Annotated in this window: 53 protein-coding genes (2 of these 53 only partly in view); 9 read left to right on the top strand and 44 right to left on the bottom strand. The window is 64.8% G+C overall.

Translation table 11 applies throughout. The features are described 5' to 3' along the window. Positions 1 to 793, top strand: partial view of a sensor histidine kinase gene (locus tag ACJRPG_RS15855; protein ID WP_408001057.1) — the 3' portion only. It extends 236 nt beyond the left edge of the window; only the last 793 of its 1,029 coding nucleotides appear in the window; its start codon lies beyond the left edge, outside the window; the stop codon is at positions 791 to 793. Beyond that, positions 790 to 1,521, top strand: coding sequence for a LytR/AlgR family response regulator transcription factor (locus ACJRPG_RS15850; protein WP_408001056.1), 732 nt, complete (start codon positions 790 to 792; stop codon positions 1,519 to 1,521). Before ACJRPG_RS15855 ends, ACJRPG_RS15850 begins: the two co-directional genes overlap by 4 nt. Before the next feature lie 104 nt (positions 1,522 to 1,625). Here ACJRPG_RS15850 and clpA read toward each other — a convergent pair whose 3' ends face one another. Both clpA and clpS read right to left on the bottom strand, forming a co-directional pair. Beyond that, positions 1,626 to 3,929 (bottom strand): ATP-dependent Clp protease ATP-binding subunit ClpA, encoded by a 2,304-nt coding sequence (gene clpA / locus ACJRPG_RS15845; RefSeq protein WP_408001055.1) that lies wholly within the window; start codon positions 3,927 to 3,929, stop codon positions 1,626 to 1,628. Next, on the bottom strand, positions 3,926 to 4,228 hold the full coding sequence (gene clpS, locus ACJRPG_RS15840; RefSeq protein WP_231768547.1) for an ATP-dependent Clp protease adapter ClpS: 303 nt from the start codon (positions 4,226 to 4,228) through the stop codon (positions 3,926 to 3,928). Before clpS ends, clpA begins: the two co-directional genes overlap by 4 nt. 322 nt (positions 4,229 to 4,550) lie before the next feature. Between clpS and cspE the strand changes: the two genes are divergently transcribed. Further along, positions 4,551 to 4,754 (top strand): transcription antiterminator/RNA stability regulator CspE, encoded by a 204-nt coding sequence (gene cspE / locus ACJRPG_RS15835; RefSeq protein ID WP_107141363.1) that lies wholly within the window; start codon positions 4,551 to 4,553, stop codon positions 4,752 to 4,754. Between the two features lie 61 nt (positions 4,755 to 4,815). Here the strand turns inward: cspE and ACJRPG_RS15830 are convergent, their stop codons facing one another. Together ACJRPG_RS15830 and icd are read right to left on the bottom strand one after the other, a co-directional pair. After that, complete coding sequence (locus ACJRPG_RS15830; protein ID WP_408001054.1) at positions 4,816 to 5,232, bottom strand: STY0301 family protein; 417 nt, start codon at positions 5,230 to 5,232, stop codon at positions 4,816 to 4,818. 75 nt (positions 5,233 to 5,307) lie between these two features. Next, entirely contained in the window at positions 5,308 to 6,564 is a 1,257-nt protein-coding gene (icd, locus tag ACJRPG_RS15825; protein ID WP_408001053.1) for an NADP-dependent isocitrate dehydrogenase, read from the bottom strand. A 95-nt stretch (positions 6,565 to 6,659) separates the two neighbouring features. Between icd and ACJRPG_RS15820 the strand changes: the two genes are divergently transcribed. Then, complete coding sequence (locus ACJRPG_RS15820; RefSeq protein WP_408001052.1) at positions 6,660 to 7,238, top strand: pseudouridine synthase; 579 nt, start codon at positions 6,660 to 6,662, stop codon at positions 7,236 to 7,238. A gap of 87 nt (positions 7,239 to 7,325) precedes the next feature. Here ACJRPG_RS15820 and rpsT read toward each other — a convergent pair whose 3' ends face one another. After that, entirely contained in the window at positions 7,326 to 7,592 is a 267-nt protein-coding gene (gene rpsT, locus ACJRPG_RS15815) for a 30S ribosomal protein S20 (protein ID WP_231768541.1), read from the bottom strand. Between the two features lie 227 nt (positions 7,593 to 7,819). Here rpsT and murJ point away from each other — a divergent pair, with 227 nt between their 5' ends. Beyond that, positions 7,820 to 9,370, top strand: coding sequence for a murein biosynthesis integral membrane protein MurJ (murJ, locus tag ACJRPG_RS15810; RefSeq protein ID WP_408001051.1), 1,551 nt, complete (start codon positions 7,820 to 7,822; stop codon positions 9,368 to 9,370). A 64-nt stretch (positions 9,371 to 9,434) separates the two neighbouring features. Here the strand turns inward: murJ and ACJRPG_RS15805 are convergent, their stop codons facing one another. The 16 genes from ACJRPG_RS15805 to ACJRPG_RS15730 all read right to left on the bottom strand — a co-directional run bounded on the left by ACJRPG_RS15805 (position 9,435) and on the right by ACJRPG_RS15730 (position 24,642). Beyond that, positions 9,435 to 9,908 carry an FxDxF family PEP-CTERM protein gene (locus tag ACJRPG_RS15805; protein WP_408001050.1) on the bottom strand — a complete coding sequence of 158 codons (474 nt, stop codon included), beginning with the start codon at positions 9,906 to 9,908 and terminating at the stop codon, positions 9,435 to 9,437. A 141-nt stretch (positions 9,909 to 10,049) separates the two neighbouring features. Continuing rightward, positions 10,050 to 10,730, bottom strand: a complete 681-nt coding sequence (locus ACJRPG_RS15800) for a type II secretion system protein (RefSeq protein ID WP_408001049.1) — start codon at positions 10,728 to 10,730, stop codon at positions 10,050 to 10,052. Then, positions 10,696 to 11,070 carry a type II secretion system protein gene (locus ACJRPG_RS15795; RefSeq protein ID WP_408001048.1) on the bottom strand — a complete coding sequence of 125 codons (375 nt, stop codon included), beginning with the start codon at positions 11,068 to 11,070 and terminating at the stop codon, positions 10,696 to 10,698. The genes ACJRPG_RS15800 and ACJRPG_RS15795 overlap by 35 nt, the downstream gene beginning before the upstream one ends. A gap of 5 nt (positions 11,071 to 11,075) precedes the next feature. Beyond that, positions 11,076 to 11,555 carry a type II secretion system protein gene (locus ACJRPG_RS15790; protein WP_408001047.1) on the bottom strand — a complete coding sequence of 160 codons (480 nt, stop codon included), beginning with the start codon at positions 11,553 to 11,555 and terminating at the stop codon, positions 11,076 to 11,078. 2 nt (positions 11,556 to 11,557) lie between these two features. After that, positions 11,558 to 13,624: a secretin GspD/PilQ domain-containing protein gene (locus tag ACJRPG_RS15785; RefSeq protein ID WP_408001046.1), complete on the bottom strand. Its 2,067-nt coding sequence runs from the start codon at positions 13,622 to 13,624 to the stop codon at positions 11,558 to 11,560. Further along, the gene (locus tag ACJRPG_RS15780; RefSeq protein ID WP_408001045.1) at positions 13,624 to 14,178 is read right to left on the bottom strand and encodes a hypothetical protein; all 555 of its coding nucleotides are present in this window, start codon (positions 14,176 to 14,178) and stop codon (positions 13,624 to 13,626) included. Before ACJRPG_RS15780 ends, ACJRPG_RS15785 begins: the two co-directional genes overlap by 1 nt. Beyond that, positions 14,175 to 14,720: a hypothetical protein gene (locus tag ACJRPG_RS15775; protein ID WP_408001044.1), complete on the bottom strand. Its 546-nt coding sequence runs from the start codon at positions 14,718 to 14,720 to the stop codon at positions 14,175 to 14,177. Before ACJRPG_RS15775 ends, ACJRPG_RS15780 begins: the two co-directional genes overlap by 4 nt. Next, positions 14,717 to 15,262, bottom strand: coding sequence for a PilN domain-containing protein (locus tag ACJRPG_RS15770; RefSeq protein ID WP_408001043.1), 546 nt, complete (start codon positions 15,260 to 15,262; stop codon positions 14,717 to 14,719). Before ACJRPG_RS15770 ends, ACJRPG_RS15775 begins: the two co-directional genes overlap by 4 nt. Further along, complete coding sequence (locus ACJRPG_RS15765) at positions 15,259 to 16,086, bottom strand: hypothetical protein (protein ID WP_408001042.1); 828 nt, start codon at positions 16,084 to 16,086, stop codon at positions 15,259 to 15,261. Before ACJRPG_RS15765 ends, ACJRPG_RS15770 begins: the two co-directional genes overlap by 4 nt. Then, entirely contained in the window at positions 16,079 to 17,791 is a 1,713-nt protein-coding gene (locus ACJRPG_RS15760; protein ID WP_408001041.1) for a GspE/PulE family protein, read from the bottom strand. The genes ACJRPG_RS15765 and ACJRPG_RS15760 overlap by 8 nt, the downstream gene beginning before the upstream one ends. Beyond that, the gene (locus ACJRPG_RS15755; protein ID WP_408001040.1) at positions 17,788 to 18,972 is read right to left on the bottom strand and encodes a type II secretion system F family protein; all 1,185 of its coding nucleotides are present in this window, start codon (positions 18,970 to 18,972) and stop codon (positions 17,788 to 17,790) included. Before ACJRPG_RS15755 ends, ACJRPG_RS15760 begins: the two co-directional genes overlap by 4 nt. A gap of 20 nt (positions 18,973 to 18,992) precedes the next feature. Continuing rightward, the gene (gspG, locus tag ACJRPG_RS15750) at positions 18,993 to 19,421 is read right to left on the bottom strand and encodes a type II secretion system major pseudopilin GspG (RefSeq protein WP_408001039.1); all 429 of its coding nucleotides are present in this window, start codon (positions 19,419 to 19,421) and stop codon (positions 18,993 to 18,995) included. Positions 19,422 to 19,525: 104 nt separating this feature from the next. Then, complete coding sequence (locus tag ACJRPG_RS15745; protein ID WP_408001038.1) at positions 19,526 to 20,221, bottom strand: LuxR C-terminal-related transcriptional regulator; 696 nt, start codon at positions 20,219 to 20,221, stop codon at positions 19,526 to 19,528. A gap of 2 nt (positions 20,222 to 20,223) precedes the next feature. Beyond that, entirely contained in the window at positions 20,224 to 20,886 is a 663-nt protein-coding gene (locus ACJRPG_RS15740; protein WP_408001037.1) for a winged helix-turn-helix domain-containing protein, read from the bottom strand. A 166-nt stretch (positions 20,887 to 21,052) separates the two neighbouring features. After that, positions 21,053 to 21,655 carry an NF038129 family PEP-CTERM protein gene (locus tag ACJRPG_RS15735; RefSeq protein WP_408001036.1) on the bottom strand — a complete coding sequence of 201 codons (603 nt, stop codon included), beginning with the start codon at positions 21,653 to 21,655 and terminating at the stop codon, positions 21,053 to 21,055. 11 nt (positions 21,656 to 21,666) lie between these two features. Continuing rightward, positions 21,667 to 24,642, bottom strand: coding sequence for an ExeM/NucH family extracellular endonuclease (locus ACJRPG_RS15730; RefSeq protein ID WP_408001035.1), 2,976 nt, complete (start codon positions 24,640 to 24,642; stop codon positions 21,667 to 21,669). Between the two features lie 206 nt (positions 24,643 to 24,848). Between ACJRPG_RS15730 and ACJRPG_RS15725 the strand changes: the two genes are divergently transcribed. After that, the gene (locus ACJRPG_RS15725; protein ID WP_408001034.1) at positions 24,849 to 25,538 is read left to right on the top strand and encodes a PEP-CTERM sorting domain-containing protein; all 690 of its coding nucleotides are present in this window, start codon (positions 24,849 to 24,851) and stop codon (positions 25,536 to 25,538) included. Here ACJRPG_RS15725 and ACJRPG_RS15720 read toward each other — a convergent pair. From ACJRPG_RS15720 to ACJRPG_RS15685, 8 genes are all read right to left on the bottom strand, one after another. Then, positions 25,489 to 26,496, bottom strand: coding sequence for a TIGR03790 family protein (locus ACJRPG_RS15720; protein WP_408001033.1), 1,008 nt, complete (start codon positions 26,494 to 26,496; stop codon positions 25,489 to 25,491). The genes ACJRPG_RS15725 and ACJRPG_RS15720 overlap by 50 nt on opposite strands. 111 nt (positions 26,497 to 26,607) lie before the next feature. Beyond that, positions 26,608 to 27,129 (bottom strand): FxDxF family PEP-CTERM protein, encoded by a 522-nt coding sequence (locus ACJRPG_RS15715; RefSeq protein WP_408001032.1) that lies wholly within the window; start codon positions 27,127 to 27,129, stop codon positions 26,608 to 26,610. Between the two features lie 330 nt (positions 27,130 to 27,459). Beyond that, positions 27,460 to 28,890, bottom strand: coding sequence for a mannose-1-phosphate guanylyltransferase/mannose-6-phosphate isomerase (locus ACJRPG_RS15710; RefSeq protein ID WP_408001031.1), 1,431 nt, complete (start codon positions 28,888 to 28,890; stop codon positions 27,460 to 27,462). Next, a complete protein-coding gene (locus ACJRPG_RS15705) occupies positions 28,887 to 30,065 on the bottom strand; it encodes a nucleotidyltransferase family protein (RefSeq protein ID WP_408001030.1) in 1,179 nt (392 codons plus the stop codon). Before ACJRPG_RS15705 ends, ACJRPG_RS15710 begins: the two co-directional genes overlap by 4 nt. Before the next feature lie 27 nt (positions 30,066 to 30,092). After that, positions 30,093 to 31,091: a UDP-glucose 4-epimerase GalE gene (gene galE, locus ACJRPG_RS15700; protein ID WP_408001029.1), complete on the bottom strand. Its 999-nt coding sequence runs from the start codon at positions 31,089 to 31,091 to the stop codon at positions 30,093 to 30,095. Further along, positions 31,091 to 32,335 (bottom strand): glycosyltransferase family 4 protein, encoded by a 1,245-nt coding sequence (locus ACJRPG_RS15695; RefSeq protein ID WP_408001028.1) that lies wholly within the window; start codon positions 32,333 to 32,335, stop codon positions 31,091 to 31,093. Before ACJRPG_RS15695 ends, galE begins: the two co-directional genes overlap by 1 nt. Beyond that, positions 32,316 to 33,626 carry a nucleotide sugar dehydrogenase gene (locus ACJRPG_RS15690; protein ID WP_408001027.1) on the bottom strand — a complete coding sequence of 437 codons (1,311 nt, stop codon included), beginning with the start codon at positions 33,624 to 33,626 and terminating at the stop codon, positions 32,316 to 32,318. The genes ACJRPG_RS15695 and ACJRPG_RS15690 overlap by 20 nt, the downstream gene beginning before the upstream one ends. 11 nt (positions 33,627 to 33,637) lie before the next feature. Then, positions 33,638 to 35,641 carry a heparinase II/III family protein gene (locus tag ACJRPG_RS15685; RefSeq protein WP_408001026.1) on the bottom strand — a complete coding sequence of 668 codons (2,004 nt, stop codon included), beginning with the start codon at positions 35,639 to 35,641 and terminating at the stop codon, positions 33,638 to 33,640. A gap of 175 nt (positions 35,642 to 35,816) precedes the next feature. On the opposite strand from ACJRPG_RS15685, the gene ACJRPG_RS15680 reads away from it, so the two are divergent. From ACJRPG_RS15680 to ACJRPG_RS15670, 3 genes are read left to right on the top strand one after another with little or no spacing between them, the layout of a single operon-like run. Beyond that, complete coding sequence (locus tag ACJRPG_RS15680; protein ID WP_408001025.1) at positions 35,817 to 37,169, top strand: phenylacetate--CoA ligase family protein; 1,353 nt, start codon at positions 35,817 to 35,819, stop codon at positions 37,167 to 37,169. Continuing rightward, positions 37,166 to 38,242 carry a glycosyltransferase family 4 protein gene (locus ACJRPG_RS15675; protein ID WP_408001024.1) on the top strand — a complete coding sequence of 359 codons (1,077 nt, stop codon included), beginning with the start codon at positions 37,166 to 37,168 and terminating at the stop codon, positions 38,240 to 38,242. The genes ACJRPG_RS15680 and ACJRPG_RS15675 overlap by 4 nt, the downstream gene beginning before the upstream one ends. Then, positions 38,239 to 39,318 (top strand): CapA family protein, encoded by a 1,080-nt coding sequence (locus ACJRPG_RS15670; RefSeq protein WP_408001023.1) that lies wholly within the window; start codon positions 38,239 to 38,241, stop codon positions 39,316 to 39,318. The genes ACJRPG_RS15675 and ACJRPG_RS15670 overlap by 4 nt, the downstream gene beginning before the upstream one ends. A gap of 6 nt (positions 39,319 to 39,324) precedes the next feature. Here ACJRPG_RS15670 and ACJRPG_RS15665 read toward each other — a convergent pair whose 3' ends face one another. The 15 genes from ACJRPG_RS15665 to epsE form a co-directional block, all read right to left on the bottom strand. Continuing rightward, entirely contained in the window at positions 39,325 to 39,768 is a 444-nt protein-coding gene (locus ACJRPG_RS15665) for a serine O-acetyltransferase (RefSeq protein ID WP_408001022.1), read from the bottom strand. A 130-nt stretch (positions 39,769 to 39,898) separates the two neighbouring features. Further along, on the bottom strand, positions 39,899 to 42,127 hold the full coding sequence (locus ACJRPG_RS15660) for a heparinase II/III domain-containing protein (RefSeq protein WP_408001021.1): 2,229 nt from the start codon (positions 42,125 to 42,127) through the stop codon (positions 39,899 to 39,901). A gap of 311 nt (positions 42,128 to 42,438) precedes the next feature. Continuing rightward, entirely contained in the window at positions 42,439 to 43,452 is a 1,014-nt protein-coding gene (locus tag ACJRPG_RS15655) for a glycosyltransferase family 2 protein (RefSeq protein WP_408001020.1), read from the bottom strand. A gap of 9 nt (positions 43,453 to 43,461) precedes the next feature. Further along, a complete protein-coding gene (locus ACJRPG_RS15650; protein WP_408001019.1) occupies positions 43,462 to 44,487 on the bottom strand; it encodes a glycosyltransferase family 2 protein in 1,026 nt (341 codons plus the stop codon). Beyond that, on the bottom strand, positions 44,484 to 46,049 hold the full coding sequence (locus ACJRPG_RS15645; RefSeq protein WP_408001018.1) for an O-antigen ligase family protein: 1,566 nt from the start codon (positions 46,047 to 46,049) through the stop codon (positions 44,484 to 44,486). Before ACJRPG_RS15645 ends, ACJRPG_RS15650 begins: the two co-directional genes overlap by 4 nt. Then, on the bottom strand, positions 46,046 to 47,290 hold the full coding sequence (locus ACJRPG_RS15640) for a lipopolysaccharide biosynthesis protein (RefSeq protein WP_408001017.1): 1,245 nt from the start codon (positions 47,288 to 47,290) through the stop codon (positions 46,046 to 46,048). The genes ACJRPG_RS15645 and ACJRPG_RS15640 overlap by 4 nt, the downstream gene beginning before the upstream one ends. After that, complete coding sequence (locus ACJRPG_RS15635) at positions 47,287 to 48,363, bottom strand: acyltransferase family protein (RefSeq protein ID WP_408001016.1); 1,077 nt, start codon at positions 48,361 to 48,363, stop codon at positions 47,287 to 47,289. The genes ACJRPG_RS15640 and ACJRPG_RS15635 overlap by 4 nt, the downstream gene beginning before the upstream one ends. 3 nt (positions 48,364 to 48,366) lie before the next feature. Then, a complete protein-coding gene (locus tag ACJRPG_RS15630) occupies positions 48,367 to 48,945 on the bottom strand; it encodes an acyltransferase (protein ID WP_408001015.1) in 579 nt (192 codons plus the stop codon). Positions 48,946 to 48,963: 18 nt separating this feature from the next. Then, a complete protein-coding gene (locus ACJRPG_RS15625; protein ID WP_408001014.1) occupies positions 48,964 to 50,073 on the bottom strand; it encodes a DegT/DnrJ/EryC1/StrS family aminotransferase in 1,110 nt (369 codons plus the stop codon). A 4-nt stretch (positions 50,074 to 50,077) separates the two neighbouring features. Continuing rightward, positions 50,078 to 50,866, bottom strand: coding sequence for a glycosyltransferase family 2 protein (locus tag ACJRPG_RS15620; RefSeq protein ID WP_408001013.1), 789 nt, complete (start codon positions 50,864 to 50,866; stop codon positions 50,078 to 50,080). 37 nt (positions 50,867 to 50,903) lie between these two features. Then, positions 50,904 to 51,587 carry an exosortase-associated protein EpsI, B-type gene (gene epsI, locus ACJRPG_RS15615; RefSeq protein WP_408001012.1) on the bottom strand — a complete coding sequence of 228 codons (684 nt, stop codon included), beginning with the start codon at positions 51,585 to 51,587 and terminating at the stop codon, positions 50,904 to 50,906. Continuing rightward, positions 51,584 to 52,498 (bottom strand): exosortase B, encoded by a 915-nt coding sequence (gene xrtB, locus ACJRPG_RS15610; protein ID WP_408001011.1) that lies wholly within the window; start codon positions 52,496 to 52,498, stop codon positions 51,584 to 51,586. The genes epsI and xrtB overlap by 4 nt, the downstream gene beginning before the upstream one ends. Continuing rightward, positions 52,498 to 53,382 (bottom strand): chain length determinant protein tyrosine kinase EpsG, encoded by an 885-nt coding sequence (epsG, locus tag ACJRPG_RS15605; protein ID WP_408001010.1) that lies wholly within the window; start codon positions 53,380 to 53,382, stop codon positions 52,498 to 52,500. Before epsG ends, xrtB begins: the two co-directional genes overlap by 1 nt. Before the next feature lie 13 nt (positions 53,383 to 53,395). Beyond that, complete coding sequence (gene epsF, locus ACJRPG_RS15600) at positions 53,396 to 54,793, bottom strand: chain length determinant protein EpsF (RefSeq protein ID WP_408001009.1); 1,398 nt, start codon at positions 54,791 to 54,793, stop codon at positions 53,396 to 53,398. A 30-nt stretch (positions 54,794 to 54,823) separates the two neighbouring features. After that, positions 54,824 to 54,966 carry the 3' portion of a polysaccharide export protein EpsE gene (epsE, locus tag ACJRPG_RS15595; protein WP_408001008.1) on the bottom strand. The gene runs 649 nt beyond the window's last position, so the window shows 143 of its 792 coding nt (coding positions 650–792); its start codon lies off the right edge, out of view — the gene reads right to left on this strand; it ends in the stop codon at positions 54,824 to 54,826.

The raw sequence follows: 54,966 nt of genomic DNA, 5'->3' as shown, positions 1-54,966 counted from the left end.
GGCGGGTATCCTGCTGCTGGCCATCCTGCAGACGGCAGCCATGGCCTCGGGCTATATGGTATTCAAGCCCTTCGGTGCAGTGCGTGGCTGGGAGTGGGCGCCGAATGCGCTGATCTTCTGGTTCGGCGTGTTCCTCACCTGGACGCTGTTCTACTTCGGCATGCTGACCCTGCGCCGCGCCACCCATGCGGAAGCGGAAGCGCTGCGGCTGGAACTGCATGCCAAGGACGTGGAGCTGCGCGCCCTGCAGGCCCAGGTCAACCCGCACTTCTTCTTCAATAGCCTGAACAGCGTACGCGCGCTGATCTACGAGAATCCGGAGTCGGCGGCGCGCATGATCGACCAGCTGGCGGGGCTGATGCGCTATGCACTGCAGTCAGGCCAGGCCGAAACCGTGCCGCTGCGCACCGAACTGGAAGCAGTGGAAGCCTATCTCGCCATCGAGAAGATCCGCTTCGAGGAAAGGCTGCGCGTGCAGATCACCATCGATGCCCAGCTGGACCAGGTGAAGATTCCGCCGATGTCGCTGCAGACGCTGGTGGAAAACGCCGTCAAGTACGGCGTGGAGATGAGCGCCACCGGGAGCGATATCCGCATCACTGCACGGCGCGAAGCGGAGATGGCAGTGATCGAGATTGCGAATGCGGGGGCGATTGTGCCGTTCACGAATTCCACGCAGGTGGGACTGGCCAATACACGCAAGCGCCTTGCCCTCTCCATGGGCCGCGAGGCGAGCCTGGACCTGCGAGAGACCGATGGCTGGGTGCGCGCCACCTTGCAGGTGCCTGCATGATGCGCGTGCTGCTGGTGGACGACGAGCGCCTGGCGCGTGCGGAGCTGCGGCGCCTGCTGGCAGCGCATCCGCAGGTGGAGATCGTGGGCGAAGCAGCCAATGCGGCGGAAGCGGTGCAGCAGGTCGCAGCCCTGTCGCCCGACCTGCTGCTGCTTGACGTGCAGATGCCGGGCGGCAGCGGCTTCGATATGTTGCAGGCGCTGGACAGCACGCCCGAAGTCATCTTCACCACGGCTTTCGACCGCTATGCCTTGCAGGCCTTCGAAGTGAATGCGCTGGACTACCTGCAAAAGCCGATCCAGGCCACGCGGCTGGCGGCGGCGCTGGAGCGTGCCGCCTTCCGGCTGCAGCTGGCGCGTGGCGTGGCGAGCGTGCCCGCCCTGCCCGCACCGCAAAAGCTGTTCATCAAGGACGGGGACCGTTGCTGGTTCGTGGACTACGGCGATATCCGCCTGTTCGAATCGGAAGGCAACTACACCCGCGTCTATTTCGGCGAGCACCGGCCGCTGATGCTGCGTTCACTGGCGCAGCTGGAACAGAAGCTGGCGCCGGAGCGCTTCTTCCGCGTGAGCCGCCAGCACATCGTCAACCTCGACGCGGTGCAGGAAGTGGCGCCGAACCAGGCCGGCGGGCTGGAACTTGCCCTCACCGGGGGCCTGCGCATCGAAGTCTCCCGCCGCCGCGCCGCCCACTTCCGCCACATGGCCGCCTGCCAGAGCCAATACTGACACCATGGGGTCAGGCCCCCTGGTGTCACGTGACAGGTGGTGCCTGACCCCATGGTGTCAGTTTCTTGGGAAGAAAAAAGCCGCCTTGAAGGCGGCTTTTGGGCTTATTCCACTTCCACCGTTTCGGGTGGCGGCAGCGGCGCGGAGTCGGGCTCCGGGAAGTCCAGCTTGATCTGGTCGGCCTCGTCCAGGTCCACCGTGACCTTGCCTCCTGTTACCAGGCGGCCGAACAGCAGCTCGTCGGCCAGCGCCTTGCGGATCATGTCCTGGATCAGGCGCGACATCGGGCGCGCGCCCATCAGCGGGTCGAAGCCTTTCTTCGCGAGGAACTTGCGCAGCTTCTCGCTGAAGACCGCTTCCACCTTCTTCTCGTGCAGCTGCTCTTCCAGCTGCATCAGGAACTTGTCCACCACGCGCAGGATGATTTCCTCGTCCAGCGCACGGAAGCTGATGATCGCGTCGATGCGGTTGCGGAACTCCGGCGTGAACATGCGCTTCAGGTCCGCCATCTCGTCGCCGGTTTCCTTGGTGTTGGTGAAACCGATCGGCGCCTTCTGCAGCGCTTCCGCGCCCGCATTGGTGGTCATGATGATGATCACGTTGCGGAAGTCCGCCTTGCGGCCGTTGTTGTCGGTCAGCGTGCCGTGGTCCATCACCTGCAGCAGGATGTTGAAGATATCCGGATGCGCTTTCTCGATCTCGTCCAGCAGCAGCACGGCGTGCGGCTTCTTGGTGATGGCTTCGGTCAGCAGACCGCCCTGGTCGAAACCGACGTAGCCCGGCGGCGCGCCGATCAGGCGCGACACAGCATGGCGCTCCATGTATTCGGACATGTCGAAGCGGATCAGCTCAATGCCCAGGATGAAGGCCAGCTGCTTCGCCACCTCGGTCTTGCCGACGCCGGTAGGACCGGAGAACAGGAAGGAGCCGATCGGCTTGTCCTGCTTGCCCAGGCCGGCACGCGACATCTTGATGGCCGATGCCAGCGCTTCGATCGCAGGATCCTGCCCGAACACCACATTGCGCAGGTCGCGGTCGATGGTCTGCAGCTTGCTGCGGTCGTCCTGGTTGACGGTCTGCGGCGGAATACGCGCGATCTTGGAGATTATTTCCTCGATCTCGGTCTTGCCGATGGTTTTCTTCTGCTTCGACTTCGGCAGGATGCGCTGTGCGGCGCCCGCTTCGTCGATCACGTCGATGGCCTTGTCCGGCAGGTGGCGGTCATTGATGAAGCGCGCCGCCAGTTCCGCCGCGGTGGACAGCGCGGACGAGGAGTACTTCACGCCATGGTGTTCCTCGAAGCGCGACTTGAGGCCGCGCAGGATCTGCACGGTCTGCTCCACGGTCGGCTCGTTCACGTCCACTTTCTGGAAGCGGCGGGACAGCGCATGGTCTTTCTCGAACACGCCACGGAATTCCGTGAAGGTGGTGGCGCCGATGCACTTCAGCTGGCCGTTCGCCAGGGCCGGTTTCAGCAGGTTGGATGCGTCCAGCGTGCCGCCCGATGCCGACCCCGCACCGATGATGGTGTGGATTTCGTCAATGAACAGGATGCCGTTCGGATTGTCTTTCAGCTGCTTGAGCACGGCCTTCAGGCGCTGCTCGAAGTCGCCGCGGTATTTGGTGCCGGCCAGCAGCGCGCCCATGTCCAGCGAATACACCACGGCATTCTGCAGGATTTCCGGCACGTCGTTCTGGGTGATGCGGTAGGCCAGGCCTTCCGCAATCGCGGTCTTGCCCACGCCGGCTTCGCCCACCAGCAGCGGGTTGTTCTTGCGGCGGCGGCACAGCACCTGGATCACGCGGTCCACTTCGTCCTCGCGGCCGATCAGCGGGTCGATCTTGCCTTCGGCAGCCGACTTGTTCAGGTTCTGGGTGAACTGGTCCAGCGGGCTTTCCTTCTGCTGGCCGCCTTCGGCCGGGCCGCCCTCTTCCACGCCTTCCGAGGCCTTGGCCGCGTCGGTGGACTGGTCCTTGCGCACGCCGTGCGAGATGAAGTTCACCACGTCCAGGCGGGTCACGCCCTGCTGGTGCAGGTAGTAAACAGCGTGCGAATCCTTTTCGCCGAAGATGGCGACCAGCACGTTGGCGCCCGTCACTTCCTTCTTGCCGTTGGAAGCGGACTGCACGTGCATGATGGCGCGCTGGATCACGCGCTGGAAACCGAGCGTCGGCTGGGTGTCCACTTCACCGGTGCCGGGCACGGTCGGGGTGTTGTCGCCGATAAAGTTGGTGAGGGTCTTGCGCAGATCTTCAATATTGACCGCGCAGGCACGCAGCACCTCGGCGGCCGAAGGATTGTCCAGCAGCGCCAGCAGCAGATGCTCCACAGTGATGAATTCATGCCGTGCCTGCCGTGCTTCGACAAACGCCATGTGCAAACTTACTTCCAATTCCTGCGCAATCATACTTCCTCCATCACACACTGCAGGGGGTGCCCTGCCTTGCGTGCATGCGTTAAAACGAACTCCACTTTGGTCGAAGCTATATCTTTAGAGAACACGCCGCATACGCCTTTACCGTAGCGGTGCACACTCAGCATTATTTGCGTGGCCGTTTCACGGTCCTTGTTGAAATACTCCTGAATGATCGCCACCACGAATTCCATCGGGGTGTAGTCGTCATTTAACAACGCCACCTGATACATCGGGGGTGGTTTAAGCGTTTGTCGCTCCAGGACGGTGTCAGTGTCATGCTTGGTTGCCATACGCTTATATTCTAATGCTTTCGGGGTGGATGCAACGCCCATTTAGAAGGGCATTTCCATTTGTTCTCATCTTACGCGTTTTCGCCACTTGCCGCAGATGGGCCCCGCTTTGGCAAAATCAAGAGTGTGAATTTTGGGTGTTGCATAAATCGTACTATTGTTCCCTGAAAGCGCTTGACATTAAAAATTGTTCCGCCAACAATGCGATATCGACTGAGTGCAGCAATGTACGCGTTGGTAAGAAGTGAGTTGTCGAGGAGGGGGCAGGAAGCTTCTTGCTTTTATGGCTCGTGTGATTCGTATTTAATTGAAAGTTCTTTTTATGGCAACAGGTACCGTTAAGTGGTTCAATGACTCCAAAGGTTTTGGCTTCATCACTCCTGATGATGGCGGTGAGGATTTGTTCGCACACTTCTCCGCAATCAACATGAACGGCTTCAAGACCCTGAAAGAAGGTCAAAAGGTCCAGTTCGAAGTCACGCAAGGCCCTAAAGGCAAGCAAGCTTCCAACATCCAGGCCAGCTAATCTGCCCCCGATGTGAGAAAACCCCGCCACGGCGGGGTTTTTTTTCGCCTGTGCGCCCAGGCTATTCGCAGGCGATGCGGATGTCGGTGCCGCCCTGCTTGCGGCGGCGGTAGGTCACACTGCAGCTTTGCGTGCTTTTCTCCAGCGGCCGGGCCAGCATGACCTCGCTGGCCGCGCCGTAGTTACAGGAAAGCCATTTCGGCTGCTGGCCGTCCAGGTTGCGCCAGATATCGACCCGGCCGCCCGGCAAGACCTTGCTGGCATCGCGCCGCAGTACGGCGGTTTCGGCGGGCGGTCCTTCCAGCAGGGTGACGGATTGCAGCTGCATGGCGCGCGCCACATACGGCGTCCAGCCGGACGGCGGGCCGACATGGATGGCGGCGGGCGGCAGGTCCGGCAGGCACAGCGGCGGTGCGCCGGCCGCGTGCGCGCAACTCCCGCCGGCGAACCACACTATATATAAGAGCAGAGGTCGCATACGCAGATGGTGCGCGCGCGGCGTCCTTCCCGCGTTGTGCCCGCTCAAGGAGGAGGCTGATGCCCCCTCCCCGGCTTATTGCATCTGCTCGATCATCACTTCGCCGAAGCCGGAGCAGGACACCTGGGTGGCGCTGTCCATCAGGCGGGCGAAGTCGTAGGTGACGCGTTTGGAGGTGATGGCCTTCTCCATCGAGCTGATGATGAGGTCGGCCGCTTCGGTCCAGCCCATATGGCGCAGCATCATTTCGGCCGACAGGATCAGCGAGCCCGGATTCACATAGTCCTTGCCGGCATACTTCGGCGCGGTGCCGTGCGTGGCTTCGAACATGGCCACGGAATCCGACATATTGGCGCCCGGCGCGATGCCGATGCCGCCGACCTGGGCGGCCAGCGCGTCCGAGATATAGTCGCCGTTCAGGTTCAGGGTGGCGATCACGCTGTACTCGGCCGGGCGCAGCAGGATCTGCTGCAGGAAGGCGTCGGCGATGGAATCCTTGATGACGATGTCGCGGCCGGTCTTCGGATTCTTGAACTTGCACCATGGGCCGCCGTCGATCAGCTCGGCGCCGAACTCCTTCTGCGCCAGCGCATAGGCCCAGTCGCGGAAGCCGCCTTCCGTGTACTTCATGATATTGCCCTTGTGGACAATGGTCACGGACGGCTTGTTGTTATCGATCGCATACTGGATCGCCTTGCGCACCAGGCGCTCGGTGCCTTCGATCGACACCGGTTTGATGCCGATGCCCGAAGTTTCAGGGAAGCGGATTTTCTTGACGCCCATTTCTTTCGTCAGGAACTCGATCAGCTTCTTCACGCTTTCCGAGCCTGCCTGGTATTCGATGCCGGCGTAGATGTCTTCCGAGTTCTCGCGGAAGATCACCATATCGGTCTTCTCGGGCTCGCGCACCGGCGACGGCACGCCGGCGAAATAGCGCACCGGGCGCAGGCAGACATAGAGGTCCAGCTCCTGGCGCAGCGCCACGTTCAGCGAGCGGATGCCGCCACCCACCGGCGTGGTCAGCGGGCCCTTGATGGAAACCACATAATCTTTCAGCACATCCAGCGTTTCCGGCGGCAGCCACACGTCCGGGCCGTAGACCTTGGTCGACTTCTCGCCGGCGAAAATTTCCATCCAGCTGATCTTGCGCCGGCCGGCGTAAGCCTTGGCCACGGCCGCATCCACCACCTTGATCATCACCGGGGTAATGTCCACGCCCGTACCGTCGCCTTCGATATAAGGGATGATCGGGGTATCCGGCACGTTCAGGGTGAAGTCGCCGTTGACGGTGATTTTCTGGCCGTCAGCCGGCACGTTGATATGTTGGTACATCGTGTGATCTCCGAAATAAGAATCTTGCAGCCAGGTCTTCTATAAGACATAAGAGGCGTATTCCACATTATGCACCGTCTCGGTACAATCCGTGAATGTCCCTGATCTTATTAAACAAGCCATTTGATGTATTGTGCCAGTTTTCGCCCCAGCCGGAGCGTGAAACGCTGGCCGACTACGTGAAGATTCCCAAGGTGTATCCGGCCGGCCGGCTGGACGCCGACAGCGAAGGTTTGCTGCTGCTGACCGACGACGGCAAGCTGCAGCACGCCATCGCCCACCCCGACCGCAAGGAAGCGAAACAGTACCTGGTGCAGGTGGACGGGGTGGCGACGGACGAGGCCCTGGCCCGCCTGCAGGCCCCGCTGGACCTGGGCGATTTCGTCACCCAGCCCTGCAAGGCGGTGCGCATTGCCGAACCGGAGTGGCTGTGGCCGCGCAATCCGCCGATCCGGGTGCGGCTGGACAAGCCGACCTCCTGGCTGGCCATTACCCTGCAGGAAGGCAAGAACCGCCAGGTGCGGCGCATGACGGCGGCCGTGGGCCTGCCCACCTTGCGCCTGGTGCGCAGCGCCATCGGCGCCATTTCCCTGGCCACCCATCCCCTGATGCCGGGCGAATGGATGGAAGTCGACCCGGCCGAGCTGCGCAGCGGAAGCGCGGGCCGGAACTGAAGCAGAAAAGCGAAAAACCCGCGATGGCTGCGCCATGCGGGTTATTCTTGTGCACCTGTTTGGCGGCGACTGCCGCCGTCCACGAACTTAGGCGGACAGTGCCTTCAGGGCAGCTGCCAGACGGCTCTTGTGGCGAGCGGCCTTGTTCTTGTGGATGATCTTTTTGTCGGCGATCGAGTCGATGGTCGACACGGAAGCCTGGAAGATCTGGGTCGCAGCAGCTTTGTCGCCAGCCTGGATCGCCTTGCGGGCAGCCTTGATGGCGGTGCGCAGGGTCGAACGCTGGGCGGAGTTGTGTGCGTTTTGCTTAACAGCTTGACGAGCGCGTTTGCGCGCTTGTGCGGTATTTGCCATGGAATTTCCTAAATCGTTGTCAAAGTTCGTTTGCAAACAGTAGCGTTTGCCAAACCGGTGCCTCTCAGTGCGGCGTGTCGGTCTGCTGCCAGACGCCCTGTTACGCGCTACTGAATTCTGTACAGCCTTAAATTATAACGAACTTTTCCCGCCACAGCAATCCGTAAACGGGATTAATTGCCTTTGTGGCAGCGTGCAAGGAGGTAGCGCAGCTATAATCAGCGCCCATGAACCTGCTCAGAACCCTTGCCGCCATTTCCAGCATGACCATGCTGTCGCGGATTACCGGCCTGCTGCGCGACACCCTGTTCGCGCGCGCCTTCGGCGCCGGCGCCTATACGGACGCCTTCAATATCGCCTTCCGCCTGCCCAACCTGCTGCGCCGCCTGTTTGCCGAGGGTGCATTTTCCCAGGCCTTCGTGCCCATCCTCGCCGAGTACAAGGCGCAACAGGGAGATCAGGCCACGAAAGAGCTGGCCGACCACGTGGCCAATACCCTGGTCTGGGCCACCGTGATCGTCAGCCTGCTCGGCATCGTGGGCGCCCCGCTCTTCCTCTACCTGATTGCGGGCACGGGCAGCGACGATCCCAAGGCCAACCAGGCCATGGTGTGGATGACGCGCCTGATGTTCCCTTATATAGCGTGCATGTCCTTCGTGGCGCTGTCCGGCGGCATCCTGAATACCTGGCGCCAGTTCAAGATCCCGGCCTTCACCCCGGTGCTGCTGAATATTTCCCTGATCGCCGGCATCGTCTTCCTGGCGCCATGGCTGGAGCAGCCTATCTATGCCCAGGCCATTGCAGTGATGGTTGGCGGCCTGCTGCAGGTGGCCATCCAGGTCCCGGCGCTGGTGAAAATCGGCATGCTGCCGCGCCTGTCCATCAACCCGGTGGGCGGCCTGCGCGACCCGGGCGTGCGCCGCGTGCTGAAAAAGATGGCCCCGGCCGTGCTGGCCGTTTCGGCCACCCAGGTCAGCCTCATCATCAACACCACCATCGCCGCCCGCCTCGGCGAAGGCAATGTGTCCTGGCTGACCTATGCCGACCGCCTGATGGAACTGCCGACCGCCCTGCTGGGCGTGGCGCTGGGCACCATCCTGCTGCCCAGCCTGTCGAAAGCCAAGGTCGACGGCGACACGGCCGAGTATTCGGCCCTGCTGGACTGGGGCCTGCGCCTGACCCTGCTGCTGGCGATTCCGGCCGCCGTCGGCATTGCCGTCGCCGCCGTGCCGCTGATTGCCACCCTCTTCCACTATGGCCTGTTCGAGGCGCGCGACGTGCAGGCCTCGGCCATGCCGCTGGTGGCCTATGCCGTCGGCCTGACCGGCATCATCCTGGTGAAAACCCTGGCGCCCGCCTTCTATGCGCAGCAGGACATCCGCACGCCGGTGCGCATTGCGCTGGGGGTGATGGTGGCGACGCAGCTGATGAACCTGGCGTTCGTGCCCTTCATCGGCGTGGCCGGCCTGGCACTGTCGATCGGGCTCGCCGCCTGCCTGAACGCAGGCTTCCTGTTCATGGGCTTGCGCAAGCGCGGCATCTACCATCCGCTGCCGGGCTGGGGCAAATTCTTCGTCAAGCTGGTGTTGGCCGCCTGCCTGATGGGTGCTGCCGGCTGGTATGGCGCCGCCCAGTTCGACTGGATCGCACTGCGCGCCCTACCCCTGCTGCGTATCGGCGCCCTGCTGCTGGTGATCGGCGGCTGCGCCATCATCTACTTCGGCGTGCTGCTGGCGCTGGGATTCCGCCTGCGCGACTTCAAGCGCCGGGCAAAATAAAACAGGCAGCTAAAATGAAGAAAGCCCGCTTGCGCGGGCCTTCTTCATGAAACTAAAGGACTGCTTAGGACTTCTTTGCCTTGCGGCGTGCCAGGAAGCCCAGGATGCCCAGGCCGCCGATCAGCATGCCATAGGTTTCTGGTTCCGGAACAGCCATCACGGTCACTTCGCCGCTGTACTTCGCGCCGGTCATTGCCGAGCCGAACAGTTCCAGGGTGAATGGCGTCATGCCGGTGGTGTCAACGCCCCAGAATTTCAGCTTGCCGGAGCCGAAGGCTTCGCCGGTTACGCCGTTCAGGTTCGACTGTGCCGCGTCGAAGGTCAGGTTCTGGCCGCTCAGGGTGACAACGATGTTGTACACGCCGGCATCCAGGCCGTCGAAGGTGATCACGTCCAGGCCACCCGACAGAACTTCGGTCTGGCCGGCGCTGCTGAAGAAGTTGTCCGCACCCACGCTCAGGGACACGGTTTGGTCGTCAGCGAAAGCGGAGAAGGAGGCGGCGGCCAGCAGGCCTGCGACTGCATATTTCAGTTTCATGAGCTTGTCCTTAGGAGAGTAGTTTAGTCGCTGTTCGGTGATCAATTGCTGAGGAAAATAATATCATTTTTTTATCGCGCGTCTAGTGCGCACGTTATAAAAAAATTATTTTCAGTGCTTTTTTTGTAACAGAACGACGGATCAGCTCGATTGTGTTTCCGGCTCGACAGTTTCGGCGGGCTCAGGAGGCTGGACAGGCTCAGGTTCGTTAACAGGAGGCATCTCCTGCGACGGCTGGACCGGTTTTGGCGGTGGCGGGGGCGCGGTCGGCGGCGGGGGAATCAGCGGCGGCAAGGCGCCCGCGGGCTTGGGCAGCGGCGGATCCTGCCCGTCGCGGGTAAACTTCCAGTCCGCCACATACTCCCGTCCGTTAAAGGCCTGGAAGCGCTGCGGGAAGTTGGCTACCTTGATCGCCTTCGCCGTGCTCAGGCTGTAGATGCCAACCACGCCCACCTTGTCGCCTAAATAGACGACGCCCCACTCCGCCTTGCCCGTCATGGGATCGACGAAAATCTTGCGCAGGTGGCGCCGGGTGCCGGGGAAACGGGGGTCTTTCAGCAGGTGCTGCAGCGTGGGCGGCTGCTGCGGCTGGCCCTGGGGCGTGGCGGCGGCGTAGCTGCGCAGGGCATTGCTGAACTCTTCGCCGATGTCGAGCAGGGCCTGTTCCGCCGCCGCCCGCTGCAGCGTGGCGCCCAGCCGCAGGGTGGCGGCCGTGGCCAGCCCGATCACGGCCAGCAGGATGATGAGACTGATATAGGTGAAGCCTGCGGCGCGGCGCCGGGCCGGCCTACCACTCGGCGTAAGGGATGCCGTTGCGGCCATTGCCGGGCGCTCCGCTCTTGATATCGGCCACGCTGCCCTTGGCCGGCGCTTCCGGCGGCAGCAGCTGCCAGCTGTCGCTGCGCTCGGTGATGGGGTCCACCGGCAGCGCGCGCAGGTACTTCTTCTCCACCAGCTCCTCCAGCGATTCGGGATAGCTGCCGGTATCGCCATAGAACTGGTCGATCACGGCGCGCGTATTGCGCAGGTTCTCGGCCAGTATGGTTTCGCGGCTGCGGTCCACGCTGGGGAAATAGCGCGGCACGGCCAGCGTGAGCAGGAGCGCCACGATGCCCAGCACCACCAGCAGCTCGATCAGCGTGAAGCCGCGCCGCCTTACCATTTGCGCTACCATTTCTTATAAGGCACGCCGTTCAGGCCTGCCTGCTCCGAGGTGGAATACACATCGAATACGTCCTCGCCCTCGCGCGGCTCGTCCGCTTCGCTGGCGTAGCTGCGTTTGCCCCAGCTCTGGGCTTCGGTCACTTCCATATTCGGGTTCATCGGGTCGCGCGGGATGCGGCGCATGAAGTAGATCTTTGCACGTTTCGGGTTGCGCAGGTCCGGCACGCCTTTCACCAGCGTTTCCAGCGTCTTCGGATAGCCGTTGCTGCCCAGGGTCTTCTCGATGCGGCCGTCGTCGTAAGCCTGCTTGTAGGCGTCCAGGCCCTTGCGGATATCGTGCAGGGCCGTGCGCAGCGCCGTTTCGTTGCGGCGCTGGATCACGGTCTGCGCCACAGGCACCGCCATCGAGGCCAGCACGCCGAGGATGGCCAGCGTGACCAGCAGCTCGATCAGCGTGAAACCGCGCGGCCTGTGCATCGCCATGCTCACTGGTTCTGCGCCGGCGGCGGGTTGCCCGGCGGCGCGGGCGGCGTGGGCGCCGCCTGCTGTACCGGCACCGCCGGCGGCGGCGCCGGCAGCGACACGCTGCTGGCCTGCCCCGGCTGGGTGGTGGACATGGTAACGCCGCTGGCGGGCGCAGGCGCATCCTGCGGCGCGCCGAGCTGCGGCGGCTGCGGCACGGCCGAAGGCTGGGCGCCCGGCGCGAAGGCGCCGGTGGGCGAGCCTGCCGGAGCCGGGGCCGTGCGTGCCGGCGGCGCCACCACGGTGCGCACGCTGACATCGGGCTTGCGCCGGAAGTTCGCTTCGGTGCCCGCCGAGAATTCGGAAGCCGCCGCTTCCGGCCGCTGCAGGTTGCGCACCAGGTGGGGCGTGATCGACAGCACGATCTCGGTCTGTTCGCTTTCGTCGAGGCCTGCGCCGAACAGGCGGCCAAGGATAGGAATGTCGCCCAGTCCCGGCACCCGGTTGCCGGAGCTGCGGTCGGTGTTGTTGATCAGTCCCGCCAGCACCTGGTTTTCGCCGTCCTTCAGCTGCAGCATCGTGGTCGCCTGCCGCGTACCAATCTGGTAGGCGGTGCTGCCGCTCTTGGTCGTGATGCGGTCAACCAGGTTGCTCACTTCCAGGGCAATGCGGATACCCACCTCGTTGTTCAGGTAGATGGTCGGCTCGGCATTCAGCGTCAGGCCCACGTCAACGTAGTTGACGCTCTCCTGGGCGAAACCGCTGGTGCCCGGCGAGACAGTGGTGGTGATCACGGGCACTTTGTCGCCGATCTGGATCTTGGCCTTCTCCTTGTTGCGCACGCGGATGCGCGGGTTTGCCAGCAGCTTGGAATCGCCGTCCGTCTTTTTGGCGCGAACAGTTGCGCTGACATCCGAAATGGCGATGCGGTTCCGGTTCAGCCCCTCCAGGTCCGCCAGCGTAAGGTTGGTGCCGCCGGCCGTGTTGAGCGGCGCCAGCGACAACTCGGTCGGCCACTGGATGCCCAGCTGGATCAGGCGGCTGCGCTTGATCTCCAGGATCTCCACTTCCAGCATTACTTCCGGCTCCGCCATGTCCTGCAGCGCCACGATCTTTTCCGCCAGGCGGATAGCGTCCGTGTTGTCGCGCATGATGACGAGGTTCAGCTTCTCGTCGGCCACCACATCGCGCGACTTGAGGATGGTCTTCAGCGTATTGGCGACGTTCTTCGCTTCCGCATTGGCGAGGTAGAAGGTCTTCACCACGGTTTCCTGGTATTCCTTCAGCTTGGCCGCCACGTTCGGGTAGACCAGCACCGTGTTCTGGTCCAGCACCTGCTGCTCCAGCTGGTTCGCCATCAGCACGTAATACACGGCGGATTCCACCGTGCTGTTGCGCAGGAAGATGGAGGTGCGGGTATCGGTCTTGACGTCCTTGTCGAACACGAAGTTCAGGCCGGAGCGGCGCGAAATCACTTCGAACACCTGCTTCAGCGGCGCGTCCTTGAACTCGATGGTGATCGGCTGCTTGTAGGCCTTGGCCAGCGCGCCTTCGTTCTGCACCGGCGGCGCCTTGTCGTTAATCTCGCGCAGCAGTGCGCGCGCTTCCACATGGTCCGGTTTCTCGGTGAGTATGGCATTCACCTTGGCCTTGGCCAGGTCGTAGTCCTTCTTCGCCACCAGTTCCGCCGCCAGCGCCAGCGCCTTGCTGTGGCGCTCGTTCATCTCCAGCGTGCGGTATCCGGCGCGCGCGCGTTCGTTCTGTGGATTCATGGCCAGCACGCGGCGCAGGTTTTCCATGGCGAGCGCATTCTGGCCCTCTTCCATCTGGCGCTCGGCCTGCTCCAGGTAGCGCATGCTGGCGCGGTCGCGCGCCTGCATGTAGGCGGCCCGGTATTCGGCATTGCCCGGCTCCCTGGCGATGGCTTCCTGCAGCTTGAGCAGGCCGGCTTCCACCTGGTCTTTGGCGATCAGCTCGCGGCCGTCGCGGAAAGCCATCTGCGCAGCGCAGCCGCTGAGCGCTGCCACCATGACGGACAGGGTGAGCGCGGTTCGCAGGCTGCGGCCTGCACGGTGCGATTGACTTGGCATCAGTCGGAGACTCCAATGTTGAGCTGCTGTACCTGGTTCATGGGCAGGTAGGTAATAGTAAGCGTGGGCGGCGCAATCGCATCCACCCGGTATACGCCGTCGATCACGGTGTGGTTCTTCACCACATAGGTCTGTTCACCGCGCGCCAGGTAGACCTCCCATTGGCCATCCGTCACGGCCTTGCCGATCGCCGTGAACGGCAGGGGCGGTGCGCTGGGCGGCGGCGGCGGCGCCACGGGGCCGCTCGGCGCGGGCGGCGGCGGCGGATTCCAGTTCTGGCCGAGGAACACGCCCTCGCCGCTGCGGAAGGCCGCCTCCCCAGCCTCGCCGATCAGGGTGGCGCGCGGCACCAGGCGCAGGATGACGGTTTCGCCGCCGGCGCCCTCGCCTGCCTGACCCGCGGCAGCACGCGGCACGGCTGCTGCCGGGGCGGGCGGGCGCGCGGCGCGCTCCACCGGCTCGGCCACGCCATCGGCCGGCGTGCGGTCGCCGAACAGCACCAGGCCCGCAGCAAGCAGCAGCGCGGCGCCCATCAGCAGGTGGCGCGGCTTCATGGCTGCTCCTTCAGGTACAGCGTGAAGCGCAGCCGCGCCTCCACCGACGGGTCGCCGATCGCGTCGCGCCGGAATCCGATTTCGTCCAGCGCCGCATAGGGCATGGCCGCCAGCGCCTGCAGCGCGAACTGCCAGATGTTCTGGTAAGGGCCGCGCACCGGCAGCGTGATCTGGTAGGTGCTCACGCCGGATGCCTTGTCGTAGCCGGACTTGTATTCCCCCTGGTTCAGGCTCAGGCCCGTCTTCGCAGCCAGGTCGAACAGGGTCTTCACCTGCTGCTCCACGTAGCGGCGTTCGCCCAGGGTCTGGTAGAACAGCGTCAGGTTCTCATTGGCCGTTGGCGGCGGCGGCGCCTGCACCAGCGCGGACGGCGCAGGCAAAGGCTGCTGCATCTCGATCTGCTGCGCCAGCCGCTGCGGCAGCAGCCAGGCCCACAGGGCAAGGCCGAGAGTCAGCAGCGCCACGGCGCCGCATACGGCCGGGCCGCGGCGCATCAGCCACAGCTGCATCGACAGCATCGGCGAAGGCATCTGGCGCTTCATCGCATCCCCCACTGGGCTTCCACCTGGAAGCGGATCGGCCGGTTCGGATCCTGGTCGCCAATCTCATGGCGCGCCAGCGCGGCGGAGCGGAAAAACTCCTGCTGCTTCAGCAGTTCGATATAGCCCACCATCTCGTCGCTGTTCTTTGCCTCGGCCGTGATCTTGAGGATTTGCTTGCGCGCGTCCGGCTCCAGCGCCAGCAGGGCGATGCTGGGCGGCGTGGCGGCCGCCACCGCATCCTGCAGCTCGCGCCACGGCAGGTTCAGCTGCAGCACGGCCGCATTGACGGCGCCCGCCTGCGCTGCGGGAATGGCCGCCTGCGGCACGGCGGCGGGCAGGCGCGCCATGGCGGCCGCGCGCTGGCGCACGTCCTGCAGCTGCTGCGCGCGCGCCGCGCGCTGCGCCGACAGGTGCATGGCCATCCCGACGCCCGCAATGCACAGCAGCAGGCCCACGATGCCCGCCACGGCGAACGCAGGATGCAGGCGGTACAGCGTGCGGCGCCAGCCCTGCTGTGCGAAATCGATATGCATGCGCTTCATGCCGCGCTCCCCGATGCCGCCAGCAGGCAGGCGGCAGACAGCTGCTCGCCCGCTGCCGCACTGCCAAGCAGCGTCACCGGCACCTGGCCGCTGCCGGCCGGCCTGGCCAGCTGCGGCGGCAGCTGGCCGGCCAGTTGCACCAGCGGCGGCACATTGGCGCCCAGCAGCAGCGCTTCGCGCTGCACCGACTGCGTCAGCCACTGGTGGTCGGCGCCCTGCGGCAGCGGCAAGGCCCGCAGCGCGAGCAGCTGGCCGCCCTCGATCGCGGCCAGCGTCAGCAGCTCGCCATGGGCATGCGCGAACCATGCCTCCGCGCGCAGCGCACGATGCCAGCGGTTCCAGGCGGTGACGAAGTGCGGCACGCATTCCACCAGCGTCATGCCGTGGTCCTGGGCCGCCACTTCAAGCGCAGCCAGCAGCGTGCGCGGCAGCGCAGCGGCGAAGAAAGGCTCGCCCGCGCGCCAGTCGGCGCTCACCTGCCAGGCGGTGGGCGCTTCGCCGTACAGGCTATGGAAACGCAGGGCTGCAGCCGCTTCGATATCGGCCAGGCGCGTGGCCTGGGGCGGCGGCTTTACCTGCCACAGGCGCACCAGTTCATCGGAGACCACGGCGGCCAGCGGCCAGCCCCGGGTGTCCTGCCCTTCCAGCAGCGCGCGCAGCGCGTGGGCCAGCGCCTCGGCCTGGCCCGCGCCATCGGCCGGCGCAACATAGGCGCGCTCCGCGATGACGGTGCGTTTCGGGCCGCGCCAGCGGCTGACGCGCAGCAGCGAGACGGCATTCGGCGCGATGCCGATGCGCAGCGATTGACCGGGGAACCTAAGCATGCAGCGTCACCCGCTTGATTTCCGCAATCGTGGTGTCGCCGCGCTTCACCACTTCCAGCGCCGCCTGGCGCAGGCTGCGCGTGCCGTTCGCATAGGCGGCCTGCTTGATCTGGCGGATCGGGCGCTTCTCGACGATCAGTTCGCGGATCTCGTCGTTCAGCGTGAGGATCTCGGCGATCGAGCGGCGGCCCTTGAAGCCGGTGCCGCGGCAGTCGCCGCAGCCCTTGCCTTCCTTGAAGCGGTAGCCGTGGACGTCGGCGCGCGCCAGGTTCACGCTGGCCAGCTCCTCGTCGGACGGCGTGTACTCCCTGGCGCAGTGCGGGCAGTTGATGCGCACCAGGCGCTGGGCCCAGATGCCGTTCAGCGCAGACACGAAGGCGTAAGGATCGATGCCCATGTGCGTGAAGCGGCCGAACACGTCGAACACATTGTTGGCGTGCACGGTGGTCAGCACCAGGTGGCCCGTGAGAGCGGACTGCACGGCGATTTCCGCCGTTTCGCGGTCGCGGATCTCGCCCACCATGATCTTGTCCGGGTCGTGGCGCAGGATGGAGCGCAGCCCCTTCGCGAAGGTGAGGCCCTTTTTCTCGTTGACCGGGATCTGCAGGATGCCGGGCAGCTGGTATTCCACCGGGTCTTCAATGGTGATGATCTTCTCGCGGCCGTTGTGGATTTCGGTCAGCGCCGCATACAGCGTGGTGGTCTTGCCGGACCCGGTCGGCCCCGTCACCAGCAGCATGCCGTAGGCCTCCTGCGCCAGCGTGCGCAAGGTAGCCAGCGAGGGTGCGTCGAAACCCAGCGCCTCCAGCGTCAGCGCGCCATAGGATTCGATCATGGCACGCTTGTCCAGGATACGGATCACCGCATCCTCGCCGTGAATGCTGGGCATGATGGATACGCGCAGGTCGATCTCGCGGCCGCCCGACTCCACCCGGAAGCTGCCGTCCTGCGGCACGCGGCGCTCGGCGATATCCAGTTCGGCCAGCACCTTCAGGCGCGAGATGATCTGCTCCGCAATCTCGATGCCATTGACGGCCGTGGCATGATCCAGCACGCCGTCCACGCGGTATTTCACGGCCAGCCCGCCCGCCGTGCTTTCAAGGTGGATGTCCGACGCCCCTGCCTTCAGCGCATCGTAGAGCGTGGAATTCACCAGCCGCACCGCCGGGCTGGCCCCTTCCGACACGGAAGCGAAGGACAGCACGGCCGCCGTCTTGCCGTCGCGCCGCGCATTGTCGGCGCCGGGCAGCAGCGTATCGACGGCGCGCGCCGACTCTTCCTGCTTCGACAGGTAGGCCTGGATATCGGACTGCAGCGCAAGCCGCATCTGCAGCGGTGCGGAAGCCGTGGCACGCGCCTGCGTGCCCAGCCAGGTCTGCAGGTCGAGGTCGAAAGGATCGGCGATCACGCCCACCAGCGTGCCGTCCGGCGTGCGCAGCAGCACGCTATGGCGGGCCATGGCCTGCGACAGCGGCAGCAGCTCGAAGGCCGGCGTGAACGCCAGCATCTCCGCCGTCTCCAGCACGGACAGGCCGAAGGGCTGGGCCAGCGCCCGCACCAGCAGGCGCGGCTCGCTGCCGGTCAGCGTCTCCAGTTCTTCCACCAGGGTGCGTTTCGACAGGGCGCGCGCGCCGCGCGCCTTTGCCAGCAGGGCCGCGTCCAGCACGGGCAGCGCGGCGACGGAATGCAGTGCCGGATTACTCATGACATCTCTCCGGCGAGATCAAAAATAGGCATGTACAGCAGCACCACGATGGCGCCGACCACCAGGCCGATACCCGCCATCAGCAGCGGTTCGAAAGTACGTGTGAAGCGGTCGATCCAGCGGCTGATTTCGCCGTCATAGAAGGCCGCCGACTGCGTGAGCATCGGCCCCATGTCGCCGGTGCGCTCGCCCACGCGCAGCATGCGCAGCGAGATCGGCGTCGTCAGCCCGTTCGCCTCGAAGGCCGAGGACAGCGGCAGGCCCGCCTCCACCGCCAGCCGCGCCGACTGCAAACCGCTCTTCACATTGGCCGACACCATGCCCTGCACGGTATCGATGGCCTGCACGATCGTGATGCCGCCTTCGGTCAGCATGCCCAGCGTGAGGTAGAGCCGCGACAATTCGTAGATGCGGACCCGCTCGCCGATGGCGGGCAGGCGGCCCAGCAGGCGCACGAAGCCGCCGTTCGCCATCAGGCGCCGCACGCCGAGCACCAGGCCAGCCAGCGCCACGGCCAGCGCCGCCAGCAGCGCGCCCGTATGCGCTCCCGCGAACTGGCCCCAGCTCAGCATCAGTTGCGACATCCATGGCAGGTTGCGGCCCGCACCCTGGTAGACCTCGGCGAAACGCGGCACCACATAGCCGATCAGGAACATGGACACGCCCCCGCCCACCAGCAGCAGGATGCAGGGATAGATGGCGGCACTGACGATCTTGCCGCGCACCAGGTCGATCCTCTGCTGGTAATCGATATAGCGCGCGAGTGAGCGCGGCAGGTCGCTGGTGCCTTCCGCCGCCTTCACGATGCCCACATACAGCGGCGGGAACAACTGCGGCTGCTCCGCCAGCACGGTGGAAAAACGCTGGCCCTCGCGCAGGCCGGCCAGCAGGCGTTCCAGCACGCTGCGGGTGGCGGGCGCCGCTTCCTTTTCCAGCAGGGCCTCCAGCGCTTCCACGATGCCCAGCCCTGCATTCAGCAATGCCAGCAGCTCCTGGCTGAACAGCACGAGCGATAAGGCCTTGCCGCGTCCCGCGCGCAGTGCGCCGCGCACCGGATGGATGGCGCTGACGAACAGGCCGCGCGCTTCCACCTGGCGCCGCGCGTCGGCCTCGTCGCGGCCATCGACCACCATGTGGCCAATCACCATTTCCGGCGACAGGGTGCGGACGTCGAACTGCATGGCAGTGGAATGCAGCAGGCTTACTGCGAACTGATGTCGGCGTTATCGCCGGTGCCGCCGGGCTGGCCATCCTTGCCCGTGGAGGTGATTTCGTATTCGCCGCGCGTGCCGGGCGCCTTGTACTGGTAAGGATTGCCCCATGGGTCGGGCGGAATGCCTTTCTTCAGGTAGGGACCGTTCCACTTCGCGCCTGCGGTAGCGGGCGCGGCCTGCAGCGCTGCCAGTCCTTCTTCGGTGGTCGGGTAGCGGCCCACGTCGAGCCGGAAGGTGTCGAGCGATTTTTCGAAGGCTTCGATCTGCGCTTTGGCGACCGTCACTTCCGACTTGCCGAGCTGCGAAAAATACTTCGGGCCGACATAGGCCGCGAGCAGGCCGATGATCACGATGACCACCAGCAGCTCCAGCAGCGTGAAGCCGGCACGTTTCTTCCAAATCTGTGCTGCGAACATCCGACACAACCTCCGAAAATCAGGGAATCATTACAGGGAATGAACGGCCAAGGCTACCATGCCATTTGAGGTTTCGACAACGTTTTCCGTCCGGTGTGAAGCTTTTACTGAAGAGTACGACAATTGGAGACAAAGCTGCGCGCTACAGCGTGTGCCCGCGTGCTCACGCCGAGTACCCGGTACACCCGCTGCAGGTGGTTTTTGACGGTCATTGCGCTAATACCAAGAATCATGCCAATTTCGCTATTGCTCTTGCCTTCGCGCAGCCAGTGCAGGATTTCAGCCTCGCGCGCGGACAGCGGCCGGGCCAGCGCCGGCCGGGCCGCGCAGCATTGCGCCAGCCAGTGCAGCTGGGGCATCAGCAGCCGCAGCAGCCAGGCGCAGCGCTCCCCGTCCCCGGCCACATCGCATAGAAGGAAGAAGCTGCCGCTGCCGCCATGGACCAGCACATTGCGCAGGCCCAGCATGCCCAGCGCGGCGGCATCCGCACCGTCCACATCCGCCTGCAACAATTGCGGCAATTGGCTGCCGCGCTGTCGCAGCAGGCGCACGGCCAGGCCGGCTTCGGGATCGGCCAGCGCCCTGCGCAAGGCGGCGGGCAGCACTTCGCTGTGCACGCATTCGGCCGCCTGCGGGTTGCCGTCCGGCCCCAGCTGCAGCCAGACCAGCAGGCGGTGCGGCAACAGGGCCTGCAGCGGCCCCTGCGACCACAGGAAGAAGCCCGCGCGGTCCTGCACCTGCAGCGCGGCTTCCAGCGCATGCGTCAGATACTCCTGCTCGCTGCGCGACAGCGTATGCATGTTCAGGCCACGAAGCGGTAGCCGCTGCCGCGCACCGTCTCGATCTGGCTGTGGTGGCCGCTGGGCTGCAGGGCGCTGCGCAGGCGGCCCACATGGGCGTCCACCGTGCGTTCATCGAGGAAGACGGCATTGCCCCAGACCTGGTCCAGCAGCTGGGCGCGGCTATGCACGCGCTGCGGATGCTGCATCAGGAAATTCAGCAGGCGGAATTCGACGCGGCCCAGCACCAGCTCGCAATTGCCTGCCCTCACGCGCAGGGTGCGCGGGTCCAGGCTCAGGCCGCCCTGCTGCAGCCCTTGCGGCTGCCGGCGCCGCAGCACCGCATGCACCCGCGCTAACGCCTCGCGTGGTCCGAAAGGTTTGGTGATGTAGTCGTCCGCCCCGCTTTCCAGCGCCAGCACCTTGTCCTGCTCGGCGCTCCGGGCGGTCAGCATGATGACGGGGATATCGGCCTGCGTGCGCAGGCGGCGCAGCAGCCACAGGCCGGACTCATCCGGCAGATCCCACTCCAGCAGCGCCAGGTCCGGCTGCTCCAGCAGGGCATGGCGGCGGCCGTCCTCGGCATTGCGGGCGATGCGCACGGCATGGCCCGCCTGCGTCAGGTTGAGCGCGATCAGCTGGCTCGCTGCCGCATCGCTGTCGATAAGGAGAATGGTCGCTGGCATAGTGGGTATTACTATGCCGAAAAATTTCCGCCCGCACTTATTCGAAATTCCAAGCGTATTCAGTGCGGACGCGTATGAATCGCCTTTCCCTATGAGAAGCACGGCGCCGGACAGCGCGCTGCCATAAACGGCAGGCGCTGTCTGTAGCGCACGACTGACAGATTGCTCAGTCTTTGCGGCGGCGCATCGCGCTGGTGAGCAGCAGCAGGCCCGCGCCCAGCATCAGGAAGGACGAGGGCTCGGGCACCGCCGTCACGCTGGCAATCTGCGGATCGAAGGTGCTGATGGCAGCCTGCCCCTGGCCGCCTGCACCCGCGAACCAGTCGATCTGCGCCAGCAGGCCCTCGCTGTTCGCCACGCCCAGCGGCAGGTAATTGCCGTCCAGCGCCGCGATCGAGACGCGCGAACCGGACAGTGCCGAGGCGTCGCCGCTGAAAGTGATGTTGAAGCTCAGCACGCCGCCGTAAGTCACGCCCTGCAGCACGGCATTGAAGGCGGTGCCGTTGCCGATGCGGTAGCCGGACGGCGTGCTGGCGGCATCGCCATCCAGCACCACGTCCGCCCCGCCGGCGAAGCCGCCGAGCTGCGTCAGCTCGGCCCAGGCCGGCGGCGTGCCGCCGTCCGCCGGATTGAATTGCAGGTCCAGCCAGCCTGCGCCGCCCAGCTCCGCCGTGTTCAGTTCCACATGCACGGTGCTCTCGGCCAGGGCCAGCGCGCTCGAGGCCGACAGCAGCAGCGCGATGGCGGTTTTGCGTAGTAATGCTTTCATGGTCGTTCCCTTCAGAAGCTGCCGCTGTACACGCTGACAGCGTAGTTGATGACGCCTTTCGATGGATTGCTGAACACCAGCGGCACAGTGGCCGTTGCGCCCGGCGCCAGGCCCGCGCCCAGCGTGATGTAGGGCGCGCCCTCATGGCTGCCGCTGGCGTTCGACAGGGTGACGCCAGCGCCCAGGCCACCCAGCACCACCTGCAGCGGGCCGGCCAGCGCCGTGCCGCCGGTGTTCGTCACCATCAGGTTGCCGCTGAACTTCTGCGTGGCGCGGTTGTAGTAGAGGCCCTGCGCCGCGGTCTGCACGCCGGCGCTGACGTCGGTATACGAAGGCTGCACGTCAAGGCTGATCAGCACGGGATCGTGGTCCGATGCGCGGAAGGGGCTGTTGTCATACAGGTCCTGCGGCTTGCCGTCCGTGTTGTAGTCGATGACTTCCGGCTCGTCCGCATTCAGGTGCCATTCGGCGGCGCCCTGCACCTGTGCGCTCAGCGATGCGCTCGCCAGCGCATGGTCGAGATAGCCGGCCTGGTGGCCATACACATAGGAATACGGCAGCGCCACCGGGCGGATGAAGCGTTCCAGCTGGTTGACGAAGCCGGCGCCGGTCATGACACGCACCGGGTCTTCCATGCCATAGGCATTCATGTCGCCGATCAGCAGCACGTCCGGATCACCGGCCGCCGCCACAACCTGGGGCACGAAGCTGTTCACCAGGCGCTGCGCCTGCTGCACGCGGGTCGGGTTCCAGCAGCCCTGGCCGTCGCCCTGTTCGTATTCCGGATCGCTGGCCGAAGGGCAGCTGGCTTTCGACTTCAGGTGATTGACGATCAGCGAGAACTTCCCGCCGTTCGGGGCACGGAAAGTCTGCGCCATCGGCGGCCGGTTATTGATGGCATTGGCATCGGCCAGCGCGCCGCCCACCAGCGCTACGCGCGCCGGCTTGTAGATCATGGCCACGCGGATGGCGTCGGTGCCCGTTGCAGCCGGGGCCGGCACTACGGCATACACATCGCTGCCGTAAGCCGCGTTCAGGCTCTGCACCAGGTAGCCCACGCTGCCGTCGCCATTGTTCTCGATCTCCATCAAACCGACGACATCGGCGTCTACCCCCTTCAGCGCCGCGACGATCTTGTCGCGCTGGCGGACGAACTCCACCATATTGTCGGCGCCACGGCAGTTGCTGCGGTTCACGGTATTCCCCAGCTTGCAGCCCTGCCCGGTCTGGCCCGCCACATTGCTGCCGTTGGTAAAGGTGGTGAAGAAGTTCAGCACGTTGGCGCTGGCCACCTTCACGTTCCCGGAAGGCAGTGCGGGCGCCGCATCGCGCGGATTATCGCGGGAGAACAGCGGCTGCACGACCGGCTGCAGCTTGAAGCCTGCGCCGCCTCCGCCGTAGCTGCCGAAATCGATCACGCCGGTCAGGCCGCTGACGGTGTCGCCGGCGCGCACCGTGTTGTCCTGCCCGATATAGGGAATGGCTGCGGGCGTCTGGAACAGGCCGTCGTCCAGCACGATCAGGCTGGCCGCATTGGCCGCCGCCATGGCCTGCGCCTCGGCGCTGCCCGGCAGGTAGCGGTTGGTGGGAATCTCCAGGCGGCCGGCCGACAGCGACAGCTCGCCGCGGCTGCCCAGGTAGGCGTTCTGCGATACGGTCAGCGGCTGGGTGAACTGCACCAGCATGCCTTCCACCCGGGCCAGGTCGCCCGGCAATGCGGCGTATACCGGGGACGGCATGGCACCCGGGCCCATCACCACGGTCGCTGTCACGTCCTTCAGCTCGGTGAAGGAACGGCTGGCGCCGCCCGGCGTGTACTCGAATACGGAGCCGGTAATGCGCACCACGTCGCCGCTTTCCACGCTGGCCGCCGCATCGCTGCTGAAGACGTAGATGCCGTCCGAGGTCGCGGGATCGCCATCGCCCGCCGTATCCTGCAGGAAGAAGCCGCCGTCGATCTTGCGCGTGACCACGCCTTCGGTGGTCTGCACCGTGCCCGCCACCGGGCTGGCCGGGCCCGGCCCCTGGATCTGCGGAATGCTGCGGGTCGGCGAAGCCGGCACCACCACGCTGACGTTGACCGTGCAGCTGGCTTCCTGCGCCTCGTCGTTGGTGAAGCGCACCTGCACCGGATAGCTTCCCAGCGGCGTGCCTGCCGCCACCTGCAGGCGCACGCCCGCCATGCCGCCCTCATCCGCCGCAGCCTGGAAGTTCTGCAGGCTGATGCCCGGTACGGCAGCGGAGGTGATGGCCGCGCCGTTCACGGCACTGTCCGCGTCGCGCGCGCTCAGCTGCAGGCCGCCGGCGCGGCCTTCGCCCACCGCCAGCGCTGCGGGACAGCTTGCAACGATGGGCTTCTCCACCGCCACATTGCATTGCCGTACCGGCGAGGACGTATTGCGCGGCGTCGGCGTGCCGACGGTGAAATCGGCGGCATTGTTGTCGCTATCCTCGCAGCCCTCGCCGTTGCGAAGTACCGCAGTCGCGTTCGCGGTGCCGCCGGCAGGCCCCGTGCCCTCATAGCCGACCGTGCTCGCGCCCCAGCCCACCAGGTCCACCAGCGCGCTGCTGGCGGGCTGGGTGCCGCTCAGGGCGGCGGTGCTGCTGCTCAGCGCCACCTTGCCGCCGGTGCCGCTCATGGCCTTGTTATCCGTATGGTCGGGCACGAGGGCGACCGTGCCGCCCGATCCGGTGGCCTGCTGGACCAGGTAGTACTGCCCCGGCTGCAGCGTTACCGCCGGCAGCGCCGTGACCGCCCAGTTCCCGTTGGACGCGCTCGCATACTGCACGCTCCATCCGTTCATGACGACCGGCGCCGTGCTGCGGTTCAGCAGTTCGATGAAGTCGGACTTGTAGGTGGCGCCGGCATTGCCGCCACCGCCATACACCTGGCTGATGACGACATCCGATGCGGCCAGCGCGGGCGCGCCGCAGGCTGCCAGTGCAGCGGCGAGCACGCTCAGGCGCAATTTTGGGAAACGGGACATGGCTACCTCTCAGCGTTATGTAAATAATATCGTTATTGCAAATTAAATATTATCTTTATGTTATGACGCTTTGATGACGCGGCCTTAGTCCGGACGGACTAAAACGCCACAGAATGCGGCTTCCACGATGGCTGCAAGATAGCTTTCCCTAGCGAAATGACCCTGTCCGTGCTACATTGTGAGCTCATCTGTTCCCATTTCTTCCCATGACTTCTGCCCTGCTCCGCCGCCTCCTGCCCATGGCCTTCGCCATGGCAAGCGCCAGCGTGCTGGCGCAGCAGCCTGCCCCGGCGCCCGCACCGCAGGCCCAGGCACAGGGCGGCTCGGCCTGCCTGAATTCCATCAAGGCCAAACCGAAAGACGGCGAGGAACGCGAAGAAGCCAAGTCCAATGTGAAGATCGACGGTGTGAAGAGCGCCTGCCGCCTCGAAGACGGCAAGCAGTTCACCGCCACCCGCATGACGGAAGAAGGCCGCAAGCTGGAACCCTGGGAGCACGAAGAGAACGAGCAGGAACTGCGCAAGTTCAACGAGGGCCACGAAGGTCCCAAGCCCCTCAAACTGAGCAAGTCGGTGGAAACCATCGATGTGACGGAATCGGAAACCCGCCGCAAGGTTGCGGAGGTGCCGTGGGTGCCCTACTCAGTGGACGAGTTTGGATTCATCGAGAAAGGCGCGGCTGAATTCAGCGGCATCGACAGCCAGTTCGGCATGGGCGGACGCATGGGCGGTGCCGCCGCAGGCTCCGCCGCCAGCGCGGATGCCAAGAAAAGCGCTGCAGCCATGGCCGCCGTACCGGAACCGGCCAGCTATGCCGCGATGCTGGGCGGCCTGGCCCTGATCAGCCTTATTTTCCGCCGGCGCGCCGATAAGGCGCAGCAAGCGGCTCGCCAATAAACACGCCCTGGGCCGGCCAGGCCACGCTCTTCCAGTAGGCTTCGATCGCAGTGGCGCCATTCACATAATGGCGCAGCAGCACACTGGGATTGGGGAATTTCTGCCAATGATTGCAGGGCTCGCTCACCGTGCCGTAGCTGGCGGTGGCGCCCGCCTCCAGCCAGCGCAGGCTGCTCATCTGTTCCGTGCCCAGCAGATTGCCGCCCCAGGAGGTCAGGTGGTCGGCCAGCGCTCCCGGCACAAACTTCAGCGTGTCCAGCTTGTCCACATTGGCGCGGCCCGTCTGGTAGACCAGCACGTCCTGCGCGCCCTCCAGCACTTCCTGCTGCAGCGTGCGGATCGCCAGCTTTTTCGGCGGCACCGTGGTGGAGCGGGGGAAGAACGGGGCGCGGCTGTTGCGCGCCTTGTCGCCGGTAATCAGGTAATAGGCCGTGGCGGGCGTGAGGCGGAAGCCGCTGGCCACGCCGCGCCCGATCAGGGCCTTTGCATCGGCCACGGACTCGGTGGGCATCAGCATGGACAGGCGCAGGCCGGCGGCAGCGGCGGAAGGACGGGGCGCCGGTGAATTGAAGTAGGCGCTCGGGCGCCCGGCACTGCAGGTCTTCACGCACTGCTCGGGGTCGAAGCCCAGCGTGTAGGCCGAGGTGATGCTGTTGCACTCCACGGCCCACGGTGCGGTCCACACCATCAGCACCGCTTCAATATCGTGCGGCAGCTTGCTGTCGATTTCTTCCTTGAGTCTGGCGAACTGCTCGGCTGTCAGCTTGTGCGGCTTGCCGGGGATGCGCACATGCACCACATTGCGCGCCGGCACATCGCGCGCCTTGCGGTACAACTCGCCGATCGCCACGCTGTTCGCCTCCTCGTCATTGACCACGATGGCCAGATGCGCGGCATCGAGGCCGGGTACCGCCATCTGCGCCTGCGCGGCGCCCGTCAGCAGCAGAAGTGACAGCAATATCGTGGCTCGCAAGATGCCTGGTCTCCGTGGGAAGGTCGGGCGATTATAGCGCCCGGAAAACAGAAAGGGAGGCTTGCGCCTCCCTTTCCTCGTGTTGCCCTGTTGCTTTTACGCCTGCTTGCGGCGGCGTGCCAGGAAGCCGAGCAGACCCAGGCCGCCGATCAGCATGCCATAGGTTTCAGGCTCCGGTACCGCGGTGACAGTGGTCAGGGTGCCGCCATAGCTGGCTGCATCGTCGCCCAGCAGGGTGCCCGACACCTGCAGGTAGTAGCTGTCCGGCACCAGGTGGGTGGTGGACAGGGTCCACACATCGGTCATGCCGCTGGACAGCGAGGTGCCGCCCAGCGACAGGCCGGCCGAGTTGAACAGTTCGAAATGGTCAATCGAGATGCCGTCGGTGGTGCCCGGGGTGATAGCAATCACGCCGGCAGCCAGGTCGAAGGTGCCAATCGAAGCGAAGTCCCAGCGGTCGGTGAAGGTGTCGCCGGCAGCACCGTCCAGCACGCGGCCGAAGTAGTTGGTGCCGCTTGTCAGGGCGATACTGCCGGTGGTGCTGATGTCGGCTGCCTGGGCCGACCAGGCGGTACCAGCGATGGCGATTGCAGCTAGAGCGGTTTTCAGTTTCTTCATTATTACCCCCGTAAAAAGGTCCGCAGGACACAAGAGTGGCCTACACAGTTTTCGATCACTGCGGGGGCGATCTTACATGTCTAAAATGCCACCTTATCAAAGAAATATGTAAAAATTTCCCCATAAAAACAATGCCTTAGGAAAATTGTGCGAAATCGGCCTCAGGAGAAAGCCCGCCGTTAAAGGGGAAAGTGATACGTATTTCGCACACCGAAAAAAGTTCCGGCTGCTGTAGGAGCGAGCCTACAAAGAGACGGGAAGTTGTCGGGCGGCCACCGAAAGTAAAAAAGGAGGCCGTAGCCTCCTTTTTGCAAGTCACTGCAGAGCGCCTCAGGCGCGCTGGTAAACGTCCTCGAAGCGCACGATGTCGTCCTCGCCCAGGTAGCTGCCGGACTGCACTTCGATCAGGTGCAGCGGCACCTTGCCCGGATTCTCCAGGCGGTGGTTCATGCCGATCGGGATGAAGGTCGATTCGTTTTCGGTCAGCAGGCTGACCTTGTCGCCGCAGGTCACGCGTGCAGTGCCGCTCACCACCACCCAGTGCTCGGCGCGGTGATGGTGCATCTGCAGCGACAGCTTGCCGCCCGGATTCACCGTAATGCGCTTGACCTGGAAGCGTTCACCGATGTCGATACCCTCGTAGCAGCCCCACGGACGGTAGACGCGCGTGTGGTGCAGGTGCTCGGTGCGGTCCTGGCCCTTCAGGTGGTCCACCACCTGCTTCACGCGCTGCACCTGGTCCTTGTGCGCCACCAGCACCGCGTCCGGCGTCTCCACCACCACCAGGTCTTCCACGCCCACCACCGCCACGATGCGGCTTTCGGCGCGCACCAGGGTGTTCTTCACATTGTCGAGGTACACATCGCCGCGGCTCACATTGCCGTTGCCGTCGCCGTCCTGCACTTCCCACAACGCCGACCAGGAGCCCACATCGCTCCAGCCGATCGAGGCCGGCACCACCACCGCGTGGCGCGTATGCTCCATCACGGCGTAGTCGATGGAATCGGATGGGCAGGCCGTGAAGGCCGCTTCCTCCAGGCGGCAGAAATCGAGGTCGCCGTAGCCCTTCTCCACTGCTTCCGCGCTGGCGGCCGCCATCGCGGGCTGGAACTGCTGCAGCTCCTTCAGGTAGCTGTCGGCACGGAACAGGAACATGCCGCTGTTCCAGAAGTAGTTGCCTGCCGCGACAAAGCCCTGCGCCGTTTCACGGTCCGGCTTTTCGACGAAACGGTCCACCTTGAAGGCGCCTTCGCCTGCCAGCGCTTCGCCGCTCTTGATGTAGCCGTAGCCGGTCTCAGGACCGGCCGGCACGATGCCGAAGGTCGCCAGCGCGCCCTGCTCCACCTGCGCGGCAGCGCGCAGGATGGCCTGGTAGAAGGCTTCGGTGTCGGTGATCACGTGATCGGCCGGCAGCACCAGCATCACGGCCTGCGGGTCCTTCTTCTGCAGGAAATGGGCCGCGGCGGCCACGGCCGGCGCCGTGTTGCGGCCCACCGGCTCCAGCAGGATGGCCAGCGGCTTGACGCCGATTTCGCGCATCTGCTCGGCCACCAGGAAGCGGTGTTCATTGCCGCACACCACGAGCGGCTGCATGAGCTCGGCCTGGCCGGCTGAGGCGCGGCCGTTCAGGCGCAGCGCCGTATCTTGCAGCATGGTCTTGTCGGAAACCAGCGGCAGCAACTGCTTCGGCAAGGCTGCGCGCGACAGGGGCCACAGCCGGGTGCCGGCGCCGCCGGACAGGATTACGGGATAAATTTTCATGCTTTTTTCTGTTGTAGTTGCGGAATTTCGGGCATGCCTTCGCCGCCCTCAAAACGGCGCCGCTGCGCGCGGCGGTCGCGGGCATTCGCCCACTCGTCCGATTCGTACTGCGAGACGTGCTTCATTTCGCCGGAACGGTCGACACTATACTCTTTCAGGACGATTAATTCCTCTAGCGTAACATCCGGTAACACCCGAGTATATTCGAACAACACGCTGCGCACCACCTTTGCTCCAGAGCAAATATGGCTGCCGTGGCCGATCCAGGTCGGGCCCACGATATGGGCGCCGGCGTCGATGCGCGCACCGGAACCGATATACACCGGCCCCTCGATCTTCGTGCCCTCGCTCCAGTCGATGCTGGTGTTCAGGCCGACCCACACGCCCTCCTCTACCTGTACGCCCGGCACCTTCATGTTCGCCACGTCGCCCAGCAGCACGGCCTGCAGCACTTCCCAGTAGTCCTTCACGCTGCCGATATCGATCCAGTCGAATTTGCGGGTCTGGTTGTAGAAAGGCAGGCCGCGCTCGGCCAGCAGGGGGAACAGCTCTGAGCCGATATCGAAGGGACGGCCCGATGGAATCAGGTCGATCACTTCCGGCTCGAAGATATAGATGCCGGTACTGGCGCAGTTCGAACGCGCCTCTTCCTGCTTCGGTTTTTCCTGGAAGGCGGTAACGCGGCCGTTCTCGTCGCTCACCACCACGCCATAGCTGCTGACCTTATCCCACGGCACTTCACGCGTGATGACGGTGGCCAGCGCCCCCTTGCGGCGGTGCTCGAACAGGGCCGATTTCAGGTCGAGGTCGATCAGCGCATCGCCGCACAGCACGATGGTGGTCTCGTCGAAGAAGCCGCCGAATTCCTGGATCTTCTTGATGCCGCCGGCCGAACCGATGGGTTCGGGCACCACTTCGCCCTCGTCATTGGTATAGCCTTCGAAGGAGTAACCGATCTGCACGCCGAACTGGTGGCCTTCGCCGAAGTACTCTTCAATCTTCTCGTGCAGGTAGCTGACGTTGACCATGATTTCGGTCACGCCATAGCGCGCCAGGTGTTCGACCAGGTAGGCCATCACCGGCTTGCCGAGGATGGGAATCATCGGCTTCGGCAGTTCATAGGTCAAAGGGCGCACACGCGTGCCTTTGCCGGCCGCAAGAATCATTGCTTTCATCGGTAAACCCCTTAAATAAGTATTGCGTTATTTGGGTGAGGACTGCCAGCGCCAGGCGTCGGTGCACATGCGGGCGATGTCGTAGCGGGCCTTCCAGCCCAGCTCGCGCTCGGCGCGCGCCGTGTCCGCATAGCAGGAGGCGATATCGCCCGGCCGCCGGTCCACAATCTTGTAAGGCACGGGTTTGCCGCTGGCCGCTTCGAAAGCGCGCACCATGTCGAGCACGCTGTAGCCATGGCCCGTACCCAGGTTCCAGGTGTGGATGCCCGGCCCGCCGGCCAGCTTGTCCAGCGCCTTGAGGTGGCCGACTGCCAGGTCAACCACGTGGATATAGTCGCGCACGCCGGTGCCATCGGGCGTGGGGTAGTCGCCGCCGAACACGGACAGCGCATCGCGCCGCCCTTCCGCCACCTGAGCCACATAGGGCAGCAGGTTGTTCGGAATGCCGTTCGGGGCTTCGCCGATCAGGCCGCTCTCATGCGCGCCGACCGGGTTGAAGTAGCGCAGCAGCGCAATGCGCCACTCGCCATCGGATGTGTGCAGGTCGCGCAGGATCTCTTCGATCATCAGCTTGCTGCGGCCGTAGGGATTGGTGGCCGACAGCGGAAAGTCTTCCGTGATCGGCACGGTGGCCGGATCGCCATACACGGTGGCCGAGGAGCTGAACACCAGCGTTTTCACGCCGTGCTTCGCCATCGATTCGCACAGGGCCACACTGCCGCTCACGTTGTTGTCGTAGTAGCGCAGCGGCTGCGCCACGGATTCGCCCACCGCTTTCAGGCCCGCGAAATGGATGACGGCATCCACCTTGCCGGCCGCGAACACGGCGTCCAGCGCCGCGCGGTCGCGGATGTCGGCGTTATGGAATTCAAAGTCCTTGCCCGCAATCCTTGCCACACGCTCGCGCACCGTGGGGTCGGCGTTCGACAGGTTGTCGACCACCACCACCTCATGCCCGGCCTGCATCAGTTCCACGACGGTATGGGAACCGATATAGCCCATGCCGCCTGTCACCAGAATTTTCATCAGCTTTCCTTTTTCTGGAATACGTTCGGCAGCGGCGCATTGGCCGAATACAGCCTTTCATATGCAGCAAGCAGCTTCGGCGCCTCGTACTCCCATTCGAGTTCGTTAATCACGCGGTTGCGGCCGTATTCCCCCATGCGCGCGCGGCGTTCGGGGTCGTCCAGCAGTTCGACAATCTTTTTCGCCATGTCGACCGGGTCGTTCTTGGCGGCATACAGCGAGGCCTGCTGCGCCGAATATTTGCCTTCCACCAGGTCGAACTGCACGATGGGTTTGCCCAGCGCCATGTACTCCATGATCTTGTTCATGGTCGACTTGTCGTTCATATCGTTGGCCACGTCCGGATTGACGCAGACATCGGCCGTATTCAGCATTTCCAGCAGCTGCTGGTCGGGCACGCGGCCGGTGAAGGTCACGTAGTCGGCGATGCCCATCTTTTCGGCCAGCTGCTTCATCTGGTCGAGCGAGGTGCCGCCGCCCACCAGACCGAACTGAACGTCGGTACGGCCCAGGTCCTGGATCAGGTAGCGCGCCGATTCCAGCAGCAGGTCGATGCCTTCCTGCGCGCCCATCACGCCCACATAGCCGACCAGGAAGCGGCGGCCTTTCTTCAGCGCTGCCACCGGTGGCAGCACTTTCAGGCGGTCCAGCTTGGGACCGGAGCGCACCACATAGACCTTGTCCGGGTCCATGCCGCCGCGCTCGATGGCGATCTTTTTATACGACTCGTTGGTGGCGATCGACACGTCCGAGGTATTGAAGGACCAGCGCTCGAACAGCACCATCAGCTTGTAGAAGAAGTCGCGCCGGCCGAACTTGGCCTCGTACAGCTCCGGGTTGATGTCGTGGTGGTCGAACAGGAACTTCTTGCCCATGGTGAGCTTGAAGAAGCCGCCGATCAGGAACAGCAGGTCGGGCGGATTGCAGGCATGGATGATGTCGAAGCCGCGCTGGAACAGCACCTTCCATGCCAGGCGGAAGGTGTGGAACAGGGCCAGGGAATACTCGATGGCATAGCCTTTCGCGCCCTCCGCTTCCAGCGGCAGCTTGTAGCGGTAGATATGGATGCCCTCGATTTCCTCGTAGCGGCTCTCGTAGCCCTTGCCGGTCGGGCAGATGATCGAGACCTCGTAGCCGTTCGCATGCAGCGTGGTGGCTTCCTGCCACACGCGCCGGTCGAAAGGCGAAGGCAGGTTCTCGACCAGGATCAGGACGCGGCGCTTCTTACCAGCAGATGCCGTCATATTGGCCCCCGCTCTGCTCTTTGCTGATGCGCACCAGGTCGACCACCGTCTGGCCTTCCTTAAGCAGCTCCGGCACGGCCTTGAATTCGGCGGCGCCATTGCCGATCACCACGGTGTCGGCGAAGGACAGCACTTCCTCCATCGAATTCACCATCAGTTTCGAGATGTGCGGAATGTGGTTCAGGATGTAGTCCTGGTTGGCGCCGGTCAGCGCGGCGAGGTTCACGTTCTTGTCGTACAGCTTGAGCTCATAGCCCTTGCCCAGAAGGTGCTCGATCACGTCCACCAGCGGCGATTCGCGCAGGTCGTCGGTGCCGGCCTTGAAGGAGAAGCCGAGAATGCCGACCTTCTTCGCGCCCTTGTCCATGATCATCTTCAGGCCCTTGTCCACCTGCTTCTGGTTGGACGGCAGGATGGAATTCAGCAGCGGCAGGTCGAGGTCCAGCGTGCGCGCCTTGTAGGTCAGCGCGCGCACGTCTTTCGGCAGGCAGGAGCCGCCGAAGGCGAAGCCGGGCTTCATATAGTAGGGCGACAGGTTCAGCTTGGTGTCCTGGCAGAAGATCTCCATCACCTTGTGGCCGTCGATGCCGACCGCCTTGCAGATATTGCCGATCTCGTTCGCAAAGGCGACCTTCACGGCGTGCCAGGTATTGTCGGTGTACTTGACCATCTCGGCCGTTTCCACGTCGGTGCGCACCAGCGGCGCATCCATCTTCTTGTACAGCTCCAGCAGCATCTCGCCGGCCTTCTCGTCGGTCTCGCCGATCACGGTCTTGGGCGGATGGTAATAGTCGTAGACGGCGGTGCCTTCGCGCAGGAATTCGGGGTTGTTGCAGACGCCGAAGTCCACGCCGGCTTTCTTGCCGGAGGCTTCTTCCAAGGTCGGGATCACCACCGCGCGCATCGAGCCCGGCAGCATGGTGCTGCGCGCCACCACCACGTGGAAGCTGTCCTTCTCCTTGATGGCGGCGCCGATCTGCTGGCACACCTTGCGCACATGGCTGAGGTCCAGGTTGCCGTTCAGCTGGGACGGGGTGCCCACGCAGATCAGCGACATATCGGTATTCAGCACCGCATCGCGCACATCGGTGGTGGCGCGCAGCAGGCCGTCCTTGACGGTGGCGGCAATCATGGTGCCGATATCTTTTTCGATGATCGGGGTATGGCCTTCGTTGATCAGGTCCACCTTGGTGCGGTTGGGATCGACACCGATCACGCTGTGGCCATCCGTGGCCAGGCAGCCTGCCGACACGGCGCCCACATATCCCAGACCAAAAATACTGATTTTCAAGATCCTGCTCCTCAATGTTCGTGCTTTGCGTCCACAACCGGATAGAGCGTGAACTCCGTCACGATCTCGGTTGTCCCATGAATTCTGCCGCGCCAGACAGCCGTGGTAATTGTTGTTTTTTCGTCAAATTTGCGTGAGATCCAGCCGCCTATCGGCGCCTCGCTGCAACGCAGCAATTCAGGCCCATCGCCAAACTCGCATCGCATCTGCAAGCGGCTGCGGCGCCCTGCTCCTCTCACCCCTCCGGGCTCCCGTTCGACCGCGATGCCTTCGGCGAAATGCCAGTGCAAGGCAATGTCGTGGTCCTTGGACGATTCTAATATATCTTTTACAACAACCACGTTCCGATTGGAATCAAAGGTGATTTTGCGGCGATGCAACACGGGATCTTCCAGGCGGCGGTATCCGTCGTGCTCGCCTTCGAAGACCTGTATAGCGGCCTGCGGCAGGTGCTGCAGCAGTTTTGCGTCCGCCTTGCGCAGCCACATGAAGTTGCCGCCGATCTCGGACTGGTCGCAGCCATCGACCTGCACGGTGTTATGCGCCGCCGTGCTGCGAAAGTAATCGCGCCACACTTTTTGCGTATGGTAGGCATAGGTGCCGGGGTCGATCAGCAGTTCCTCGCCGCCGGCGGACAGCGTGAAGGACAGCGCATCGGCGTGGCCGTGGGCGGCAATCGACAGATAGCCGAGCGGCGCGCAGTCGGCCACGATGCGCACTTCCCGGTCCGTGCCGAAATCCTTGCCCAGCAGGTAGTAGCCGCCTTCCGGGAAGGCCATCACCGGCTGTTCCGGCCCGCTCTCCGGCAGCGCATCCCACCGGTCCGCGCCCTCGTGCGTAAAGAGCCAGCGGTTCTTGTCGTCCAGGCTGCCGGCCTTGCGCTTGAAGTCGGGGCGATTGAACAGCAGCGCGCAGCTGGCCAGCAGCGAGCGGTAGGGACTCCATCCTGCCTCATAGGAAAGGCGCACCATCTGCGCGTCGTCGGCATCGCCGGTCATCGGCACATTGCCGCCGGCGTCCATCAGGGCGGTAACAAACTCGGCCATGCGTTCCAGGCGCTGCAGGTAGGCCGGCGAGAAGCTGCTGCCGTTGGCCCGGGCCACGTGCTGGCACAGCAGCATCATGTCCATGACCTCGTGCTGGTAGTAGATCGCCTGCTCGCGGTTGACGCCGTCCGCCGTATTCTGCTTCAGCGCCTCCGTTTCCAGGCCGCGCTGCGCCAGCTCGCGCCAGCGCGCGCTCTCATTCCAGCAGGGCCACTGCACGCTTGCCACATACAGCCCCATGTACTCGCCGAACAGGTGGTTGTTGGCGGAGGAATGGCGCGAAAAATAGCCGCGGATGAAGTGGCAGTGCTGGTAGATATTGTCCAGCCAGCGGCGGCGGAACTGCTGGCCGCCGTGGCCCTTGAACAGCAGGCCGTCATTGCCGCCCAGCAGGTTCCAGGCGAAGGCCCAGTTCAACAGGCGCACCGCCAGTTCAAGCGAACTGGTCCAGTGCACGCCTTGCGGATAAGGGCATTGATCGAACCAGGAGTCCAGCAGCATGCGCGCGCCGTCGGCATAGCGCTGCCCGCCGGTCGCGCGCCAGGCAAGCGCCAGCGTCACCAGTTCCAGGTGGCGGCTGGGCTCCCACAGGTATTTGATATCCCCTACCACCGCTTCGCTGCGGTAATCGATGGCCTTGCCCAGCTTCATCGGCGCCACGGTGCCGGTCTTGGGGTCGCGGTTCCATTGCGGCGGGAAGCCCAGCTGCAGGCCGCGCATGGCGAACACATTCCAGCGGCCGGCCAGCACCGCATCGGCCGCCTCGCACAAAGCTGCGCGGTCCACGCCTTCCGCCGGGGCGCCGATGAAGGCCACGCCGAAGCGCGACAGCGAGGGTTCGGCCGGTGTCGCGGCCAGCCCCAGCCCGAGCTTGCTCGCCTTTTTCTGTACGAGCTGCTGTACCCGCCACGCAATTTCGGGAGCGCCCATCAGCTTGAGACGATTAACTTTCCATGCCAGTGAAGTCATAGTGCAATTATCATAGATGCAACACGGCCGATGGTAACTGATCCAAAGAAAAATGCGAGCACGCAATGAAACCGTGCGCGGCCTGCACGATTGCGCGCACGATTGACGCGATTGCTGCGATGCAGCTATATTCGATTACATATCCGTCAACATTTGCCCAAGGCATCGAACGACAATGGGCTCTTCCCTGACCCGCAACCTGTCCTACCTGTTCCGCCACCTGGTGCGGCGCAATCCTGTCGCGCTGGCGCGCAGCGAAGCGCTGATCGCACGTGAACGGCTGCCGCTGGCGGAGCTGGAACGGCGCCAGTCCGCCCTGCTGCACGCCAGCATTGCCAGCGCGCGCCGCCTGCTGCCGCGCTATGCGGCCCTGCCTGCGCCCTCGGCGGCGGACGACCCGCGTGCCTGGCTGCGCACCCACTGCCCGGTGGTCGGCAAGCCGGACCTGCTAAGCCAGCGCAGCACGCTTTACCCGAATGGCGGCAAACGCAAGCCCTGGTGGCCGCTGGGCAAAACCAGCGGGACCTCGGGCTCGCCGCTTGAAGTATTCCGCAGCATTGACTCCGTGATCTGGGAGGAAGCCTTCCACCTGCAATTCTGGCATTGGGCCGGGCACGCACGCGGCAAGCCGCAGGCGGTGCTGCGCGGCGACCAGGTGGCCGACCTGTCGCGCCGCGAACCGCCGTTCTGGAGCTGGGACCGCTTTGGACGCCAGCTCTTCGTTTCCACGCGCCACCTCACGCGGAATACGGCGGCCACCATTCTCGACAGCATCGCCGCCGCGGGCGCCGGACAGCTGCGCGCCTATCCTTCCTCGTCCTATGAGCTGGCGCGCGCCGCCGAGCAGCTGGGCCACCCGCTGCGCCTGCAGGCCGTGGTGACGGGCTCCGAGCCGGTCTTCCCTTCGCAGCGCGAACAGATCGAGCGCAGCTTCGGCTGCAAGGTGTTCGATTTCTACGGCATGGCCGAGCGCATCGCCTTTGCCGGACAGTGCGAACACGGCTACTACCACCTGAATCCGGAATACTCCTGGGTTGAAATCCTCAACGAAGAAAACCAGCCCACCGAGGATTTCGGCTATATCGTGGGCACCACCCTGCACAACCATGTGATGCCGCTGCTGCGCTACCGCATTTCCGACCGTGCACGCTGGCTGCCCGGCGCCTGCCCTTGCGGCCGCCACTATCCGCGCATCGAGCTGTCCTCGGGCAAGGTCGAGGACCAGCTCTACGACCGCGACAACACGCCCATCAGCGCCTCCATCATCACCTTCGCACTGAAGGGCCTGGACAGCATTGAGAAGTCTCAAGTTGCCCAGACCGGGCCGGGGCGCTGGGTAGTGCGCGTGGTGCCCGGTCCGGGTTACAGTAACGGCAGCCCGCAACATATGCGGCATAACTTCGCCACCTATGTGACGCAGAACATCGATCTCGAGATCGAACTGGTGGAAGACATTCCGCTGCAAAAGAGCGGCAAGTTCAAATGGGTGGCCCAGGAATGGGATGGCGCGAAAGCACTGAGACCATGACGATGAGTATCCAGTTCTGCGGTCCGATTCCCCAGCCCGGCGCACCGGCGGTCGGCGGCTACGAAGCCTGCAACCGGCGCACCATCGATGCGCTCGGCGCCAGCGGCGACACCGTCCATCCACTGCATTACCCGACGCCGACGGGCGGCAAGCTGGCCAAGCTGAAAGGCTATGCGCGCGGCTACCGGCGCCTGCTGCGCGAGATCGACAGCAGCCCCGGCGAGCTATTCCACCTCACCGGCCTGTACAAGCATTTTGCGCCGGCCGAATGGCTGCTGCTGCGCCGCGCGAAGCGGCGCGGCCTGCGGACCATTTACGATATCCGCGCCGGCGCCATGTTGCGCCATTACGAACGGCTCGGGCCGGCCTACCGCTGGCTGTTCCGCAGCCTGCTGCGGCAGGCCGACCAGGTGATGATCGAAGGGCCGGACTACGCGCCCTTTGTGCTGGAAGTAACAGGCAAGCCCGCCTTCTACCTGCCCAACCACCTGCCGGTGCAAGGCATGCCCGCCCGTAGCGCCGGGGCCGCCGCGCCGCTGCGCCTCGCCTACATCGGCCGCGTCGCACTGGACAAAGGCATAGAAACCGCCCTGCAGGCCGCGCGCATGCTGGCCGAATCGGGCCAGCCCTGCAGCATTGCCGTAGCGGGCAACGGCCCGGCAGCCTTGCTGGAAAGGCTGCAGCGCGACTACCCCGAAGCCGAATGGCTGGGCGCCCTCAGTCCGGAGCGGGTGCTGGAAGAACTGGGCAAGGCCCACTTCTTCCTGTTCCCCACGCGCCATACGGGCGAAGGACATTCGAACGCATTGACCGAAGCGATGGCCATGGGCTGTGTGCCGGTGGCGGCCGACAACGGCTTCAACCGTTCCGTGATCGGCGCCAGCGGCGTGGTGCTGCCGCTGCAGGACGGAGCGAAGGCTTATGCCAGCGCGGTGCGCGTGCTGTGGCAAGGCGGCGACTGGGCCGGCTATTCGCAGGCGGCATCCGGGCGTGCCCGTACCCTCTTCTCGACCGAACAGGCGGTCGCGCGGCTGCGCGGCGCCTATAGCGACCTGTTGAAAGCATCAGCATGAAACTCTTTTTTGCGGGCGACCTCGCCTGGCCCGAAGCCGAAATCCTGGCCTTCAATGAAGTGCAGGCGCTGTGCGCCGGCGGCAGCATGGTGGCCAACCTGGAAGGCGGCATCATCGCCGGGCCGGCCGAACAGAGCACCGTCAACAACGAGTTCAAGTTCAACATCTACTCGCACCCCTCGGTGATGCAGACGCTGGCCCAGCTGAATGTGGTGGCCTGCGGGCTGGCGAACAACCACATTTCCGACTACGTGGGCAGCATCGAACACAGCAAGCGCATGCTGGCCGGACAAGGCATCAGGGCTTTCGGCACGCGCGAGCACCCGTCGTGCACCTTTACCGCCGGCGGCCGCGAGGTAGTGGCCTTCGCCGCCTGCTCCCCGCTGCCGGAACCGCGCAGCGCGGCGGACGCCGACCACGCACTGGTCTTCGATCCGCCTGCCGCCCTGGCCACGCTGCGCCAGCTGCGCGACGCGCATCCGCAGGCCCTGCTGGTCGCCTTCATGCACTGGGGCTATGAGCTGGCGAAGTATCCGCAGCCGGCCGACCGCGAGTGGGCACGGCGCGCCATCGATGCCGGGGTGGATCTCGTGATCGGCCACCACCCGCACCTGGTGCAGGGCTTCGAAATCCATGGCCGCGGCGCCATCGCCTACTCGCTGGGCAACCTGCTGCTGCCGCAAGTGCCCTACCGCGGGCGCAAGCTGCACTACAAGACGCCCGCCGTCTGCGAAGAACTGCTGATCGAACTGGATGGCGACACGCTGCGCTCGCACTGGCTGCGCTACGATCCGGCAACGCAGAGCGTGCGCCATACGGCCAGCCGCATTGCCGCGGAAGATGCCGCGCTGCGCGAACGCACGCCGTTCGCCGGCATGAGCGATGCGGACTACCGCAGCTGGTTCGCCAGCACCGGCCGCCACGGCAGCGAAGGCAAGCGCGCGGGCACCGTGCTATGGAGCTATGAAGGCTGGCGCGGCGCGGACACGGCGCTCAAGCTGGCTTATCTGAAAGGCCGCTCGCAGGTCCGCAAGCTGGCGATGGGCGCGGGGCTGCACAAGCCCTATAACTGGTAGGCCTTTTCAGGCGTGCATGCGCGCTTCGGGCTGGCCGCGGCTGGCCCGGATCGGTTTCGCGGGAACGCCTGCCACCGTAGCGCCTGCGGGCACATCCTGCAGCACCAGCGCTCCTGCGGCCACCGTCGCGCCCCGGCCCACCGTTACCGGCCCCAGCACGCGCGCGCCGGCGCCGATGAAGGCGCCGCTTTCAATCACCGGCACCGCCACCTCGCCGGAACGTCCGCCGATAATCACCTGCGGCCCGATGTAGACATCGTCGCCGATCACCGCGCGCGCATGCACCACGATCGCCATGCCCTGGTAGGCAAACGTCACGCGCTTGCCCACCTTCACCGAGGCTGGCAGCGCCAGCGAAAACAGGATGCGGTTCAGCAGGTACAGCAGCTTGGGCAGCAGCGGCACGCGCCAGCGGTACAGCAAGGCGGACAGGCGGTAGATCTGGATCATGCGGTGCTCCGGCAAATTGAATGCATGAGCAAATGCTAACATTTCCTGGCGCCATAGTCCGCACGGCAGCGCGAACAAAAAAGCCCCGGCCGCAATGCGGTCCGGGGCTCCTGCCTTGCGGCGGCCTGGCTTACTTCGGCAGCGTGATGCTGGCGGCGCCGACGGTCAGCGTACGGCCGGTGGCGGTCGGGGTCAGCGTGATCTTCGGGTTCTTGCAGCCTACGTCCAGCACCACGAGGAACTCGGCGCTGGTGGCGGCAGGCTTCACGAAGGCCGCGTGATCTTCGATGGTGCCCGGCTTGGACGGCGCACCGGCGCGCTTCTCCAGCGTCATGTCGCTGGTGACAGGACGCACGCACAGCGAACGGTCCACATTGGTGATGGTGGCAACGTTGTTGGCGATGCTCATCACCACCGGCGAGTGCAGGTTCCACTCGAAGCTGCGCGCCGTGGCCGAAGCCAGCGTGTCACGCACAATGGCCATGTCCTGGGTACGCATATACCAGATCTGGCGCTTGGCGCGGGTCAGGGCCGAGTCGTAGGCCGGGGTCGCGTCGCCTTCCACGTAGTCCATGCCGGCCGTGGTCGCAAAGGAGCTGATGCTGCCGTTGCGGGTCAGCTGCACGTCGTAGTTGCCCAGCACGGTCTGGCCCTTGCCGCCGTCATAGGTGATGGCGTTGTGCGCCTTGGTCTGGCGGTACCAGTCGTTCCACAGCGGCGAGCCGTACCAGTCGTACCAGCCGGTTTCGATCAGCAGCGGGCGGCCGCCGCTGGAGACCAGCAGGCTGTTCTGGTCAGCGTGGCTGTGGTTGTACGAACCGTAAGGGCTCGACTTGAAATAGATCGAGGTACGCGCACGGTCGCCCAGGTCGCTGTGCATTGCGGCCCAGCCGATGCTCGGGTACAGCGCGCCATTCGACGGCACCTTGCTGGTCGTGACCGATGCCACCGGCAGCGGGAACGGCGCCTGCAGCAGGGTCAGCGGATCTTCATTGCCCAACAGGTTCTTGGTGTACCAGGCCGCTTCCGGCGTGGCGAAGCGCGAGGCGAAGCCTTTCAGCTCGGTCGGCATCGGCGCCTGCTCGTGCTCGTCGCCGAAGGTGTGGGTCACGGAACCCGGCGGCTGGAAGTGCATGAAGGACTTCATGAAGCCTTCGGCCCATGGCTTTTCGAAGATGTTCACGCCGGTCGCGGCGGCAATCGGCTGCCACAATGCCAGCGAAGTCAGTGCGGCGTGCTGGCCATAGGAGGTGCCATTGGCGAAGCCGCCTTCGGAACCGGACCATGGATAGATCGAGTGCACGTAGTTGCGGAAGGCGAAGTTGAACCATTTGTCCGCAGCAGGAATGTCGCCCAGCGTCAGCACCGAGACCAGCGCCAGGTAGCCTTGGGCGGCCTGGCCGTGCGAGTCGAAGGGGAACTGGTCCATGCCGCCGTCCGGGGTCTGGAAGGCTGCGTAGATCTGCTCGGCGCGCGCTTCGATCACTTTCAGCCAGGCGGCGCGGGTCGTCGCGTCCAGGTCCGGGCCCAGGAAGTCCACGGCTTTCGCCAGCGCCAGGGTGATGGAACGGCATTCCTGGTCGGCGGCCTTGTAGCCGGTGGGGCCGGTCGGGCTCAGCGCCGCCAGCTGGTTGCCGCGCTTGATCGCTTCATTCAGCAGGTTCTTGTCCTTGGTGATGCGCCACAGCATGGAGGTCGCCTCCATCTGGCGGGTCAAGTCCATGATGGCCCAGCGCATGTTCTGGATCTGGGTGTTGACGGCAGCGGTAATCACGCCGGTGGTGTCCAGAGGCCAGTTGGCGTCGGTGTATACGGGCACCGAAGTCATGCGGCGGTAAGTGCCGCCGGTGAGGTCGGTCAGGCCGGTGCCGCGTTCGGCCACCATGGCTGCGGTCCACTGCGCGCGCGGGATCACGCTTGGCGCCAGGCCGCGCGGATGGGGTTTGGCGACGATGCGCGCGCGCAGCGTGGCATTGTCCGGCACCACGAAGGTCTTGGACGTTGCGTCAATCACGAAGGAGCGCGGCGAGGACCAGTCGGTGCTGTTGCCCGGACGTACGCGCCAGCTATAGGTGCCGGCCGGCAGCACGGCGGATGGCAGCATCCAGTTGCGGTCGACGGTAAAGGTTTCGGGAGCAGCGCCGCTGCGGGTCAGTTCCACCACATAGCTTGCAGGCTTGGTCGAGTGCATGGCCCAGGTAAAGCTGGGCGGATTCTGCGCCTGCACCTGCAGGTTGACGGGGGCGGCACGCACAACACGGGCACTGGGGGAGGCAGCCCAGTCAGCATGGCTGACGTTGGAGGCGCCCAGCGCCAGGAGAACCAGGGCACGAAGTACAGTTGCGGTACGCAATTTCATGAAGTTTTATCCTAAGGAGTTGATGTCGAGAGTAGTTTTGTGGCCCCAAGGATTCTGGCGGGGGCCGCAACCTCGATCATGCAAGCCGTATTACTCAATGCTGCTGGCCGAGGAACTGGCAATTCTTTGGCCAGTAATGTTGACGGAGGGAATTTTAACTTACTCTCCGAAAAATTTCTCGGTTTTTGATTATAACACCTTAAAAAACAACGAATCAATAAAGGGCTGACAATCAAATCTCGCGCACCGGCAATCCCGTAATAAAAAATCAGTATTTAGTTTTAATTAAAAACCTTATCGAATATATTAAATTAATCTGCAATAACACGCGCCGGGATGGCTTGGCCAGGATCCCGCACAGCCCGCAGCAGGCCCGGGATGGCGCCCACCGCGTACATGTGCCAGGTCAGCAGCGACAGTCCGGCCTCGCTCAGGGAACGTTTCTTCCATAGCAAGGCGAGCAGCACCGGCAGCCATACCACAAGCAAGCTCAGCAGGCTAGCGGAAAGCCAGCCCATGCCTGCTGCCACGCCCGCCGCCGCCAGCAGCGCACACACCGCATACAGCAGCGGCGCCGCAAACACGAACCAGCAATGCCGAAGCGCCCTGCCCATCCACGGCCGCCCCAGGGCGCTGCGCAGGAAGCTGCCGCTGGCCCGGATCCGGCCGTTGCGCCACAGGCGCATCAGCATCTGGTAGGACGTCTCATTATGCCCCGTGTGTGAAATGGCAGCGTCCGGAAGGCGGACCAGTCTGTAACCTTTGGAACGCAGCCTGACGCCCAGTTCCAGCTCCTCGAAGGCAGGCAGGCCCCGGTGCGCCAGATAACCCACTTCCTCAATGGCCGCACGCCGGTACAGGCCGCCGCCGCCTAATACATCGACCTCCTGGGCCGTGCGCAGCGCTGCATAGCGGGCGGCGCGGAAGCGGTCGGCAAGGGTATTAAACTGAGTGTCGATCAATTTACCGCCCACGCCCGCGACATTTGGATTTTCTTTTAAATATGCCAAGGCTCTTATAATAAAATCAGGCTCTAATGTCATATCGCCATCTAAGACATATATATAAGACCCTTGAGCGAATTGATAACCTAATTGGAGGGTAGCCCCGCAATTACGGTCGGCGGCGGATTTAAATTGCACGATCCGCACGTTCATTTGCTGGGCTATCTCTACGGTGCGGTCGGCCGATACTGAATCGGCCAGCAATATCTCGCCATTCAGCCCCTGCAGGGCGGCCTTGGCCGAAGCCAGGCAGGCGGCAATATGGCGCTCTTCGTTCAGCGCCTTGACGATGATGGTGACGTCGACAACAGGTTCGGACATGGTTTCTGATCAGGATTGCATGATTTCATCGCGGCTGGCACGCCAGATGGCATCCGCCCTCGCCTTTTGCCCGCGCAGCAGGGCCAGTGCCGCTTCCTTGGCGGCGCGCAGGTAGACGGCGGGCAGCAGCGCGGGCATGAACTTGCGGTACAGCTTTACGCGGGCGCGGCACATCGTGTACACGGAGAAGGTGCTTTCGGTCTGCTCGCCGGTGGAGCTGCCGGCCTTGTGGTAGACCACGGCGTCCGCAGCCAGCCCCGGCCGGAACTCGCGCTCGGAACGCAGCGCCCAGTCGATTTCCTCGAAATACAGGAAATACCGCTCCTCCATCTCCCCCACTTTTTCGAGGAAGTCGCGCGAGGCCAGCATCGATGCGCCGCTGACCCAGTGCAGGCGGGCGCGCGCCTCGCGCTCGTCCTGCTCGCTCAGCGCGCTGCGGCGCTTGCCGCCGCACAGCAGGCGGCCGCTGGCCGTGTAGCGCGAGAAGCTGCCGCCGCCCAGCGCCTGGATCACATCCGGGTCGCGGTAGAAGGCCACGGTGGGGCCGGTAATGCCGACTTTCGGGTCGGCCTGGGCCGTCGCCAGCATCTGGGTCAGGCAGTCCGGCGGCACCACGGTGTCATTATTAAGCAGCCAGACAAAATCGCAGCCGGGATCACGCAGCGCCAGGCGGATGCCAACATTATTGCCGCCGGCGAAACCGAGATTGGCGCCGGTGCGCACGATCAGCAGCGGCGGCGACGCCTCATCCGGCATATAGCCGGCCGGGTCGTCGATCACCGCATGCGGCAGCGGCTTGGGCAGCGGCGGCGTGGTCAGCGCCGCCAGCGGGCCGGACGGCGGCGTCCAGGCCAGCTCGCCCGCCGCCCAGCGCCGGATCTGCTCCACCGAGCCGTCGCTGGAGTCGTTGTCGCAGACCACGGCCGTAAAGCGGCCGTGATGCTGGCGGAACAAGCTTTCCAGGCATTCAATACTGTCCTGCCAGCCATTCCAGTTGACCAGCACGACCCATACTTTGGCGTCTTGTTTTGTCATAGCGGGTGCGGCGCCAGCGCGTTGGACGCGGCGCGGTGACGTTTGGACTGGCTCTCGCCCAGCGGCTGCTCCTGCAGCGTGATCAGGGCGGCGACCAGCACATAGGCCAGCGTGAAGCCGGAAGGAATCGACAGCACGCTCTTGGTAATCATCAGCATGCACAGCGAAATCGACAGCATGCCGGCCACTGTGCCGGCGCGGTCGTCGCGGCGGTAATAGGTCATCACGCCGAGCAGCGCCGCCAGCACGAAGAAGCCGAAGGACAGCACCAGGCCCGGCAGGCCGGCATCCAGCGAGATGCCCAGCCACCAGTTGTCGATATTGAAGCGGGTACCGTCGAACATGCCGAGCTTGATCGCCCCCATGCCCGCGCCGTAGCCCATGATGGGACTGTTCTGCACCAGCGGCACGCCGCGCTCCATCATGATGACGCGCGACATGGTGCTGTTCATCTCGCCCGCGGTGCGGCCGGCCACCAGGGTCATCACTTCCTGCAGGGCCGCATAGCCTGCCAGCAGGAAGACCGGCAGCAGCATCGCCAGCATGGCCACCACCAGGCTCGCCTTCTGCGAATGCTCGCCCGCATGCTTGCGCGGCATCACCAGCAGGATGCCGACCAGGATCACGGAGGCGATCAGCACCGTAATGCCGGAGCGGCTGCGCGAATACACGATCACGGCCACGGCCAGCGGCATGAAGCACACGGCCGCATAACGCAGCAGCTTCTCGCGCGTGGCGAAGAACACGGCGGTGGCCAGCGGCAGCATCATGGCCATGTATTCGGCCAGCACCATCGGGTGCTCGAACGTGCCCTGGGCGCGGTAGGCGCCGTCGCGGAACTTGGTCTTCAGCGTGTCGATCAGCAGGGCCGCATCCTCCGTCCCCATCGGGATGAAGCGTTCGAACAGGGTGTGCTTGACCGCCGATTCATAGCAGGCCAGCAAGGCCTGCACCAGGCCCACGACCAGCAGCACGCTGAGCATGCGGCGCACGTCCTTCTCGTCGCGCAGCACGGCCACGGCGATGAAGAACAGGATGTAGCAGGAAATCAGGTCGGAAGTCAGGGTGAACATCTGGGCGAAAGGCTGCTCGCCCGCCGCCGCCGTCGCAATGCGCCACACCAGCAGCGCAGGCACCAGGCCGATCAGGAAGGGGTGGGCCTTGACGCGCGTGGTCAGGCGCTGCATGGGCTCCTTGCTGGCCAGGATGAAGTAGCCGCAGCCCACCAGCAGCACCAGCCAGGCCAGCTTGATCGGGCTCAGCGCAGGCAGGCCGCCGATCCGTTTGACGATATAGGCGGGCCACAGGTTGACCGTCACCAGCACGGCCAGCAGCATCCAGTTCATCAGCGTGCCCGGCGCCTGCTTCTGCTTCGGCATGATCCAGATCGCGATCAGGAAGGCCACGGCCGCGGGCACCGCCAGCAGGCGCACCAGGCCGCCCGGCGGGACCACGGCGGCCATCAGGCCGAGCAGCAGGCACAGGGCCAGCATGCCCAGTCCCGCCATGGCCAGGCCGAACATCTTCCCGGCCGGCATAAATTGTATTGTTTTACGCATCATTCACTCCTTGCAGCCTGGCGATTGCACCAGAGCCAGAACACAATCTGTGCCAGCGGCACCCACACGGCATATACGCCAAGCCTGACCCACACCGCACCATCCAGGCCGAACAGCGGAATGGCCCAGAAGCTGGCGCCCACCACCACCACGCTGGTGGCGATGGTCAGCGCCGTATTCACCCGCAGCAGGCCGCGGCTGATCCACTGCGGCGTCATCAGCAGCGACAGGCTGATGCCCAGCACCGTCGGCAGCAGCATGCGGAACAGCGGCACGCTTGGCGCAAACGCTTCGCCCGCCACCAGCGGCACGGCCAGCGGCGCCAGCAGCCAGGCCGCCAGCGCCAGTCCCGCCAGCCCGCCCAGCAGGCGCCAGTTCAGGCGGCGCTGGCGTGGCCAATAGGCGTCCGGCGTGCTGTTCGCCAGCCCGCCGTAGACAATCATCAGCGCGCTCTGCGGCACGATCAGCATCAGCGCCACCATCTGCTGCGCCAGCTGGTAGTAACCCACGTCCGGCTTGCTCAGGTGGTGGTTAATCAGCAGCAGGCTCACCTGGTCCAGCAGGAAGGCGCTCACCGTGGTCAGGTGGATCATCAGCCCCGAACGCAGCAGCGGCGACACCTCATGCCGCAGCCAGTGCAGCGACTTGCCGGCCATCTTGTACAGCGGCCAGGCCACCAGCAGCGCCACCAGCAGCTGGCCCACCAGCGCCGCGCTCAGCGCGCCCGCCACGCCCCAGCCCAGGTACATCACCAGCAGGAAGAAGGCGGCGAAACCGATCGTCCTGCCCACATACTGCGCCTTGTTCAGCAGCCCCGTCTGCGAAGCTGCCGCCACGATATTGCTTGCATACTGCTCCCACACCAGCAGCGGCACCGTCGCCAGCGCCAGCAGCATGGCCAGCGGGCCGATGCCCCTGAACAGCGTGCCGTCCGTGCCCACGTACAGCGCGGCGGCAATCCCCAGCGCCAGCGCCGACAGCACGGCGGCCAGGCCGCCCAGCGTGCCCAGCTGCTGCGCCAGCGTCGGCTTGCTGGCCGCGGCCTGCAGGCGGTGCTGCAGCGCCTGCCCCAGGCTCAGGTTGCACAGCGTGGCGAACAGCGCCGCCCATGCGGTGGCGGCGGCAAATTCGCCCCGCCCTTCCGGTCCCAGCAGCCGCGCCGACACGAACAAGGTCGCCAGCGACAGCACAACACCATATCCACGCGCCAGGCTCATGCCGGCGATCCTGCGCAAATCGCTCATGAACCCGCTTTCTGCAGCGGCGCCACGGAGGGCGCCGGCACCGGGTGCGAGCCGCGCCGGCGCGGCGCGAGGAAGCGTTCTTCCACCACATGCCAGGACAGCCAGGCGAAGGCCAGCGCCAGCGGCGTTGCCGCCAGGGTCAGCATGCCGGGCGCCGCCACGCCCAGCGCGATCAGGCTCTGCTGCAGCGGGAAGGCGTACAGGTAGACGCCGTACGACAGGTCGCCCACGCGCTCGGTGCTGAAGGGCAGTATCCAGCGCGGGTGGCGGCCTATCCACAGGCTGCCATAGCTGATGGCGAGGCAGGCCACGACGGCAAAGCCGGGCAAATCGAGCGCCGTCACGGCCGCCCACAGCAGGCCGAGCGCGAGCGCCACCCCGCCATGCAGCGGCAGCTGCGCGCGCCACAGCTGGCACAGCGCGCCCACCATGAAATAGGGCAGCAGCAGGAACAGGCCGCTGTTCCGGCCGCTGAGCAGCAGGCCCCAGGCCAGCAGGCAGGCCGTGGCCGCCGCAATGCTGGGCAGCACGCGGCTGCCGCCCTGCCCCAGCTGGCGCAGCAGCCACACGGCGCCGCCCACCGCCAGGTAAAGGCCGAATTCGATCGGCAGGGTCCACAGCGAGCCATTGACGGCGGCGCCGTAGGGATTCGCGGCGAACACGCCGGGCAGCTCGAACTGCAGGCGCCACAAGGCGGCATTGCGCAGCACATAGGTGGCGACCGCGCTGCTGGCGAAATAGTCGGACAGGGGCAGCAGCGTCATCAGCGGCCCCAGCACGAGGGCGCTCAGCAGCAGCACGGCGACCAGGGCCGGGAAGATGCGGCGGATGCGCGCGTCGAGGAAGGACCACAGGGTGCTGCGCGAGTAAGCGCTGCCGGTGATCAGGTAGCCGCTGATGGCGAAGAAGACGCCGACGGCGAAGGTGCCGAAGGTCATCTGGTTGCCGGTCAGGCGCATCAGCGGCTCGGCATAAGGCTGGCCGCTCAGGTGATAGCTGTGCGAGAACAGCACCAGCCAGGCTGCGAACAGCCGGATGGGGTTGAAATTATTGCTGTCTGCGCGCGCCATCATCTCTTACGCCGCCTGCGCGGCCTCCGACTGCAGCAGCTGCTGCTCCATGTCCAGCAGGCGGCGGCTGCGGTCCTTGACCCGGCGTGCCGGGCTGCCCACATAGATGCCGAAGGGTTCGCAGTCGCTGCGCACCAGCGACAGCGCGCCCACCGCCACGCCCTCGCCGATATTCACGTTCAGCGTGACCACGGAGCCGCTGCCGATGATCACATGGCGGCCGATGTTCACCGGGCCGCTGGTGATGTTGGTGTACTCGGCGGGCACCGTGGGATTGGTCATGTATTCGCCGCTGTAATCGTCATTGCTCGAATAGATGGCCACGCGCGAGGAGATATTGGCGAAGTCGCCCAGCGTGATGCGGCCCTTGCCCATCAGCGAAGACTGGATCGCGATATGCACATTGCGGCCGATCTCGATGCCGCCCTCGCCCGCCGACAGCACGCAGAAATCGTCGATGCGCGTGTTGTCGCCGATGCGGATGCGCGCCGGGCTGTGGAAGGACGCCTTGCGCGAGATGCGCACATTGCGGCCGACATGGCCGAAGCCGATGGCGGCGATTTCCTCGTCGGTCATGAAGGACATGCTGTGCTTCTCCCCTGGTTAGCGGCCTGCTTTGCGCAGGATATCGCAGATGCGGTCCACCTGGTCCAGCGGCAGGTCCGGGAAGATCGGCAGGCAGAGCACGCGGTCGGCCACGTGGTGCGCCACCGGCAGCAGGTCGGGACGGGCGGACGGCAGGCCGCGGTACATCGGGAACTCCGTGATCAGCGGGTAGAAGTAGCGCCGCGTCATAATGTTCTGCGTCTGCAGGAAGTTGTACAGTTCATCGCGGCCCAGCGGGTAGTCGGGCTCGATGAACACCGGGAAGTAGGAGTTGTTCAGCGCATCGGCCTTGGCCAGTTCCGGGACGGTGATGCCCTTCACGTCGGGCAGCAGTTCACGGTAGCGGCGGTCGATGGCGGCGCGCTTTTCCAGCACCTTGTCCACGTGTTTCAGCTGCAGCAGGCCGAAGGCGGCCTGGAATTCGCTCATCTTGCCGTTGATGCCGGGAGCGACCACGGTCACTTCGTCGGCAATGCCGAAGTTCTTCAGGTAGTCGATGCGCTGCTTGGTCTTGGCGTCCGGGCAGATGATGGCCCCGCCCTCGAAGGTATTGAAGGCCTTGGTGGCATGGAAGCTGAGCACCGACAGGTCGCCGTAGTTCAGCACGCTCTGGCCCTGCGTGCGCACGCCGAAGGCATGCGCGGCATCGTAGATCACCTTCAGGCCGTAGGTGTCGGCGATGCGCTGGATCTCGTCCACGTCGCAGGGCGTGCCGTACACGTGCACCGGGAAGATGGCCGTGGTCTGCGGCGTGATGGCGGCTTCGATCTTCTTAGGATCGAGGTTGAAGGTGTGCGGGTCGATATCGACGAACACCGGCTTGATGCCGTTCCACACCAGCGAATGCGCCGTCGCCACGAAGGAGTAAGGGGTGGTGATCACTTCACCGGAAATGCGCAGCGCCTGCAGCGCCGTCACCAGCGCGATGGTGGCATTGGTGAACAGGGCCAGGTGCTTGACGCCCAAGTAGGCGGCCAGCTCCTCTTCCAGCTGGTGGTGGAAAGGCCCCTGGTTGGTCAGCCATTTGCTTTCCCAGATCTTCTCCAGGTAGGGCACGAATTCATCCAGTGGCGGCAGGGCCGGTTCGGTGACGTAGATCTTTTTCATGATGTCAGGCTTTCTTCTGATTGCGCTCGCGGTAGTGCTTCAGCAGGCGGTCGGGCGAACGCACGGCGTTCACGCCCAGGTAGCGGATCTTGCGAAAACGGTTCCAGTCGCCCGGCTCTTCATAGCGCCAGGCGTTGATATCCCACGGCACCGACCGCAGCCAGTGGTGGTAGAACACCGAGGAGGTCGACACATTATTCATGGCGAACTTCGGTGCGTGGTTCACATGCCATTCATCCGGCACGCGTTCAAAATCGAAGGGATGCCAGATGATGTCGGCGCGGGTGGCGCGGGCCAGCGCCAGCAGCTTGCTCACGCGGTCCGGCGCATGCTCGTCGTCGTCATCCAGGTGGGTGACGAAATCGCCGCGCGCCAGCGACAGCGCATGGTTGATGGCCACCGTACCGCCCACCATCCAGCGGTGGCGCGGCTCCTCCGGATACTTTCCGCGTTCCTGCAGGTTGACGAACTCGATGCGCGGGTCGTTCAGCGCCGCCACGCGTTCCGGCGTGTCGTCGGTGCAGCAGTCGCCCACCACCACGATCTGCAGGTTTTTGTAATCCTGGCGCAGCAGCGATTTCAGGCAGCGCTCGATCAGCAGCTCGCCGCGGTTGTATGTCGCCACGCACACCGTCACCAGCGGCTCGGCTTTTTCATAGGCGGCCTGGTACTCCGGCGAGCGGCGCGCGGCACGGAAACGGCTGCGTGCGGACCAGCCAAGGTCGCGCATCGAGCGCAGGGGTTCGCGGCAGCGCACCCAGGTACGGTGCACACCGTTTTTCAGCTTTTTCAACAAATTGACTCCTCAGTGAAAGCTGCGGCGCGCGGCCTCAGTTCAGCCCCATGAAACGCAGCCGTGTTGCCGGGGGCAGCGCCTGCTGCAGGTCGGCCACAAAGCGTTCCTGCACCGCGAAGGAGCGGGCCGGATCGGTATCGATCGAGGACACACGGAACAGCAGGCCGTCCGGGATATTGCCGCCCAGGCGGTAACGCATTTCAACCAGCTTCTTGTTGATGCCGCCGATCGCCACCTTGTCGCCCACCGTGCCCCAGTAGGTCACGGGCTCGAAGCGCTGGCCGGCCAGGTTGGTCTGCAGGCGCTTGACGGGAATCGCGCCGCGCGGCGTATTCAGCACGCCATTGCTGTTGCCCGTCACTTCGAAGCCCTGGGCCGGATAGCAGATTTCCGGATAGTGCATGGACAGGCCGTCGCTCTGGTTGGCGCCATAGGCCAGCGACAGCATCACGCGGTAGCCGTCGCGGTTCACGTAGGTGCGGGCGAGCGTCTGCGTATAGATCTTGCGCAGCTCGGCCTCCACGCTCGGATTGACCACGGCGGACATGCCCTGCTGCTCCTCCTGCCACTCGCCGAAGCGGGTCGGGATGCTTTCCGCCAGCTGCATCGGCGGCAGGCTGTCCGCCAGCATATGGCGCGGCACCAGCATCTGCGCGCCGACCGCGGAGGCGGCCATCAGCACACCGGCCACCACGCTCGATACGACTGCACGTTTCATATTGCACTCCTTGCCGCGGCCTTGCGGGCCTGGTGGCGGCGCGCCACCCACTGCAGCAGCGAATCCACGGCGATGATCAGGATCAGGGCGCTGACGAACAGCACCATGCCGGCGAAGCCGTGCAGGAAGCCCTGCCCCGCCGCATCGCCGAAGTGATAGGTAATCAGCGTCAGCACGCACACGCGGATCACGTTCGCGGTGAACGAGATCGGAATGATCAGCAGCGCCAGCGCGATATTGCGGAAGGCCGAGGTATGGCGCACCACATTCAGGTAGAACAGGCCGAGCGATTCCAGGGTCAGCAGGGTCTGCAGGCCGGCGCAGGCATCGGCCACCAGCAGCTGGTATGGGCCGATCTGCAGGATCACGCCGGTGCGGGCGATCGGGTAGCCGGCCGCATACAGCAGCACCTCGGTCACATAGGACACGGCCATCTTCATCGGCAGGGTCAGCGCGCTGACGATGGCGCCCGGCAGCGGAATCATGAACAGCATGAAGAAGAAGGGGAACCACAGCAGGCGCAAGGCCGGCGTGCCGCGCTTCATCAGCAGGATGGCCGCCACCGAGATGATGAAGGACGCAATGGTGAAAGCGTCCACCTGCTGCGACATGCCCAGCATGTACAGCACCAGCGCGAACACCAGCAGCGGCCAGGCCAGGCCGGGCGCCGGTTTGGGCGGCAGCGCCAGCATCTCGTTCCAGCTGCGCCAGATCAGCCACAGCGACAGAATCAGGATGATCGGGCCGTGGGCCTGCTCCTCGCTGCCCCAGATGCCGTGCAGCAGGCCCCAGAAGGCCGGCACGTACATGGCGAGGAAGCCCAGCGCCAGCGGCAGCCATTCCGGCGCCAGCTCGCGCAGGCTGGCGCGCGCCAGCGGCGGCGTCATCACCGGTTTAGCGGATCCGGCCATCAAAATTCCACCATCACCGAGCCGACGATCTGGGTGCCGTTCTGGTGCAGCTGCTGGCTCAGCGCATGCACCTCGGCCAGCATGGTCTGGTTGCGGCGAGTCAGCAGCAAGGCGCCGCCGGCACGCGCGGCCAGCGCGATGCCGTCGGAACCGGCCGAGAAGGCGGCCGCGTCATACAGCACCACGTCGTAGCGTTCTTCCAGGCGCGTATTCAGCTCGCCGAAGGCGCTGCGGCTCAGCAGCTCCTGCGGATTCGGCGGCAGCGTGCCGGCCGGCAGCACCGACAGGTCGACGAAGGATTCGATGCGGTTTACCGTGTCCAGCTCGGCGCGCCCGGCCAGGATGTCGGACAGGCCCTGGCGCGTCTTGATGTCGAAGATATCGTGCTGGCTCGGCGTGCGCAGGTTGGCGTCCACCAGCAGCGTCTGTTCGCCCAGCTGGGAGAACACCACCGCCAGGTTGGCCGCGAACAGGCTGGCGCCGTCGCCCGCATTCACGCCCAGGATGACCAGCGACTTGCGGCCGCGGGCGAACCAGCGCAGCATCAGCTGGCTGCGCACGGCGCGCAGCGCTTCCACCTGCGGGCTGAAGGGCTGGTAGGCGGCCAGCAGGCGCGGCGAGTAGTTGCCCTCGCCCGGCAGCAGGTAGGGATAGTCGAACTGCCGTGCCAGCACCTGCTGGATATCGGCTTCCGTTACCAGGCCGAGGCGCTGGGCCGCTTCGCCGAAGCGGATGCCCAGGTCTTTCTGCATGCGCAGCACGCGTTCTGCGGCTTCCGGCGTGATCTTGCCGGATTCGAGCAGCAGGCCGCCGATGCTGGAATCGCCACGCGGTGCGGGCGCGGAGGTGTGCCGTGGGGCACTAGCGAGCGCGGGTTGGGTCATGTTCGGGTCCATTTCAGTTGGCGCCGAGGCGGCGCATGGTCAGGGAATTCATGAAGCCGGCGCGGCGGTTCGGCGTGGTCTTCCAGTTGATGGCGCCCAGCACCGGAATCTGCAGCGCATCGGCGATATCGCTTTCGGAACGCACGCGGCGGTTCAGCATCTCGGCCAGGATGGAGAAGCCCAGGCCCAGCATGGTGCCCATGATGCCCGCCAGGATGGTGTTCAGCAGGATCTTGGGACCGGCCGGCTTGATCGGCGCCACGGCCGGGTTCAGCACGGCGATCTCGGACTGGTTGGACTGGCCTTCGATATTGGTCTGCGACAGGCGCTGCGAGGCGGCGTCGAAGGCGCGCTGGGCGCTTTCCACGTCCTTGTTCAGCACATTCATCTCGTCGCGGGCGCGGTTCAGCTCCAGCACCTTGGCCTTCTGGGCGTCCAGCGCGGCGCGGATGGTGGCTTCGCGCTGCATCAGGATGGTGGCGTTGGCGCCTACGCTGTTCGAGGTCACTTTCAGCTGTTCATTGAGCGCCGAACGCAGCTTGTCCACTTCCGACTTCGCACTCTGGTACTGCGGGTGGTTCGGGCTCAGGCGGCTGGCCACCTCGGCGAACTTCGATTCCGCCGTGCCCAGGTTGATCTTCATGCTCTGGATCAGCGGGCTGTTGGCCACATCGGGCGAGCTGTCGCCGGCCATGCGCTGGCGCGAATTGGCTTCCGCCACCTGGCCCTGGGCCATCACCAGCTGGGCCGACAGGTCGTTCAGGCGGTTCGATTCCACGTCCAGGCGGTTATCGACGCTGACGATGCCATGCTCCTGCTGGTACTTGGACAGGCGGCTCTGGGCCGTTTCCAGGTTATCGCGCAGCAGCTTGATCTGGTCGTTGAAATAGGTGGAGGCCTTCTTCATCGGTTCCACTTTCAGCTGGGTGTTCACCAGCTGGTATTCGTCGGCGAAGGCATTGGCGACGGCGGCCACGAATTCCGGATCGGAACCCTTGAAGCCCACTTCCACCACCGAGCTTTCACGCGATGGATTCACGTCCAGCTTGGCGATCAGCAGCTCGGCCAGCCAGTCGCGCACCGTACCCTTGCCGCCGGTGGCTTCCTGGAACTGGGCCACCACGCTGGGGCTTTCCGCCAGGCGCAGGCGGTCCACCACGCGCAGCGCCACGTTCTTGGAGCTGATGATGTCGATCTGGGTCGCCATATAGCCGGGCAGCAGCTGGCCCGGCATGGTGAGGCCGGTCACGGGGTCCATGCCCTTGTAGTTCAGCAGCAGCGAGGCCGTTGCCTTGTAGGTCTTCGGCAGCAGCAGGCTGACGACGAGCGTGACCGATACCGTCAGCAGCACGGTGGCGATCAGGATCCAGCGCCGGGCGCGCAGGATCAGCAGGAATTGGGAAAAGCTCATGGCAGTAGTCTCACAGCGTGGAGGTAAAAATCAGAACCAGCTCTCTTTGATGTAGACCACGTCGTCGATCTGCACCATATCGTCGCGCGCCGCATCGATGATCTGCAGCTTGCCGTCCGCGCCGCGGCGCTTGATCTGCATGCCGCGCTCGGTGCCGCGCGGGGTCAGGCCGC

It is taken from the genome of Pseudoduganella rhizocola, from assembly GCF_045984285.3.
GTDB lineage: Bacteria > Pseudomonadota > Gammaproteobacteria > Burkholderiales > Burkholderiaceae_D > Rugamonas.
Note: the sequence above shows the minus strand (reverse complement) of the source record. Positions and strands in the feature narration are given on the sequence as shown.

Excerpts from the sequence above, each read along its gene's own strand:
- ACJRPG_RS15710 (WP_408001031.1), bottom strand. The coding sequence starts at position 28,890 with ATGAAAATTTATCCCGTAATCCTGTCCGGCGGCGCCGGCACCCGGCTG.
- gspG (WP_408001039.1), bottom strand. The coding sequence starts at position 19,421 with ATGTTCGCAGCACAGATTTGGAAGAAACGTGCCGGCTTCACGCTGCTG.
- ACJRPG_RS15670 (WP_408001023.1), top strand. The coding sequence starts at position 38,239 with ATGAAACTCTTTTTTGCGGGCGACCTCGCCTGGCCCGAAGCCGAAATC.
- ACJRPG_RS15760 (WP_408001041.1), bottom strand. The coding sequence starts at position 17,791 with ATGAGTAATCCGGCACTGCATTCCGTCGCCGCGCTGCCCGTGCTGGAC.
- ACJRPG_RS15705 (WP_408001030.1), bottom strand. The coding sequence starts at position 30,065 with ATGAAAGCAATGATTCTTGCGGCCGGCAAAGGCACGCGTGTGCGCCCT.
- ACJRPG_RS15790 (WP_408001047.1), bottom strand. The coding sequence starts at position 11,555 with ATGGCGATGCACAGGCCGCGCGGTTTCACGCTGATCGAGCTGCTGGTC.
- ACJRPG_RS15725 (WP_408001034.1), top strand. The coding sequence starts at position 24,849 with ATGACTTCTGCCCTGCTCCGCCGCCTCCTGCCCATGGCCTTCGCCATG.
- ACJRPG_RS15685 (WP_408001026.1), bottom strand. The coding sequence starts at position 35,641 with ATGACTTCACTGGCATGGAAAGTTAATCGTCTCAAGCTGATGGGCGCT.
- ACJRPG_RS15800 (WP_408001049.1), bottom strand. The coding sequence starts at position 10,730 with ATGGCCGCAACGGCATCCCTTACGCCGAGTGGTAGGCCGGCCCGGCGC.
- ACJRPG_RS15730 (WP_408001035.1), bottom strand. The coding sequence starts at position 24,642 with ATGTCCCGTTTCCCAAAATTGCGCCTGAGCGTGCTCGCCGCTGCACTG.
- murJ (WP_408001051.1), top strand. The coding sequence starts at position 7,820 with ATGAACCTGCTCAGAACCCTTGCCGCCATTTCCAGCATGACCATGCTG.
- ACJRPG_RS15785 (WP_408001046.1), bottom strand. The coding sequence starts at position 13,624 with ATGCCAAGTCAATCGCACCGTGCAGGCCGCAGCCTGCGAACCGCGCTC.
- ACJRPG_RS15780 (WP_408001045.1), bottom strand. The coding sequence starts at position 14,178 with ATGAAGCCGCGCCACCTGCTGATGGGCGCCGCGCTGCTGCTTGCTGCG.
- ACJRPG_RS15775 (WP_408001044.1), bottom strand. The coding sequence starts at position 14,720 with ATGAAGCGCCAGATGCCTTCGCCGATGCTGTCGATGCAGCTGTGGCTG.
- ACJRPG_RS15665 (WP_408001022.1), bottom strand. The coding sequence starts at position 39,768 with ATGATCCAGATCTACCGCCTGTCCGCCTTGCTGTACCGCTGGCGCGTG.
- ACJRPG_RS15735 (WP_408001036.1), bottom strand. The coding sequence starts at position 21,655 with ATGAAAGCATTACTACGCAAAACCGCCATCGCGCTGCTGCTGTCGGCC.
- epsG (WP_408001010.1), bottom strand. The coding sequence starts at position 53,382 with ATGACCCAACCCGCGCTCGCTAGTGCCCCACGGCACACCTCCGCGCCC.
- ACJRPG_RS15850 (WP_408001056.1), top strand. The coding sequence starts at position 790 with ATGATGCGCGTGCTGCTGGTGGACGACGAGCGCCTGGCGCGTGCGGAG.
- ACJRPG_RS15695 (WP_408001028.1), bottom strand. The coding sequence starts at position 32,335 with ATGACGGCATCTGCTGGTAAGAAGCGCCGCGTCCTGATCCTGGTCGAG.
- clpA (WP_408001055.1), bottom strand. The coding sequence starts at position 3,929 with ATGATTGCGCAGGAATTGGAAGTAAGTTTGCACATGGCGTTTGTCGAA.
- ACJRPG_RS15640 (WP_408001017.1), bottom strand. The coding sequence starts at position 47,290 with ATGAGCGATTTGCGCAGGATCGCCGGCATGAGCCTGGCGCGTGGATAT.
- ACJRPG_RS15655 (WP_408001020.1), bottom strand. The coding sequence starts at position 43,452 with ATGTCCGAACCTGTTGTCGACGTCACCATCATCGTCAAGGCGCTGAAC.
- ACJRPG_RS15680 (WP_408001025.1), top strand. The coding sequence starts at position 35,817 with ATGGGCTCTTCCCTGACCCGCAACCTGTCCTACCTGTTCCGCCACCTG.
- ACJRPG_RS15770 (WP_408001043.1), bottom strand. The coding sequence starts at position 15,262 with ATGAAGCGCATGCATATCGATTTCGCACAGCAGGGCTGGCGCCGCACG.
- rpsT (WP_231768541.1), bottom strand. The coding sequence starts at position 7,592 with ATGGCAAATACCGCACAAGCGCGCAAACGCGCTCGTCAAGCTGTTAAG.
- ACJRPG_RS15715 (WP_408001032.1), bottom strand. The coding sequence starts at position 27,129 with ATGAAGAAACTGAAAACCGCTCTAGCTGCAATCGCCATCGCTGGTACC.
- ACJRPG_RS15645 (WP_408001018.1), bottom strand. The coding sequence starts at position 46,049 with ATGATGCGTAAAACAATACAATTTATGCCGGCCGGGAAGATGTTCGGC.
- ACJRPG_RS15675 (WP_408001024.1), top strand. The coding sequence starts at position 37,166 with ATGACGATGAGTATCCAGTTCTGCGGTCCGATTCCCCAGCCCGGCGCA.
- ACJRPG_RS15755 (WP_408001040.1), bottom strand. The coding sequence starts at position 18,972 with ATGCAGTTCGACGTCCGCACCCTGTCGCCGGAAATGGTGATTGGCCAC.
- epsI (WP_408001012.1), bottom strand. The coding sequence starts at position 51,587 with ATGAAACGTGCAGTCGTATCGAGCGTGGTGGCCGGTGTGCTGATGGCC.
- ACJRPG_RS15740 (WP_408001037.1), bottom strand. The coding sequence starts at position 20,886 with ATGCCAGCGACCATTCTCCTTATCGACAGCGATGCGGCAGCGAGCCAG.
- ACJRPG_RS15635 (WP_408001016.1), bottom strand. The coding sequence starts at position 48,363 with ATGATGGCGCGCGCAGACAGCAATAATTTCAACCCCATCCGGCTGTTC.
- galE (WP_408001029.1), bottom strand. The coding sequence starts at position 31,091 with ATGAAAATTCTGGTGACAGGCGGCATGGGCTATATCGGTTCCCATACC.
- ACJRPG_RS15625 (WP_408001014.1), bottom strand. The coding sequence starts at position 50,073 with ATGAAAAAGATCTACGTCACCGAACCGGCCCTGCCGCCACTGGATGAA.
- ACJRPG_RS15795 (WP_408001048.1), bottom strand. The coding sequence starts at position 11,070 with ATGGTAAGGCGGCGCGGCTTCACGCTGATCGAGCTGCTGGTGGTGCTG.
- ACJRPG_RS15650 (WP_408001019.1), bottom strand. The coding sequence starts at position 44,487 with ATGACAAAACAAGACGCCAAAGTATGGGTCGTGCTGGTCAACTGGAAT.
- epsF (WP_408001009.1), bottom strand. The coding sequence starts at position 54,793 with ATGAGCTTTTCCCAATTCCTGCTGATCCTGCGCGCCCGGCGCTGGATC.
- ACJRPG_RS15820 (WP_408001052.1), top strand. The coding sequence starts at position 6,660 with ATGTCCCTGATCTTATTAAACAAGCCATTTGATGTATTGTGCCAGTTT.
- ACJRPG_RS15660 (WP_408001021.1), bottom strand. The coding sequence starts at position 42,127 with ATGAAATTGCGTACCGCAACTGTACTTCGTGCCCTGGTTCTCCTGGCG.
- ACJRPG_RS15630 (WP_408001015.1), bottom strand. The coding sequence starts at position 48,945 with ATGTCCTTCATGACCGACGAGGAAATCGCCGCCATCGGCTTCGGCCAT.
- ACJRPG_RS15830 (WP_408001054.1), bottom strand. The coding sequence starts at position 5,232 with ATGCGACCTCTGCTCTTATATATAGTGTGGTTCGCCGGCGGGAGTTGC.
- ACJRPG_RS15805 (WP_408001050.1), bottom strand. The coding sequence starts at position 9,908 with ATGAAACTGAAATATGCAGTCGCAGGCCTGCTGGCCGCCGCCTCCTTC.
- ACJRPG_RS15765 (WP_408001042.1), bottom strand. The coding sequence starts at position 16,086 with ATGCTTAGGTTCCCCGGTCAATCGCTGCGCATCGGCATCGCGCCGAAT.
- ACJRPG_RS15745 (WP_408001038.1), bottom strand. The coding sequence starts at position 20,221 with ATGCATACGCTGTCGCGCAGCGAGCAGGAGTATCTGACGCATGCGCTG.
- cspE (WP_107141363.1), top strand. The coding sequence starts at position 4,551 with ATGGCAACAGGTACCGTTAAGTGGTTCAATGACTCCAAAGGTTTTGGC.
- clpS (WP_231768547.1), bottom strand. The coding sequence starts at position 4,228 with ATGGCAACCAAGCATGACACTGACACCGTCCTGGAGCGACAAACGCTT.
- xrtB (WP_408001011.1), bottom strand. The coding sequence starts at position 52,498 with ATGGCCGGATCCGCTAAACCGGTGATGACGCCGCCGCTGGCGCGCGCC.
- icd (WP_408001053.1), bottom strand. The coding sequence starts at position 6,564 with ATGTACCAACATATCAACGTGCCGGCTGACGGCCAGAAAATCACCGTC.